General features: G+C 60.5%; 51 protein-coding genes, 1 pseudogene and 1 riboswitch (1 of these 53 cut by a window edge). Of the genes and pseudogenes, 19 read left to right on the forward strand and 33 right to left on the reverse strand.

Features of this window, described 5'->3' with window-relative positions; all coding sequences use genetic code 11:
* Positions 1-771: 771 nt before the first annotated feature.
* The 5 genes and pseudogenes from rho to rpoE form a co-directional block, all read right to left on the reverse strand.
* Positions 772-2,097 (reverse strand): annotated as a pseudogene (gene rho, locus ACLBWT_RS20705) (transcription termination factor Rho); the annotation flags it as partial.
* Positions 2,098-2,415: 318 nt separating this feature from the next.
* The gene (locus tag ACLBWT_RS20710) at positions 2,416-3,669 is read right to left on the reverse strand and encodes a UDP-N-acetylglucosamine 1-carboxyvinyltransferase (RefSeq protein ID WP_447665023.1); all 1,254 of its coding nucleotides are present in this window, start codon (positions 3,667-3,669) and stop codon (positions 2,416-2,418) included.
* 533 nt (positions 3,670-4,202) lie between these two features.
* Positions 4,203-4,601: a response regulator gene (locus ACLBWT_RS20715; RefSeq protein WP_021881673.1), complete on the reverse strand. Its 399-nt coding sequence runs from the start codon at positions 4,599-4,601 to the stop codon at positions 4,203-4,205.
* Between the two features lie 196 nt (positions 4,602-4,797).
* Positions 4,798-6,399: a CTP synthase gene (locus ACLBWT_RS20720; RefSeq protein WP_447665024.1), complete on the reverse strand. Its 1,602-nt coding sequence runs from the start codon at positions 6,397-6,399 to the stop codon at positions 4,798-4,800.
* Between the two features lie 320 nt (positions 6,400-6,719).
* Entirely contained in the window at positions 6,720-7,274 is a 555-nt protein-coding gene (gene rpoE, locus ACLBWT_RS20725) for a DNA-directed RNA polymerase subunit delta (protein ID WP_447665025.1), read from the reverse strand.
* Positions 7,275-7,826: 552 nt separating this feature from the next.
* Here rpoE and ACLBWT_RS20730 point away from each other — a divergent pair.
* Positions 7,827-8,954: a S8 family peptidase gene (locus ACLBWT_RS20730; RefSeq protein WP_447665083.1), complete on the forward strand. Its 1,128-nt coding sequence runs from the start codon at positions 7,827-7,829 to the stop codon at positions 8,952-8,954.
* 42 nt (positions 8,955-8,996) lie between these two features.
* Here the strand turns inward: ACLBWT_RS20730 and argS are convergent, their stop codons facing one another.
* The 6 genes from argS to speE form a co-directional block, all read right to left on the reverse strand.
* Positions 8,997-10,673, reverse strand: a complete 1,677-nt coding sequence (gene argS, locus ACLBWT_RS20735; RefSeq protein ID WP_447665026.1) for an arginine--tRNA ligase — start codon at positions 10,671-10,673, stop codon at positions 8,997-8,999.
* The gene (locus ACLBWT_RS20740) at positions 10,670-11,203 is read right to left on the reverse strand and encodes a DUF1934 domain-containing protein (RefSeq protein WP_447665027.1); all 534 of its coding nucleotides are present in this window, start codon (positions 11,201-11,203) and stop codon (positions 10,670-10,672) included. Before ACLBWT_RS20740 ends, argS begins: the two co-directional genes overlap by 4 nt.
* 252 nt (positions 11,204-11,455) lie before the next feature.
* Positions 11,456-11,983 (reverse strand): DNA-deoxyinosine glycosylase, encoded by a 528-nt coding sequence (locus ACLBWT_RS20745; protein ID WP_447665028.1) that lies wholly within the window; start codon positions 11,981-11,983, stop codon positions 11,456-11,458.
* Between the two features lie 117 nt (positions 11,984-12,100).
* A complete protein-coding gene (locus tag ACLBWT_RS20750) occupies positions 12,101-12,355 on the reverse strand; it encodes a DUF7667 family protein (RefSeq protein WP_447665029.1) in 255 nt (84 codons plus the stop codon).
* A gap of 196 nt (positions 12,356-12,551) precedes the next feature.
* On the reverse strand, positions 12,552-13,421 hold the full coding sequence (speB, locus tag ACLBWT_RS20755; RefSeq protein ID WP_447665030.1) for an agmatinase: 870 nt from the start codon (positions 13,419-13,421) through the stop codon (positions 12,552-12,554).
* Entirely contained in the window at positions 13,421-14,248 is an 828-nt protein-coding gene (gene speE, locus ACLBWT_RS20760; RefSeq protein ID WP_048745303.1) for a polyamine aminopropyltransferase, read from the reverse strand. The genes speB and speE overlap by 1 nt, the downstream gene beginning before the upstream one ends.
* A gap of 429 nt (positions 14,249-14,677) precedes the next feature.
* Here speE and ACLBWT_RS20765 point away from each other — a divergent pair, with 429 nt between their 5' ends.
* From ACLBWT_RS20765 to ACLBWT_RS20780, 4 genes are all read left to right on the forward strand, one after another.
* Positions 14,678-16,780, forward strand: coding sequence for a transglycosylase domain-containing protein (locus ACLBWT_RS20765; RefSeq protein WP_447665031.1), 2,103 nt, complete (start codon positions 14,678-14,680; stop codon positions 16,778-16,780).
* A gap of 111 nt (positions 16,781-16,891) precedes the next feature.
* Positions 16,892-17,446 carry a phasin-related domain-containing protein gene (locus ACLBWT_RS20770; protein WP_447665032.1) on the forward strand — a complete coding sequence of 185 codons (555 nt, stop codon included), beginning with the start codon at positions 16,892-16,894 and terminating at the stop codon, positions 17,444-17,446.
* Positions 17,446-19,167: an ABC1 kinase family protein gene (locus ACLBWT_RS20775; protein WP_447665084.1), complete on the forward strand. Its 1,722-nt coding sequence runs from the start codon at positions 17,446-17,448 to the stop codon at positions 19,165-19,167. The genes ACLBWT_RS20770 and ACLBWT_RS20775 overlap by 1 nt, the downstream gene beginning before the upstream one ends.
* 120 nt (positions 19,168-19,287) lie before the next feature.
* Positions 19,288-20,292 (forward strand): LacI family DNA-binding transcriptional regulator, encoded by a 1,005-nt coding sequence (locus tag ACLBWT_RS20780; RefSeq protein ID WP_447665033.1) that lies wholly within the window; start codon positions 19,288-19,290, stop codon positions 20,290-20,292.
* A gap of 323 nt (positions 20,293-20,615) precedes the next feature.
* Here the strand turns inward: ACLBWT_RS20780 and ACLBWT_RS20785 are convergent, their stop codons facing one another.
* Positions 20,616-22,400: a family 10 glycosylhydrolase gene (locus ACLBWT_RS20785; RefSeq protein WP_447665034.1), complete on the reverse strand. Its 1,785-nt coding sequence runs from the start codon at positions 22,398-22,400 to the stop codon at positions 20,616-20,618.
* Positions 22,401-23,042: 642 nt separating this feature from the next.
* Between ACLBWT_RS20785 and ACLBWT_RS20790 the strand changes: the two genes are divergently transcribed.
* Positions 23,043-23,645 carry a GNAT family N-acetyltransferase gene (locus ACLBWT_RS20790; RefSeq protein WP_447665035.1) on the forward strand — a complete coding sequence of 201 codons (603 nt, stop codon included), beginning with the start codon at positions 23,043-23,045 and terminating at the stop codon, positions 23,643-23,645.
* Between the two features lie 155 nt (positions 23,646-23,800).
* On the opposite strand, the gene ACLBWT_RS20795 is transcribed toward ACLBWT_RS20790, so the two are convergent.
* The 3 genes from ACLBWT_RS20795 to ACLBWT_RS20805 form a co-directional block, all read right to left on the reverse strand.
* On the reverse strand, positions 23,801-23,947 hold the full coding sequence (locus tag ACLBWT_RS20795) for a hypothetical protein (RefSeq protein WP_447665036.1): 147 nt from the start codon (positions 23,945-23,947) through the stop codon (positions 23,801-23,803).
* Positions 23,948-24,024: 77 nt separating this feature from the next.
* Positions 24,025-24,216 (reverse strand): hypothetical protein, encoded by a 192-nt coding sequence (locus ACLBWT_RS20800; RefSeq protein ID WP_447665085.1) that lies wholly within the window; start codon positions 24,214-24,216, stop codon positions 24,025-24,027.
* 430 nt (positions 24,217-24,646) lie between these two features.
* Positions 24,647-25,198: a YwhD family protein gene (locus ACLBWT_RS20805; protein WP_447665037.1), complete on the reverse strand. Its 552-nt coding sequence runs from the start codon at positions 25,196-25,198 to the stop codon at positions 24,647-24,649.
* Between the two features lie 177 nt (positions 25,199-25,375).
* Between ACLBWT_RS20805 and ACLBWT_RS20810 the strand changes: the two genes are divergently transcribed.
* From ACLBWT_RS20810 to ACLBWT_RS20855, 10 genes are all read left to right on the forward strand, one after another.
* The gene (locus ACLBWT_RS20810) at positions 25,376-27,349 is read left to right on the forward strand and encodes a M1 family metallopeptidase (protein WP_447665038.1); all 1,974 of its coding nucleotides are present in this window, start codon (positions 25,376-25,378) and stop codon (positions 27,347-27,349) included.
* Between the two features lie 27 nt (positions 27,350-27,376).
* Positions 27,377-28,207, forward strand: a complete 831-nt coding sequence (locus tag ACLBWT_RS20815) for a hypothetical protein (protein WP_447665039.1) — start codon at positions 27,377-27,379, stop codon at positions 28,205-28,207.
* A 343-nt stretch (positions 28,208-28,550) separates the two neighbouring features.
* Positions 28,551-28,790, forward strand: a complete 240-nt coding sequence (locus ACLBWT_RS20820; RefSeq protein WP_447665040.1) for a hypothetical protein — start codon at positions 28,551-28,553, stop codon at positions 28,788-28,790.
* A 338-nt stretch (positions 28,791-29,128) separates the two neighbouring features.
* Positions 29,129-29,292, forward strand: a riboswitch (cyclic di-AMP (ydaO/yuaA leader).
* A 5-nt stretch (positions 29,293-29,297) separates the two neighbouring features.
* A complete protein-coding gene (locus ACLBWT_RS20825; RefSeq protein ID WP_447665041.1) occupies positions 29,298-29,801 on the forward strand; it encodes a C40 family peptidase in 504 nt (167 codons plus the stop codon).
* Between the two features lie 399 nt (positions 29,802-30,200).
* Positions 30,201-30,713, forward strand: a complete 513-nt coding sequence (locus ACLBWT_RS20830) for a M15 family metallopeptidase (protein WP_447665086.1) — start codon at positions 30,201-30,203, stop codon at positions 30,711-30,713.
* Positions 30,714-30,866: 153 nt separating this feature from the next.
* Positions 30,867-32,927 carry an alkaline phosphatase gene (locus ACLBWT_RS20835; RefSeq protein WP_447665042.1) on the forward strand — a complete coding sequence of 687 codons (2,061 nt, stop codon included), beginning with the start codon at positions 30,867-30,869 and terminating at the stop codon, positions 32,925-32,927.
* On the forward strand, positions 32,924-34,054 hold the full coding sequence (locus ACLBWT_RS20840; protein ID WP_447665043.1) for a hypothetical protein: 1,131 nt from the start codon (positions 32,924-32,926) through the stop codon (positions 34,052-34,054). Before ACLBWT_RS20835 ends, ACLBWT_RS20840 begins: the two co-directional genes overlap by 4 nt.
* Complete coding sequence (locus tag ACLBWT_RS20845; RefSeq protein WP_447665044.1) at positions 34,051-34,749, forward strand: ABC transporter ATP-binding protein; 699 nt, start codon at positions 34,051-34,053, stop codon at positions 34,747-34,749. Before ACLBWT_RS20840 ends, ACLBWT_RS20845 begins: the two co-directional genes overlap by 4 nt.
* A gap of 2 nt (positions 34,750-34,751) precedes the next feature.
* The gene (locus ACLBWT_RS20850) at positions 34,752-36,053 is read left to right on the forward strand and encodes an ABC transporter permease (protein WP_447665045.1); all 1,302 of its coding nucleotides are present in this window, start codon (positions 34,752-34,754) and stop codon (positions 36,051-36,053) included.
* A gap of 126 nt (positions 36,054-36,179) precedes the next feature.
* Positions 36,180-36,962, forward strand: a complete 783-nt coding sequence (locus ACLBWT_RS20855) for an exodeoxyribonuclease III (RefSeq protein ID WP_447665046.1) — start codon at positions 36,180-36,182, stop codon at positions 36,960-36,962.
* 124 nt (positions 36,963-37,086) lie between these two features.
* Here ACLBWT_RS20855 and ACLBWT_RS20860 read toward each other — a convergent pair whose 3' ends face one another.
* The 4 genes from ACLBWT_RS20860 to ACLBWT_RS20875 all read right to left on the reverse strand — a co-directional run bounded on the left by ACLBWT_RS20860 (position 37,087) and on the right by ACLBWT_RS20875 (position 40,798).
* Positions 37,087-37,320: a DUF2339 domain-containing protein gene (locus ACLBWT_RS20860; RefSeq protein ID WP_447665047.1), complete on the reverse strand. Its 234-nt coding sequence runs from the start codon at positions 37,318-37,320 to the stop codon at positions 37,087-37,089.
* 2 nt (positions 37,321-37,322) lie between these two features.
* Positions 37,323-38,918 carry a DUF2339 domain-containing protein gene (locus tag ACLBWT_RS20865; protein ID WP_447665048.1) on the reverse strand — a complete coding sequence of 532 codons (1,596 nt, stop codon included), beginning with the start codon at positions 38,916-38,918 and terminating at the stop codon, positions 37,323-37,325.
* Between the two features lie 283 nt (positions 38,919-39,201).
* Complete coding sequence (locus ACLBWT_RS20870; protein WP_447665049.1) at positions 39,202-40,140, reverse strand: exonuclease domain-containing protein; 939 nt, start codon at positions 40,138-40,140, stop codon at positions 39,202-39,204.
* Between the two features lie 184 nt (positions 40,141-40,324).
* On the reverse strand, positions 40,325-40,798 hold the full coding sequence (locus ACLBWT_RS20875; RefSeq protein ID WP_447665050.1) for a DUF2231 domain-containing protein: 474 nt from the start codon (positions 40,796-40,798) through the stop codon (positions 40,325-40,327).
* A gap of 394 nt (positions 40,799-41,192) precedes the next feature.
* On the opposite strand from ACLBWT_RS20875, the gene ACLBWT_RS20880 reads away from it, so the two are divergent.
* Entirely contained in the window at positions 41,193-41,411 is a 219-nt protein-coding gene (locus ACLBWT_RS20880; RefSeq protein ID WP_447665051.1) for a hypothetical protein, read from the forward strand.
* Positions 41,412-41,522: 111 nt separating this feature from the next.
* Here ACLBWT_RS20880 and ACLBWT_RS20885 read toward each other — a convergent pair whose 3' ends face one another.
* Both ACLBWT_RS20885 and ACLBWT_RS20890 read right to left on the reverse strand, forming a co-directional pair.
* Entirely contained in the window at positions 41,523-42,065 is a 543-nt protein-coding gene (locus tag ACLBWT_RS20885) for a VOC family protein (RefSeq protein WP_447665052.1), read from the reverse strand.
* A 208-nt stretch (positions 42,066-42,273) separates the two neighbouring features.
* Positions 42,274-42,426 (reverse strand): DUF1540 domain-containing protein, encoded by a 153-nt coding sequence (locus ACLBWT_RS20890; RefSeq protein ID WP_076359549.1) that lies wholly within the window; start codon positions 42,424-42,426, stop codon positions 42,274-42,276.
* Positions 42,427-42,666: 240 nt separating this feature from the next.
* On the opposite strand from ACLBWT_RS20890, the gene ACLBWT_RS20895 reads away from it, so the two are divergent.
* Complete coding sequence (locus ACLBWT_RS20895; protein WP_447665053.1) at positions 42,667-44,250, forward strand: ATP-binding protein; 1,584 nt, start codon at positions 42,667-42,669, stop codon at positions 44,248-44,250.
* Between the two features lie 69 nt (positions 44,251-44,319).
* On the opposite strand, the gene ACLBWT_RS20900 is transcribed toward ACLBWT_RS20895, so the two are convergent.
* From ACLBWT_RS20900 to ACLBWT_RS20955, 12 genes are all read right to left on the reverse strand, one after another.
* On the reverse strand, positions 44,320-44,541 hold the full coding sequence (locus ACLBWT_RS20900) for a TM2 domain-containing protein (RefSeq protein ID WP_447665087.1): 222 nt from the start codon (positions 44,539-44,541) through the stop codon (positions 44,320-44,322).
* 460 nt (positions 44,542-45,001) lie between these two features.
* A complete protein-coding gene (locus ACLBWT_RS20905; RefSeq protein WP_447665054.1) occupies positions 45,002-46,189 on the reverse strand; it encodes an anhydro-N-acetylmuramic acid kinase in 1,188 nt (395 codons plus the stop codon).
* Entirely contained in the window at positions 46,186-47,133 is a 948-nt protein-coding gene (locus tag ACLBWT_RS20910; protein WP_447665055.1) for an N-acetylglucosamine kinase, read from the reverse strand. The genes ACLBWT_RS20905 and ACLBWT_RS20910 overlap by 4 nt, the downstream gene beginning before the upstream one ends.
* Before the next feature lie 55 nt (positions 47,134-47,188).
* Positions 47,189-48,331, reverse strand: a complete 1,143-nt coding sequence (locus tag ACLBWT_RS20915) for an exo-beta-N-acetylmuramidase NamZ family protein (RefSeq protein WP_447665056.1) — start codon at positions 48,329-48,331, stop codon at positions 47,189-47,191.
* Between the two features lie 86 nt (positions 48,332-48,417).
* A complete protein-coding gene (locus tag ACLBWT_RS20920; protein WP_447665057.1) occupies positions 48,418-49,125 on the reverse strand; it encodes a PIG-L deacetylase family protein in 708 nt (235 codons plus the stop codon).
* A 2-nt stretch (positions 49,126-49,127) separates the two neighbouring features.
* Positions 49,128-49,415, reverse strand: a complete 288-nt coding sequence (locus ACLBWT_RS20925) for a GNAT family N-acetyltransferase (RefSeq protein ID WP_447665058.1) — start codon at positions 49,413-49,415, stop codon at positions 49,128-49,130.
* Positions 49,416-49,448: 33 nt separating this feature from the next.
* Positions 49,449-50,093 carry a hypothetical protein gene (locus ACLBWT_RS20930; RefSeq protein WP_447665059.1) on the reverse strand — a complete coding sequence of 215 codons (645 nt, stop codon included), beginning with the start codon at positions 50,091-50,093 and terminating at the stop codon, positions 49,449-49,451.
* 77 nt (positions 50,094-50,170) lie between these two features.
* Positions 50,171-51,031, reverse strand: coding sequence for a carbohydrate ABC transporter permease (locus ACLBWT_RS20935; RefSeq protein WP_447665060.1), 861 nt, complete (start codon positions 51,029-51,031; stop codon positions 50,171-50,173).
* 18 nt (positions 51,032-51,049) lie between these two features.
* A complete protein-coding gene (locus tag ACLBWT_RS20940) occupies positions 51,050-51,958 on the reverse strand; it encodes a carbohydrate ABC transporter permease (RefSeq protein WP_447665061.1) in 909 nt (302 codons plus the stop codon).
* Positions 51,959-52,149: 191 nt separating this feature from the next.
* Positions 52,150-53,589, reverse strand: a complete 1,440-nt coding sequence (locus ACLBWT_RS20945; protein ID WP_447665062.1) for an ABC transporter substrate-binding protein — start codon at positions 53,587-53,589, stop codon at positions 52,150-52,152.
* A gap of 62 nt (positions 53,590-53,651) precedes the next feature.
* Positions 53,652-54,566, reverse strand: a complete 915-nt coding sequence (gene murQ, locus ACLBWT_RS20950) for an N-acetylmuramic acid 6-phosphate etherase (RefSeq protein ID WP_447665063.1) — start codon at positions 54,564-54,566, stop codon at positions 53,652-53,654.
* Positions 54,567-54,866: 300 nt separating this feature from the next.
* Positions 54,867-55,730, reverse strand: a complete 864-nt coding sequence (locus tag ACLBWT_RS20955) for a MurR/RpiR family transcriptional regulator (RefSeq protein WP_447665064.1) — start codon at positions 55,728-55,730, stop codon at positions 54,867-54,869.
* Positions 55,731-56,268: 538 nt separating this feature from the next.
* On the opposite strand from ACLBWT_RS20955, the gene ACLBWT_RS20960 reads away from it, so the two are divergent.
* Positions 56,269-57,385: the 5' portion of a 6-phospho-beta-glucosidase gene (locus ACLBWT_RS20960; RefSeq protein WP_447665065.1), read on the forward strand. It continues 155 nt past the right edge of the window; the window shows 1,117 of its 1,272 coding nt (coding positions 1-1,117); the start codon lies at positions 56,269-56,271; its stop codon lies off the right edge, out of view.

Genomic DNA, 57,385 nt, shown 5'->3' on the forward strand with positions numbered 1-57,385 from the left:
AGGCGCGGCGTCCTGCCCCGGCTGCTGCGCCTTGGCAGCGCGCGGAGCCGCTGCCCGCGGCGAAGCGGCGCGAGTGCGCGCCGGGGCCGCCGCAGGCGCTTCGGCGGCGGCCGATGCCGCAGGCGTCTCGCTGCGCGGAGGAGCTTGCGGCTCAGGCGCAGGCGCGCTCGCTGCTGCGCTGACCGCCGCATCCGGGCGCATGGACTCGCCCTGCGGCTCAGGCTGCGGTGATGCCGGCCTTGCCGCCGCATCCGGGCGCATGGACTCGCCCTGCGGCTCAGGCTGCGGTGATGCCGGCCTTGCCGCTGCGGCCGGGCGCACGGCATCCGGCCGCGCTTCAAGCTGCGGCGCGGAAGCCGGCTTCGCCGCTCCGGCTTCGCCGGATGCTGCAGGCCGGCTTGCCGGACGCTCGGCGGCGCCGGTCAAGCCCTGCTCCGGAGCGGAGCCGCCGAAGCGCTGCTCCGTGACTGCCGGTCGAGTCGGAGCGGAATATCCGCCCGGGCGCTGTCCACTGCTTACCGGACGAGAGCCGACCGGACGTGTCCCCGGACGGGATACCCCGCTGCCTGCAGGACGATTGCTTCCGTAGGACGAGCTGCCGCTCGCGCCTCCAGGACGAGAACTGTAGCCTTCCGTCCGCCCCGGCGGCGCAGAGGTCGGCGAAGAGCTGCCGCCGATGCCCGCGACCTGAGCCGTCTGGCCGGAAGATCCTTGCCGGTAAGCGCCGGTTCCGTTGCCGCCCCTATAGCTGGACGTGTTGGACACGATCGGGCTGCCGCCCGCCGGCCCGCTGGCAGGGCTCCCGCTGGCCGTCGCGGAAGGGGCGCTGCCTGTGCTTCCCCGCGCGCCGCTCTTCGACTCCAGCGTGGTCAGGAATTCGGCGTTCGTCTTCGTCTCGCCCAGCCTCTTCAGGAAATTGTCCACGAATTCCATGGAATCGTTCATATTCTTGCGGATGACCCAGATTTTATCCAGCTCTTCCTTCGTCAGCAAGAGGTCCTCGCGGCGCGTACCCGAACGGCGGATATCCAGCGCAGGGAAGATGCGGCGCTCAGCCAGCTTGCGGTCGAGATGAAGCTCCATGTTGCCCGTTCCTTTGAACTCTTCATAAATGATGTCGTCCATCCGGGAACCCGTGTCGATCAGCGCCGTGGCCAGGATGGTCAGGCTGCCGCCTTCCTCGATGTTCCGCGCCGAGCCGAAGAAGCGCTTCGGGCGATGGAAGGCAGCCGGATCGATGCCGCCGCTCAGCGTGCGTCCGGACGGCGGGATGACCAGGTTATAGGCCCGTGCGAGGCGGGTAATGCTGTCGAGAAGGATCACGACATCCTTCTTGTGCTCGACCATGCGCAGAGCGCGTTCCAGCACAAGCTCCGCAACCTTGATATGGTTCTCCGGCAGCTCATCGAATGTCGAGGCGACAACTTCGCCCCGCACGGAGCGCTGCATGTCCGTCACTTCCTCCGGCCTTTCGTCGATCAGCAGCACGAACAGTTCGATCTCCGGGTTGTTTTCCGAAATGCTGTTCGCAATTTCCTTCAGCAGAAGCGTTTTGCCGGCTTTGGGAGGAGCAACGATCAGGCCGCGCTGGCCAAGTCCGACCGGGGCGAGCAAATCCATGATTCGGGTGGACAAACGATGCGGAGTCGTTTCAAGGACGAGTTTCTTTTGCGGGAACAATGGGGTCAAGGCAGGGAAATGCAAGCGGTCGGCAGCCGTTTCGGGGCTCATGCCGTTGACGGCGTTGACTTGGAGAAGTCCGAAGTAGCGCTCGCTTTCTTTTGGCGGACGACATTTGCCCGATACGAGGTCGCCGCTGCGCAGGTCGAACCTCCGAATCTGGGAAGCCGAAATGTAGATATCCTCATTGCTCGGAAGATAGTTGATCGGACGTAAAAATCCAAAGCCCTCCGGCAGGATGTCCAGCACGCCCTGCATGAACAGAAGCCCGCCTCGTTCCGCCTGAGCGCGAAGAATGGCAAACACAAGCTCTTTCTTTCTCATCTGGTTGAAGCTCGGCACCTCATACTGCTTGGCGAGCTTATACAGATCGTTCAATGTCATTACTTCCAGATCGGCGATCTGAAAATCACTCATTTTCTCACCACTTTATTCAGTTTTCACACCTTACCTCTTACCTCAAGAAGGGACGGTTCTAATCCTATCTGAATCTATAAGATCTATTCTTTCATTCTATCCGGCTGCACCGCGGTCTATTCCGCATCCGCGCCGGCCTTGCATCAGGTCGGAAAGTCGGGACGGGATTCTCAGGAGGCCGGGACTGTCCCCCGCGCCGGTCGAGCTCAGCCTCATGCTCGTTCAGCTCAGGGAGTCCTGGCAAAAAAACGGAGCAGGCCGGCATCGGCCTGCATCGCTCAGAGGAAAAAAACCGGAGTCGATCGGTCGGAAAGGGAACTAGTGGTTCTCGCGCCACACTTCGGCGCCGAGACGGCGGAGATTGTCGACGAGATTGTCGTAACCCCGGTCGATATATTCAACGCCAGATATCTCGGTAATCCCGTCAGCGACGGTCAGACCGGCAACGACGAGCGCGGCTCCGGCACGCAGATCGGATGCTTTGACCTTGGCCGCGTTGAGCCGGCTGCCTTCGATGATGGCCGAACGCCCTTCCACGCGGATATTGGCTCCCATCCGCGCCAGCTCGGGGATATGCTTGAACCGGTTGCTGTACACGTAGTCCGTGAGGATGCTCACGCCCGAAGCCTGGGTCAGCAGGCTCGTCATCGGAGATTGGAGATCCGTGGCGAAGCCCGGATAGACGAGCGCGCGGACATCGATCGCCTCATAGTCCGGCCTGCCGATGATGCGGATCGATTCGTCCATTTCCACCACGCCGACGCCCATCTCCAGAAGCTTGGCGCTCATGGCCTCCATGTGCTTCGGAATGACGCCGTCGATCGTAACGTCGCCTCTCGTCGCGGCTGCCGCGATCATGTACGTGCCGGCCTGGATACGGTCCGGGATGATGGAATGACGGCAGCCGTGCATGCTGTCTACGCCTTCGATCCGGATCGTCTCCGTGCCCGCCCCTTTGATCCTGGCCCCCATCGCGTTGAGCAGCGTGGCCACATCGATGATCTCAGGCTCTTTTGCGGCATTTTCAATCGTCGTAAGGCCTTTGGCGCGCGATGCCGCGAGCATGATGTTGATCGTCGCCCCGACGCTGACGACATCGAGATATATTTTCGCTCCGCGAAGCTCCTTGGCGGAGATCCGGATCGAGCCGTGATCGTTCGACACTTCGGCTCCAAGCGCTTCGAAGCCTTTGATATGCTGATCGATCGGACGAGGCTCGAAATTGCATCCGCCCGGAAGGCCGATGACGGCCTCTCCGAACCGGCCGAGCAGCGCTCCCATCAAGTAGTAGGAAGCCCGCAGCAGCTTCACCTTGCCGTTGGGCATGGCGGCCGACTGCAGGTTCGATGCGTCGATCCGCATCGTGTCCCCGCTCCAGGATACGCCGGCCCCGAGCTGTTCCAGAATTTCGGCGTAGACCGCCACATCGCTTAGATGCGGAAGATTGTCCAGGACGACTTCGGATTCCGCTAAAATAGCAGCGGGCAGCAGCGCAACCGCGCTGTTCTTGGCCCCGCTGATCTGTACCGTGCCCCGCAGCGGGAGTCCGCCGCGAACCATTAATTTCTCCATCGCTGATAAATCCTCCCCGGGAAGAACAAACATCCTCCGGCCGCATCGCGGCCGGCCGCGCCTGGCGGTGCTTGAGCTGTAGATAAAGGATAAACGCCTCGCTGCACGAGTGGCTCGAGTTCGCCAAATGGACAGCGCTGCTATATAAGACGTTGAACTATGGGACTAGGTTGCCGCGGCATCTGCCGGGTTCTGAAGGATAGGGAAAAGCGGCGAAAGGCGGGCGCAGCCAGCGCGCCGAAATCCGCCTCGCCGTGGAAATGCCGCTATCGCGCTTGCGTGGTCTTGAGGAATGGGGCCGATCCGAACCGGCAGCCGTCGCTTGCTTGAGCGCCGGATTCGCTTCATCCGCTGCATTCGGCATCTATGGGTACAGCTTGGCATTCACGCATGAGAAGCAAGCCCAGTGCCCAGGCTCGTCATTCTGGGCCATTATAACATACTTGAAGTTGAGATGTGTACAGACGCGGCCTCTCCCCGGCCCCTCCATCATCTCCCAATCGAGGAGAGCGGGCAAAAAAAAAGGTCCTTGCTCAGGACCCGATGGCGTACTTGTTGTTCTCCCCGTCGCGGCGGAGCTGCATATTGACGGCCAGCCTCATCTCGTCGATATCGAACGGCTTCGTAAAGTGCATGACTGCTCCCAAATCCGTCGCTTCCTTGATCATATCGAGTTCTCCGTAAGCTGTCATCATGATGACCTTGATGCTCCGGTTGATTGTTTTCACGTGCTTCAGGATTTCCAGTCCATCCATGCCGGGAATTTTCATGTCCAGCAGGACCAGATCCGGATTCTCATTGCGGACGATGTCCAGAGCCAGCTTGCCGTTGGAAGCCTGGAAGGTCGTATACCCTTCGCTTGTGAATACCTCCATGAGCAAGACCCGGATTCCATTCTGATCGTCGACAATCAGTACCTTTTTCTTGTCCATTTCTCTACCTCCCGAGTAGTGGTCGTTTTATCTGCAGGACAAAAGCGGCCCGTAGCATCTCATGCATCGGCGCGGCATTAAAATAGGTCTGTTCCCTGTCTATTCGACCCCTTGTTTCCGTTTTCCTTCTTCGTTATTCAAAAAACCGCCTCCATCTCCCAAAGGAGATGAAAGCGGAATCTCCCTTGGCCGGCTCCTATTCGGAGAGCTGCAGAGAGGCGTTCACAAAGCCGCGGAACAGAGCCTGCGGACGGTTCGGACGGGAGGTGAATTCGGGATGGAACTGGACGGCCAGGAACCACGGATGCTCCGGCAGCTCGACCATTTCCACAAGCCGTCCGTCCGGGGAAGTTCCGGAAATGCGCAACCCGGCCTTTTCAATCGCCTCGCGGTACTGGTTGTTGAACTCGTACCGGTGGCGGTGGCGCTCGTAGACGAGCTCGTCATCGTACGTGCGCGCGGCCAGCGAGCCTTCCGCCAGCTTGCATGGATAGAGGCCAAGCCGCATCGTGCCGCCCATGTCCTCGATGTCCTTTTGTTCCGGGAGCAGGTCGATGACAGGATAAGGCGTCGTCGGGTTGATCTCGGAGCTGTTGGCGCCCTGCATGCCGACGACGTTCCGGGCATATTCAATGACGGCAACCTGCATGCCGAGGCAGATGCCGAAGAACGGAATACGCTGCTCTCGGGCATAACGGATCGCCGCGACCTTGCCTTCGATTCCCCGGTCCCCGAAACCGCCAGGCACCAGAATGCCGTTCACGCCTTGCAGCGCTTCAGCTGCATTGCCGTCCGTCAGCTCTTCGGCGTCCACCCAGCGGATGCTCACTTCGGAATCGGCCTCGATGCCGGCATGGGCGAGGGACTCCACGATGCTGAGGTAGGCGTCGTGCAGAGCGACGTATTTGCCGACAATGGCGACTTCCGTCTTGCGCTTGAGGTTTTTCACGCGGTTGACGAGCGCTTTCCACTCGGTCATCTCCGGCTGCGGGACATCAAGCTTCAGATGGTTGACGACGTACTCGTCCAGACCTTGCTCCTGAAGCATCAGAGGAACCTCGTACAGCGTCGAGGCATCGCGGCATTCAACGACGGCGTTCGGATCGATGTCGCAGAACAGAGCGATTTTGCGCTTCATTTCCTCGGAGATGGCTTTCTCCGTACGGCAGACGATGACGTTCGGCTGAATGCCGATGCTGCGCAGCTCCTTGACGCTATGCTGCGTCGGCTTTGTCTTCACTTCGCCGGCAGCCTTGATATAAGGAATGAGCGTGACATGCACATACATGACGTTGTCGCGGCCGATATCGCTCTTGATCTGGCGGATGGCCTCCAGGAACGGAAGGCTCTCGATATCCCCGACCGTGCCGCCGATTTCCGTGATGACGACATCGGAGCCGGCTTCACGTCCCGCGCGGAACACGCGCTCCTTGATTTCGTTGGTAATATGGGGGATGACCTGGACCGTGCCTCCCAGGTATTCGCCGCGGCGTTCCTTCGTAATGACGGAGGAGTAGATCTTGCCGGTCGTGACGTTGCTATTCTTGGACAGATTGATATCGATGAAACGCTCGTAATGGCCCAGATCCAGATCCGTTTCCGCGCCGTCGTCCGTCACGAATACTTCTCCGTGCTGATAGGGGCTCATCGTTCCCGGGTCCACGTTGATGTAGGGGTCGAATTTTTGAATCGTTACCTTAAGGCCCCGGTTCTTGAGCAATCTTCCAAGCGATGCCGCGGTAATCCCTTTGCCCAGGGATGAAACCACGCCGCCTGTCACAAAAATATATTTCGTCACTGTGTGTACCCTCCATGCTCCATTGGTCTGATTAGATTGCCCAGGCACGCCTTGCTTCATGGCATTCCTGCCTTATAAAAACAAAAAAAGTGACACCCGTATTAAGGGGGCGCACTCCTGAATAACGACATTCGATATGGAGGCAATGCCGCCGTCCACCCCCGCGGGATGGCGTGCGCTCACTGCCTTTGAGCCGATAAAATACCACTAACCGCTCCAAAAGCCCATGCAATAGTTTACTTCACCGCTTGGCCTCTGTCAAGAACGGCAAAAGCCGGAACGATGTGGGATTCCCCCCATCCTTCCGGCCCGTCGCTGTCTTATTTCTCTTCTTCGTCCGCGTCGGCGTCGTCGTCGAAGTCGTCATCGTCTTCCTCGGACTCTTCGCCTTCCACCTCGCCGCCGCCTTCCTCATCGATCTCTTCGTCAACGGCGCTCTCTTCTTCTTCGGTCTCTTCGAACTCGCGGTCTTCGTCGAATACGTCGAAGTCCTCTTCGGTCTCCGTATAGGTGTCGTCCTCTTCTCCGTCGAATACTTCCTCGTCGTCGAGGTCGTCGTCGTCGTTGATGATCCGCGGACGCTTGGCGTTGGTGATCGGATCCTCGTTCTTCTCGACCGGATACCAGCGCTTGAGGCCCCAAGTATTGCTGCCTACGCAGGCAAACCGTCCGTCAATATTGATCTCCGTATAGACTTGGGCGATGACGTCGTTGACTTCGGCGTCCGTCAGCCCGCGGTACTTGGCGATTTCTTTCATCAGATCGCGGTAGTAAAAAGGCGTGTTCGCCGATTTCAGCACCTCGAAGGCCAGGTCGACCATCGGCATTTCGCGCAGACGCTCCGCATCGAATTTTTGAGATAGGTTCGTGCTCATGTAATCCAGACACATCCTCTCGGATAATCAAAATGGCCAGCCGATACAAGCTCGCCCTGCGTGCATAAGGTCATGGTACAGTCTTGTCCACAGTCAACCTATAGTAAAACCTATTTCAATTAAAAAATCAAGACGGCCAGGCGAGGAACGAGAACTGCCGCTGCAGCCATCCATCTCCCGGCAGGAAAACAGAAAAGCCGGCCAAGCCGGTCTAACAGCGACTATCCATTGAGCTTGAAGCCGATATAGGAGTGCCCGCAATTACATCCTCGGGTCCGATCGGGAAGGGAGCTTGTCTGCTGCACCGGAAAAAGCGCTTGAAACGGAAAGAACGAAGGGCTGCCCCTCCGCTCCCGACTGTATCCTCCCGGACTAGGCCAGAAGCTTCTGTCCGGTTTTTAAGAGCCCTGCGACTCTTGATGGTATAGTATGAGCGCCGGCGGGCGATTGACACGGATACGGAGCCTAAATATTGGCTGAAACGGGCAGGTGGCTCATGCGGGTCGCGTCACGGGATCATACACTATCCAAGCATTGTCCGTCAGGAGGGACATCGTCTTGGATAATTTGCTCCATTGGCTTCGCGACACCCTTTCCTCCACCGGCACCAAATGTCTGAATTACCTGATCGGCTTCCGGCATGAACGGGACTATAGAGCCTTCCTGGACGAGTGGAAGGCCTCTGCTCCCGCAACCAGCCTCCGCCTGCATCCCATTCCGCTGATCCGGGCCGTCACGTTCACGGCGCCGGCAGCTGCGGGCAAACCCCGTCTCCCCCCCGGGGTATGGATGGAGGAAGACCGCCTCGTGCGGGTAGAGGCCGCTCCCGCCGCGCGGGTTCCAGCCGAGAAGGGACTTCCCTGGGGCGTACAGCAGATCAGAGCCCCGCTGGCTTGGAACCGCACGACTGGACACCGGATCAAGATCGGCGTCATTGATACCGGCATCGACCACAACCATCCCGACCTCAAGTCGTCCATAGGCAAAGGCATCAACCTGATCGACCGCACCCATCTGCCCCATGACGACAACGGCCATGGGACCCATATCGCCGGCACGATCGCAGCGGCCAACCAGCCGAGCGGCATGATCGGAGTCGCGCCCCGATCGATGGTGTACCCGGTCAAGGCTTTCGACCACAACGGAAGCGCCTTTGTCTCCGACATCATCCTCGGCATAGAATGGTGCGTGCGCAGCGGCATGCACATCATCAATATGAGCTTCGGGATGAGATCGCGCAGCAAGTCGCTGATGGCGGCCTGCGCCAACGCGATGAATGCCGGCGTCGTCATCGTCGCTTCATCCGGCAACGACGGCAAGCGCCGCTCGGTGGATTATCCGGCCCGTTATCCGCAGACGATCTCCGTCGGCGCCACCAATCGGCTCAGGCGCATCGCCGCATTCAGCAACCGGGGGCCGTACATTGATATCTATGCGCCCGGAGACCGGATTCATTCGGCCTGGATCAAAGGCAAGTACAACGAAATGAGCGGCACCTCCATGGCTACCTCCCATGTGAGCGGAGCGGTTGCGCTGCTGCTCGCCCGCTATCCCGAATTGACCCCTGCGGATATCAAGGCCATCCTCCGGAAATCCACGATACCGCTGCGGGGAGCCAAAAATGCCAGAACCCCCGGCGAGCTCGATGTGCCCAAAATGTTGAAAGCCGCAGAATCGTAATCGATTCTACGGCTTTTTCGAGCGGCTCGGGATGATGCCGGCCTACATGCGCTCCGGAGCGGAGACGCCGATCAGGCGCAGGACATTCGCGATGACGGTCCGGACGGCGCCAAGCAGAGCCAGGCGGGCATGCGCCTGGGCCAGGTCTTCCGTGATGACGCGCTCGGCGCGGTAATAGCTGTGGAGCTGGGAAGCCAGCTCGTAGACATAGCGGACGAGCCGGTGCGGAGCATGCTGGTCAGCGGCCAGCTTGATTTCCTGCGGAAATTCCGCCATTTTGAGGAGCAGGTCGTATTCATGCTCGGTCGCCAGCTTGGACAGGTCCACTTCCGCCAGCGGCAGCGGGCTGATTCCCTGCTCCGCGGCTTGGCGAAGGATGCTGCAGATCCTTGCATGGGCGTACTGCACATAATAGACCGGATTCTCGTTGGAGGTCGATACGGCCAGGTCCATGTCGAAGTCCAGATGCGAGTCCATGCTGCGCATCGTGAAGAAGTAGCGGATGGCATCCACGCCGACCTCGTCCATCAGGTCCTCCATCGTGACGGCTTTGCCGGTACGCTTGGACATCTTGACCTTCTCGCCGTTTTGGAAGAGACTGACCATCTGGGCGATCAGGACGACAAGCTTGTCCGGATCGTTGCCGAGAGCTTCCATGGCCGCCTTCATGCGCGGTATGTAGCCGTGGTGGTCGGCGCCCCAGATATTGATCATCGTGTCGTAGCCGCGGCCGTATTTGTCGCGATGGTACGCGATATCCGGCGTCAGGTAGGTGTACGACCCGTCGTTCTTGATGAGGACGCGGTTCTTGTCGTCTCCGTATGCCGTCGTATTCAGCCAGGTGGCGCCTTCTTCCTCGTAGACCTGACCCTTGTCCCGAAGAGCGTCCAGGGCGTCGGTTACGAGCCCGGTCTCATACAGAGAAGTCTCGCTGTACCAGAGATCGAAGCGGACGCGGAAGCGTTCGAGATCGCGCTTGATCTTGCCCAGCTCGCGCTCCAGTCCGTAGGCCTTGAGGAAGGCGAAGCGTTCCGTATCGGACAGCGAGAGCAGGGAATCGCCTTTTTCTTCGACGAGCTGCTTGGCGAAGCCGACGATGTCCTCTCCGTGATAGCCGTCCTCCGGCAGCTCGGCTTCCTGTCCGAGCTGCTGGCGGTAGCGGGCTTCGATCGACTTGGCCAGGTTGTTCACCTGGGCGCCGGCGTCATTGATGTAGTATTCACGGGTCACATCATTGCCCGCGAAATCAAGCACGTTGCACAGGGCGTCGCCGACGGCCGCGCCGCGGGCATGGCCCAGATGCAGGCTGCCGGTCGGATTGGCGCTGACGAACTCCATTTCCACGCGCTTGCCCGTGCTCTCGCCGCGGCCGTACGCATCGCCGGCTTCATGCACCTGGCCGATGACCGGATACAGGTACGAGCGGTCCAGGCGGAAGTTGATGAAGCCCGGGCCCGCGATATCCGCCGACAGGATGGACGCTTTCTCCTTGTCGAGATGGGCCAGGATCGCCTCGGCGATCTGACGCGGGTTTTTGCGTGCGATCTTGGTCAGCTGCATGGCGGCGTTGGTCGCCAGATCGCCGTGGGCTTTGTCGCGCGGCACCTCCAGCACGAATACAGGCAGCTCTTCGCGGGCGGCAAGCCCGGCGGCTACGGCTGCATCGGCAATCGCTCCGCTGATGGCGGCATAAACTTGTTCAAGCACGTTCTTACTCATGAATGGGTATCCTCCTGTATATGAAGCCGCAATTGAAAGCGGCCGCTTAACTGATCCTCGATCCGCAGCCGGTAGGTCCAAGCCAGCGTCAGCGGCAGCAAGCCGCCTGCAGCGCCCTCGGCGGACAGCGCCTCCGTCTCGACCGTCATCCGAAAAGCCAGATGGCCGGATGCATAGCTGCCCTCGCGGTTCGAGCCGGCTGCGAAAGTCTGCTCCGATTCTACTCCGCCGCGGCGCGTGAGACGAATCTCGTCCCCGCTCCACCGGATCAGCGTCCTCACGGCGCCATGCAGTTCGTCCCTCTCCTCGTAGCGGATGTATCGGCTCTTTCCTTTAGCGAAAAATTCGCCCTTGTGCGTGACGGGCGGAGCCGTTTCCCCGTCCTGGCTGCTGCGGATGGCAATGAGGACGGCGACGCGGCCTTCGTCCACGCCGGCTGCGCGGGCAGCTGCCCCGCCGTCGGCCGCGCTTTCCGCGATGGGCAAGCCGGCGGCTTCCGACGCCGACCGGCTTGTTTCGTGTTCGTTCATGCCGCAGGCTCACCCTCCGAATACTCGTCTGCACCGGGAAGATTCCTGGCAGAGAATCGCCCGGCGCGGCTCTCCGATGTTATCTTCCCTACTATAAACAGTTCATCCCTTGATTTCAACGGCTGGGGGGGCTGCAGCGGCGCGATAAACAGGAAATCCCATGCCCCCGGACAGCTGGCATGGGATGATTCTCCGCTTGAAGCGGCGGATGGAAGCCGGCCCTCCCGCCAGCCGAGAGCTGACCGGCAGCGGTCATTCCTTCAAATAGGGCAGCAGCATGCGCCACTTTTCAAGCCGATCCTCCAGCGTGCGCATGGCCGGGGTCGGAATCGGGCTGCTCGAAGGCAGACGCAGCAAATCCAGATGCGCAAGGCCGGGATGATCGGCAAAATGCTTGCGGTATATCTCATAGGACTTGCTCCCGTTGAAGGCGAGCGCCTCTAGAGATGGATAACGGGCAGCGAGGCCGGGCAGATCGTTCGGAACCGCATTCCTGATGTTCATGTCCAGGCTGCCTTCCCTATGGCAATGGTCGATCATATCCCATAGGCCTATCCCTCGGCCGGCCGCGTAAGCAAGCCGGTCCCCGTACGCCTCATCCGGTTCCAGCCCGCGCAGCCCGTACAGCAGTCTCCATAAATAATTGCGCTCGTTCGCATAATAACGCTGCTCCTGAAGCGACTTCGCCCCCGGCATGCTGCCAAGGATCAGCACTCTCGCCCCGTCGCCTATCATCGGAGGAAACGAGCGGACCTTGACCTTGTCCTTATCCTCGTCCACGTCCGTCTCACCTCAACGAAGAAATCCGGCGGGCGGCCCGCGGCCCGAAGCCGCAGTCCGTCACCTGCCGGATTTCAAAAGATAAAGCCCCGACGCGAGCCGCCGAGCACGCCCTGGTCAGGAATTGCCCCGGAAGGCAGGCGGCGTCCCGTGAAGCTTTTCGATCTTGCTGCAAATCTCGTGATGCCACTCTGTGTCGCCCGTCATCGATGCGATCAGGGACATATTGTACAAATTCGCCAGCCGCCTGCAGTGGGAAGCGTTGACCGCCAGGCAGTGCTCGAAGTCCGCCTGTTCTTCGTCCGTCAAGGCACGGCGTTCGCGAATGGTCCACAGCTCGGCCAGATGTTCATGTATCGGCAGCAATCCCACCTGAGTTGCACCTCCTTGTATTCTATCAGCCAGTATCGCCAAAGAACTAGAGGTCCAAGCACGCTGGACGAAAAAATTCGGCTCCCCGATGACAAGCCGCCTATCCCGGAAAAGGACTTCCGGCTTCTAAAGGGAGGGCTGCCGTTCCCGGAATGGAAAACGGCCGGCCCTGGCGGGCCGACCGGCTTGAATCCCTTTACTTGATGAAGCCGAGCAGCATCTCGCGGATGACCTTGGAGGCGACGATCTGCGTCTGCTCCGTCGGATCATAAGCCGGGGCTACCTCGACCAGGTCGCAGCCGACGACGTTGACGCCGGACTTCGCGATAGCATGGACCGCCTCAAGCAGCTCCTTGCTCGTGATGCCGCCTGCTTCCGCAGTGCCGGTGCCCGGCGCGGCGGAAGGATCCAGCACGTCGATGTCGATCGTCAGGTAGACCGGACGGCCCGCCAGCTCAGGCAGCACCTTCTTCAGCGGCTCGAGCACCTCGAACGGATGGAAGTTGATATTCTCGCGTGCATACTGCCACTCCTCGCGGGAGCCGGAGCGGATGCCGAACTGATAGATGTTCTTGCCGCCCATCAGGCCGGCTGCCTTGCGCAGCGGCGTGGAGTGAGACAGCGGCTCGCCTTCGTACGACTCGCGCAGATCGGCGTGAGCGTCGAAATGGATGATCGCGAGGTCCGGATATTTCTTGTAGACCTCCTGGAAGATCGGCCAGCTGACGAGATGTTCGCCGCCGAGGCCGACCGGCATCTTGCCGTCAGCCAGAATGCCGGCCACGAACTCGCCGATGATGTCTAGCGAGCGGGCAGCGTTGCCGAACGGAAGCAGCAGGTCGCCGGCGTCGAAGTATTCGATCTCTTCGAGGCTGCGATCCAGGTACGGGCTGTATTCCTCCAGGCCGATCGACACCTCGCGGATGCGGGCGGGGCCGAAGCGGGAGCCTGGGCGGAAGCTCACGGTGAAGTCCATCGGCATGCCGTAGATGACAGCGCGGGAGGCTTCATAGTTCTCGGAGCTGAGGATGAAGACGTTGCCGGAGTATTTCTGGTCGATTTTCATTATTTCACCAGATCCTCGACGAACTTCGGCAGCACGAACGCAGCCTTGTGCAGGCGCGGCGTGTAGTACTTCGTCTCGCGCTCCGGAATGGCGGTCTCGTCCACTGCGAGCGGATCATGCTTCTTGGAGCCCATCGTGAAGGTCCACAGGCCGCTCGGATAGGTCGGAACGTTGGCCCAGAACACGCGCACGACCGGGAACACTTCCTTGACGTCGCGGTTGACGCTCTGGATGAGATCGGCCTTGAACCACGGGTTGTCCGTCTGGGCGACGAACAGGCCGTCGTCCTTCAGCGCCTCGTAGATGCCTTGGTAGAAGCCGCGCGTGAACAGGTTGGCCGCAGGGCCGACCGGCTCGGTGGAGTCGACCATGATGACGTCGTACTCGTTCTTGTGGTCGTGGATATGCATGAAGCCGTCGTTCACGTGGACCTCGACGCGAGCGTCGTCCAGTCCGGATGCGATGTTCGGCAGATATTTCTTGGAGTATTCAATGACCTTGCCGTCGATGTCGACGAGCACGACGCGCTTGACCTTCTCATGCTTGAGGATCTCGCGCACGACACCCCCGTCGCCGCCGCCGACTACGAGCACCTGCTCCGGATTCGGATGCGTGTTGAGGGCCGGATGAGCGACCATCTCATGATAGACGAACTCGTCCTTGTCCGTCGTCATGACCATGCCGTCGAGGACAAGCATCGTGCCGAACTCATCGGTCTCGATCATGGCGAGCTGCTGGAAGTCCGTCTGCTCGTTGACGTAGGTTTCTTTGATTTTGGCCGTAATGCCGTAGGTTTCGGTTTGTTTCTCGGTATACCACAATTCCATGGTAAGAGTCCCTTCTTTCTTCTTCAGGTTGGGGACGGAAGGACCGTCCATCGGATGCTGACCGCCCCGGCAAGCCGGCCCAAGCAATACGGCCTCGCCAGCGATGGGATGGCGCACGTATGCGATGGAGCAACGAGATTATATGTGCTGAAGGCAATATCATCTAGGGCGTGAACTCGAAGCGCAGGGATGCCTGACAAGGCTCTTGCGCATCCATTTCTCCCGTTCAAAGGCGATACGGCAAAAGAAGCTTTTGTCGGATCTGCCTCCTTAAGGTCGACGGTTCAACCTGTATTATAGTCAAATCCCCCCTCCAATACAAACGTTTCCCCGTGATTTCTCGCGCTTTTCCGCCCTTTGAATAGAGGCCCTCCGAATTATCCATACTATGGAAAAAGATGTCGAATCCGGGAAAGGAACACATCCTCCATGAGCAATCCCCTCCGTCCCAGACGAAGGCTCTCCCGCGGCCGCGGCAAATCCGTCCTCCTCGGCCTCTCCGCCCTGCTTGCCGGGCGGCCGCTCCGGCTGCTCGGGCTGCTGGCCGGCACTGCGATATCCCTCGGACTGCTTGCGCTCAGCATCCTGCTGCTGTCGCTGCGCCTTCAATCGCTGCCCGCCTCCTCGGCTGTCCAGCTGACCGAGATCTACGACGCCTCCGGCCAGCTGATGGAATCGTTCCGCGCCGGCCAAAGCCGCGAATCCGTACCGCTGCAGCGGATATCCCCCTATCTCGTCCAGGCGACGCTCGCGATCGAAGACCACCGCTTCTACAAGCATGGCGGCTTCGACATGAAGGGCATGGCGCGGGCGGCGGTCGTGAACCTGGAGAGCGGCCGGGCGCGCCAAGGCGCCAGCACCATCACGCAGCAGCTGGCCCGCAACCTCTATCTGACGCATGAGCGGACCTGGAAGCGCAAGCTCAAGGAAGCGATGTACACCGCCCAGCTGGAGATGAACTATTCCAAGGATGAGATTCTCGGCATGTACTTGAACCAGATCTATTACGGGCACGGCGCCTACGGAATCGGCAAGGCGGCGAGGATGTACTTCGGCAAGAGCGCCGCCGAGCTGACGCTCGCGGAAAGCGCGATGCTCGCCGGCGTCCCCAAGGGCCCGAAATATTACTCGCCCTATATGGACATGGACAACGCGGTCCGCAGGCAGCGCCTGATTCTGAAAGCGATGCAGGACGCCGGCGACATCACGGCGGGGCAAGCGGACGAAGCCCGCGCGCAGAAGCTCGCGCTTCGTCCGCTGGAGCCGGGCGGCGCGGGCGGCGCGGCGCCCTACTTCCGCGATTACGTCCGCCAGACGGCCGTCGACCAGCTCGGACTGGACGAGCATCTCATCAGCGAAGGCGGCGTCCGCATCTACACGACGCTGGACCCCGCGGCGCAGAAGGCGGCGGAGCAGGCGATCCGCGCCTCCATTCCGGGCAGCTCGCAGCAGCAGGCCGCTCTCGTCGCCATCGATCCCCGAACCGGCTATATCAAAGCGATGGTCGGCGGGCTCGATTACCGGAGCGGCCCGTTCAACCGGGCGCTTGCCAGACGGCAGCCCGGCTCGTCGTTCAAGCCGGTGCTCTATCTGGCCGCGCTGCAGAACGGGCTGACCGCCGTGACGCCGTTCACCAGCGCCCCGACCGTCTTCGCTTACGACGAGGGACGCAAAAGCTATGCTCCCCGCAACTACAACGACCATTACGCGGGCGGGCCGATCTCGATGCGCGACGCCATCGCCAGCTCCGACAACACCTACGCGGTCAACACGATCATGCAGGTAGGCGCTGACAAGGTCATCGCCACCGCCAGAGCTCTCGGCCTCAGCTCCCCGATGCAGCCGCTCCCCTCGCTCGCGCTCGGCACCTATCCCGTCAGTCCGCTGGAGATGGCATCCGCCTTCGGCACGCTGGCAGCGGGAGGCCTCCGCGCCGCGCCGGTGTCGATCCTGCGCATCGAGGACAGCAAAGGAGAAACTCTCTATGAGGCGCAGCCTCGCCTCTCGAGAGCGGCAGCCGCTCCTTACGCCTACGTGCTGACCAGCCTCATGGAAAGCGTGTTCGAAACCGGAGGCACCGGCAGCCGCGTCTCGGGCATGATCCGCCGGCCGGTCGCCGGCAAGACCGGCACGACCGCAAGCGATGCCTGGCTCGTCGGCTATACGCCGGAGCTGGCTACCGCCGTATGGACCGGCTATGACAAAAACCGCCGCCTGACCTATTCGGAAGCCCATCGCGCCGCGCCGATCTTCGCCTCCTTCACGGAAAAGGCGCTGCAGGGAGTGACGCCGAAGCCGTTCATCGTTCCCGATGGGGTCGTCAGCGTCGCCGTCGATCCCGCGACCGGCCTGAAGGCCGCTGCCGGCTGCTCCGGATGGAGGATGGAGCTGTTCGTCTCGGGCACGGAGCCTCAGAGCTTCTGCCGGGAAGAAGCTCCGTCCGGCAGCGGAGCCCTGCCGAAGTCGGAGCCCCAGGGGCAGCCCGCTGCCAAAGGGTGGCTGGAAGGCATCCGCCACTGGTGGCGCAGGTGAAGCGGCAGCTGGGGACGGCAATTGGATGATTAAGGGAGAAGGCTGGGGTATAATGAAAGGGAATAACCGGATGATCAGGCACGCGACTATGAAAAAGGCAGGTGTCGACTGATGAAAGATCTCATGAACAAAGCTTTTTCCCTGGGGCTGGGGCTTGCCGCCTCGACCCGGGAGCAGGCCGAGAAGCTGGCGCAGGAGCTGAGCGCCAAAGGCGACATGAGCAAGGCCGATTCCCAGCAGTTCGTCAGCAGCATGATCCAGCGCGGGCAGGAAGCGAAGGGCAGCCTGGAAACGTTCGTCCGCGAGCGCGTCAAGGCGGTCACCGACGAGCTCAATCTCGTCCACCGGGAGGAATTGCAGCGGCTGGAGAAGCGGATCGCCGACCTGGAGTCCCGCCTCGGCATTCCTTCGGAGCATGCCGCCGCGACGGCCCCGGGCAGCACGCAGCTGGAGCAAGGCGCCTATGAAGGGACCGGCAAGGCCGGACCCGGAGTTCCGCCCGTCGTCGATCCCGGACCCGGAGTTCCGCCCGTCGTCGATCCCGGACCCGGACATCCGGACGCACCCGGACACAGCTCCGTCTCCGCCGTAACGGACGAGGCAGCGGAAGAGTCCGCCCGTCTGCGGGAGGAAAGAGATTCGCTTCAGGACGGCAAAGGAGAATGATGCTCGGCCGCCGAATCCGCCATCTGCAGCGCTACAGGGAAATCCTGCTCGCCTTCGCGCGCAACGGGTTCGGCTACTTCGTGCGGGAGCTCGGCCTCCTGAAGCTCATTCCCCACTGGAGAACGGTGGAGGAGCCCTCCCATACCGCGGCAAGAACGACCGGAGAACGTATCCGGTCTTTTTTGCAGGAGCTCGGTCCCGCCTTCGTCAAGCTCGGACAGATCGCCAGCACCCGGCATGATCTGCTCCCGGCCGACATCGTCGAGGAGCTGCGGCAGCTGCAGGACAAAGTGCCCCCCTTTTCATTCGAAGAAGCCCGGCGGGTGCTTGAGGAGGAGCTCGGCGCTCCTCTGGAATCCGTCTTCCTGGAATTCGGCCGCGAGCCCGTCGCCGCCGCCTCGATCGGACAAGTCCATTATGCAAGGCTGCTGTCCGGGGAGGAGGTCGCCGTCAAGATCCAGCGTCCCGGCATCCGCAAGATCGTGGATACCGACCTTGAGATCCTGCTCGATCTGGCCCGGATCGCGGAGAACCGGCTGCAGTGGGCAGCCCAGTACCAGGCAGCGGAGCTGGTGGAGGAGCTCGCCGCGTCGCTGGCTGCGGAGCTGGACTACACGCTTGAAGGGCGCAGCGCGGAGCGGATCGCCGCCCAGTTCAAGGACAACCCGAGAGTTCGGGTGCCGGCCATTTATTGGGATCTTTCCTCCAAGCGGGTCCTCACCATGGAATTCATGCGCGGCATCCAGCTGCATGACCGGGAGAGGCTGCGCCGGGAAGGCTATGAGCTGAAGGCGATCGCCGAGAGCGTCGCCGGCGTCATTCTGGAGCAGATTTTCGTCTCCGGCCTTTTTCACGCCGATCCCCATCCGGGAAACATCCTCGTCATGGAATGCCCGGAGGCCCTCCCCGGCAAGCCCGCTCCGGAGGCGGACAAGAAGCACCCGGTCATCGGGCTGCTCGACTTCGGCATGACGGGCCGCCTGACGCCGGGAATGAAGGGCCACTTCGCCTCGCTCGTCATCGCCCTGCGGCGCCAGAGCACCGACGGCGTCATCAAGGCGATCGACGAGATGGGGCTCATTCCGGAGGACGCGGACTGGCGGGAGCTTCGGCGGGACGTGGACAAGCTCAGGGAAAAATACTATCAGGTGCCCTTCAGCGAGATCAGCCTGGGCGAATCCGTCACGGATTTATTCCATGTTTCCTACAAGCACCGCATCCGGATGCCGTCCGATTTCATGCTGCTCGGAAAAGTCCTGCTTACGCTCGAAGGCGTCATCACCGCTCTCGATCCCGAATTCAGCGTCGTCAGCGTGGCGGAGCCGTTTGGCCGCAGGCTGCTGCTGGAAAGGCTGCATCCCGGGCGTCTGGCGGAGTCCGCAGCCGGCTATGCGATCGAATACGCCTCGCTGCTGAGCGAGATTCCCTCCCGGCTGCGCAGCCTCGGCCGCATCCTCATGCGCGGCAAGCTGCCGCTGGAGCTGGCGGTACCCGACGTCGACCGGGTCATGCAGCGGCTCGACCGGATCAGCGGCAGGCTCAGCTTCAGCATCGTGCTGCTGAGCTTCAGCATCATCATGGCCGGCCTCATCGTCGGCTCCTCGCTGGGCCGCCAGCCCGGCCTGCTGTCCCGGATACCGGCCCTCGAGATCGGCTTCGGGATCGCTGCGGCCATGTTCTTGTACATGCTGGTGTCCATCTTCCGCTCCGGCAAGAAATAACTGCGCACGAAGCCCCTCGCGGCCGGCCGCGAGGGGCTGTTTTGTGCCTCTCCGAGAGCAGAGGAAATGAGCCCGCCGAGGAGCTACAATAGAAGAAAACAGGAACGGGAGGGCGCCTGGATGAGGGTGACGATTCAAGATATCGCCAATGCCGCCAACGTGGCGAAATCCACGGTCTCCAAGGTGATGAGCGACTCGCCGCGCATCTCCGAGGCGACCAAGCAGCGGATCCGCGCCATCATGCGCGAAATGAACTATACGCCAAGCAGCCTCGCGACCCAGCTGGCCCGCCAGAGCAGCTTCAACATCGGCATGCTCGTCGACATGGCCCAGCGCGAGGATTTCCTCAACGCCTTCTTCTACAATATCATCGGAGGCGTGGAGAGCGTCATCGGCCCGCTCAGCTATGAGCTGACGATCTCGAACGTGCAGTACCACCAAAACGGGCCGAGCTATATGGAGAGGCTGGTGCGCAGCCGGCGCGTGGACGGGCTGATCGCCAGCAGCGAGCTGCTCACCGCCGACAACACGGCCGAGATGATGGATCTCGAATTCCCGCTCGTCTCGATCGGCGAGAACGGAAGCACTGTACACTGGGTCGATTACGACAACCGGCGCGGCGGCTACATGCTGACGGAGCATCTGCTGCAGCGGGGATGCTCCTCCGTAGCGTTCATCGGCGGCCACGTAGGGGGCAGCTTGTACGACAAGCGCTTCAGGGGCTATCGAGATGCGCTCTCCGCGGCCGGAATCGGATTCAGCCCCGATTGGGTGCTGGAAGGAACGGCCGACGAGCATGGCGGGTATGACATGGCGATTCGGCTGCTGTCGGAAGGCAGCCGTACGGACGGCGTCGTCTGCATGAGCAACTATGCGGCAGCCGGCCTGCTGCGCGCGGCGGACAAGCTCGGCGTCCGGGTGCCGCATGACCTTCTCGTCACCGCTTTCGACGATTATCCCCTGTCGGCATTCACCTCGCCTCCCCTTACCTGCCTTCACATCGACACGTTCGAGCTGGGCATCGAGGCGGGCAAGCTGCTCATGCAGCGGCTCTCCGATCCTTCCCTGCCGCGCCAATCGCGGCTGATCGAGCCTAGGCTCATCGTGCGCGAATCGACGGGCTGACCCCCTATCCTTTGGGGGTCACCCCCATCATCCCGTGCAGCATGATCTGGAAGTTGGACACGTAGACCGTCCGGGAGAAGTATCCGCCGGCGTCGTCGGCTGCTGGAAGGTAGCATTCCTCTCACCCTATGCCGCTAGATTCTGATGTGACCGAGGCATCCGCCGCCAGCACCTGCCCATGCAGGCTCACGGAGCCGGCCGGATGCCCTCGCGCCTCCCGCGAGAAGCGCGGGCATGCCGGCGCGCGGCGTCGATAGCCCGGGACATGGAAAAGCCCGCATCCGGAATTCCGGATGCAGGCGAAAGATGAAATAAGGGCAGAATCACTTCTTGGCCGAGGAATAATAGGAGCTCAGGGCATCGCCCACACCAAGCGGATTGCGCCGAAGATCCTTGGCGCTGAAGAACAGCTCTCCCGTCACGCTCCCGGTCAACTGATCGTAATCCAGCTGACGGATGATTTCCGAGGCGCTTTGCCATCCTGCTTCGGTCGTTCCCAGCTTGTAAGGAGAGTGGCCGATATAGAGATCGACTCCGGTGCCCTTCACCGTTGTTGTCCACCACTCCGCAACCTTCTCGTACGGAGCGGTCGGATGGGCGAAGCTCCAATAGATCTGAGGCGCCACATAATCGAGCCAGCCCTGCCGCACCCAGAGGCGCACATCCGCGTACATGCCGTCATATGTGCTCGTGCCTGCCTTCGTATCCGAGCCCTCCGGATCGGCGGATTTGTTGCGCCAGACGCCGAACGGGCTGATGCCGAAGCGTACGGCAGGCTTCTGCGCATGGATGCTCTCGCTGAGCTGGCGGACAAAGGCGTTGATATTGTCCCGCCGCCAGTCGGCCTTGCCCTTCAAGCTCCCGGCGCTGTACAGCCTATAGACGGCTTCGTCGTCGAACGAGCTGCCGGATGGATAGAAGTAATCGTCGAGATGCACGCCATCGATGTCGTAACGGGCTACGACCTCCATGATGGCATCGATGATGGACTGGCGGGCAGCCGGTATGCCGGGATTGATATAAGGCTTGCCCCCCGAGTTGACGATCCATTCCGGATGCTGGAGCATGATGCTGCCGGAATCGAGCTTCGTCGTGTCGGATGTGGTCGACGCCCGGAACGGATTGAACCAGGCATGGAATTCCATGCCCCTCCGATGCGTCTCTTCAATCATGAAGGCCAGCGGATCGTAGTCTGGAGCCAGACCCTGCTTGCCGGTCAAATAAGAGGACCATGGGACGAGAAGGCTCGGGTACAAGGCATCTCCCGATGGCCGTACCTGGACGAAGGCCGCATTCATCCCAAGCCGCTGCAGGTCGTCCAGCAGCTGGACGTATTCCCGGCGCTGCCTGGCTCCATCCTTGTACGAAGCCGTTGACGGCCAGTCCAGATTGTAGACGGTCGACACCCAAGCCCCGCGCAAAGGCGCCTGCAAGCCCGGGCCCGGGACGACCGTGCCGCCCCCGGGTTGCGAACCCGAGCCGGTGCCCGGTTGGCTCCCCGTTCCTGTACCTGGCTGAGTGCCTGTACCCGTGCCGGGCTCGCTGCCCGTTCCTGTACCTGGCTGAGTGCCTGTTCCCGCATCGGGCTGATTTCCCGCGCCTGTCCCCGGCTCGCCTCCAGCTCCCGGGCCGGCCGGGGAAGACAGCGAGATTTTCCTGCTGGCAGCGTTCCAGTCGACGCTCAATCCGAGCTGTTCCCCGACAAATCTCAACGGAACCATCGTCCGGCTCTGCTTCGTCTCCACCGATGCGTCCAGCGATATGTTCGCGCCGTTCACGACGGCGAAGTTCTGACCCATCTTCAGGGTGATGACGCTGCCCGACATGGAGATCCGGGCCGTCTTCTCTTTCGCGGACCAGTCGACGGTAGCGCCGAGCCCCTCGCTTACAATCCGCAGTGGCACCATCGTCACGTTGACCTTGGGCAGGATATACGGCGGGGCTTCGCTAGACAGCTTCTGTCCGTCCAGATAAATGCCGATGGCGGACGCCGCCGACGCATCGTCATGCCATGCGCCTGGAACGAATGACGCTGCCGTTGCCGCGATCAAGGAGAGCGCCAGCTTCCTGCGGATGCTCCCTGCCGCTTCTGCTCGGTTGAACCTCATGTGAACGTCTTCATTCCTTCCTCTTTGCTTACTTTGCGCTGGTTCTTTCGAACTTGCATCAGACAGTTAGACGCCGGCTTGACCGCAATAGTTGCTTTAATCTTCCTCTTCATCCGAAGGAGGAAAACGGTCATATCCCGTAAAACAATGTAGAAACAGGCGATTTCTCTGGGCAGAAGCCTGATTTCAGAGGAATTCGGCCTGTAATTGAATATTCAGATTATTTAAATAATTGTAAAGATGAGGTATAATGAAATCACTCCACAGGGGAAGGGGATAGTCCAATGGAGACGGTTAGCGAAGCGTGTCCCGAAGCCGACGGCAACGCCGCCAGGCTGGCAAGAAGAGAGCAGCTGATGCTGCTGAGCGGGCATGCGGGTCCTGAAGTCTGTTGTGTACATGAACCGGTCATCCAATCTGTATGGAGAAAGCGAAATCTAAGAAGGAAGCAAGCGTCAGGTTACGCAAGCTGCTGGGAATGGAGTGTAAGCGTCTAATTGAATAGGAACTGGATAAGCAGGAAATAGGGCTTTCGGTTGTCAGCGGACAAGCGAAAGCCCTATTTGTGCTTGAATGGACCCAAGCGGTTATACTAAGCAGGCAACAGCCTGCCCATATCTGCTCAGGAGGCCGCACATGCTCATGCTTACGTTGAATAATCTGGAGCACCCTCTCTGGCCGGCAGCCCGCCGGATCTACGAGGAAGCCTTCGCTCCGCACAGCCGCAAGCCGGAAGCGCTGATCCGCGCCATGCTGGAGCGAGGCCTTGCTCTCGTGCATATTCTCGCCGAGAGAGACGGCGGCGCCGGCCTGCGTCCCGTCGCCATCGCTCTCGCCGGCCCAAGCGGCGGCGGACGCGTGCTTGTCGTCGACTATCTCGCCGTCGATTCCAGGCGGAGAGGCCATGGATACGGAACCCTCCTGCTCGCCAAGCTCGACGAATGGGGCGGACGGCATGCCGCCGGCGCGCTCGCGCTGCTTGTGGAGGCCGAGGCAGACGCCACGGCAGACAACCGCCGCCGGATCCGGTTCTGGGAACAAGCCGGCTTCCATGCAACGGGGTATGTCCACCATTATATCTGGGTGCCGGAGCCGTACCGCGCCCTCTACCGTCCGTTCTCCTCCGGCAGCGGCCTGAGTCCGGAACAAGAAGCGCTGTTTCGGGAAGGCGACGGCCAACAGCTGTTCCGCTGGATTTCCGACTTCCACCGGCGCTCGTACAAGGGATTCAAGGAGGAAGGCTAGCGGACGGATGCATACCGGTCAGGTTGACGCAGGTCAAATACCTTCATGGGCCTCATTCGTGAGCATTGCCCCCAGCTCGCTGCCTTGACGTCAGGCAAACGCCGGAAGAAGATCGGCATGCGCCTCCAGCATCCGGTCCAGCGCTGCATGCGCCGCTAATGCAGACCGGCACCTCCACGATTCGCTCCGGCGGCAGCTCCTGCATCGCATGGCCTCTGGAACGATCCCAGCATGCCGCCGAGCCCGCCGCATTCCCGCGCTTGATCGCCCATGCCGAATTCCTGCAGGATATCAAAGTCCATCTTATCTTCCAGCGAAGCGCTCCTTGCGGGGCAGCGGAGAGAATGACGAAGTCCGCGCGTGGGAACGCCTCTTCCCTCTAATCCGTCTCCGAAATGACGATATTCACCCCGTGCTGCCGGGCAAGGGCTCGTCCCGCTCCCGCCATGGCGGCGGCCGCCTCCAGGTTCAAGTCCACCAGCATGAGCTCTCCCTCCATGCGATGCTTGATGATCCAGTCTTCAAGGACGGTCGGGGCAAACACGAAGCCGCCTCCTCCGATAAGAACGATTTTCGATTTTCATCCGCTTTGTGCTCCTTTGGACGGTCTCGATACTTGCGGCGCGGGAGATATTCCCGTGCTTGCCGCAGAAGTCCGTTCTTCTTTATTGCCGCAGGAGAGAGTGCCGCCCATTATTTGACGCCGCTGAGCAGCCGCGGCATGGATGGTTAGGCATCCTGGGCGCGCGCAGGCTAGAGGGAAGCAGTTATTTATGGATCCGTTTCCTTATGAGCCTTATGAGGAGGACAATGAACACAATGAGCCCGATCAATCCGCTGAAGTTAAATCCGCTAAAGATACGAATCCCCTCTCTCTTGTAGGATTCATCCCTCTCCCCCCTATAGCCCATTTTCCATATGAAAGGAAAGGAAAGCGGAATAAAAAAAACCTCCGCAGCCGCTCGCAGCGGCAAAACGGAGGTCATGCAGAGGCTGGATGCTCAGCCTTCCAGCTGTTCCTTGAGCGCCGCAGGGGAATTCTCCCACCACTCGGCGTTGTTCTCGATCAGCAGCTTCTTCAGCGCCTGCTTGTCTGAAGCCGGCAGCTCCTCCAGCATGAACCGGCGCTTGATCGCGTAGTCCAGGTTGTTGACATGCTGGGCGAGAATCTTCCAGCCGCGGCGGATTTCCGGGTCTACCGTCATCGGGCAGGCTGTCGCTCCCGCGTAGTAGGAGCCCTCGTCGTCGCGGTCGACGGCTACCCACACGATCCAGCACGGACGGCCGTTCGGGACGGCTTCCTTGTCCGTCAGGAATTTGATGCCCTTCTCCACCTTGCTCTTCGCATGAATCGCGCCGTTATCGATATAAGCCTCGCCGCCGTCGATGATGACCGAGGAAACCCGGCTGAGATCGATCGTTCCCGCTCCGAAGCCGCGATGCTCCTTGCTGCTCACGACGTTGAGCGACAGCGAGCGCTTGCCCTTGGCCGGCTGTGCCGCCGCTTCGCCCTCCGGGCTGCCCGGGGATGGCGTTCCTTGATTTTCTTCCATTCTGATCCCTGCTTCCGTGTGAATAATAAGGTTTCATTTGCCTATGAAAGCCCGTCAAACCGCTTGCTGGCGGGACGGGCCGGGAGTTCGTCCGGATAAATTCCATTTTAGCTAATAATCAGGCAAAAGCAAACATATACATGCCTTAGAAGCTTGTCAACGGGAGGGAACCGGTCCATGGCCTCAAGCCAAACTTGCAAAACACTGCTGCTCGCCCTGCTCTTCACCACATCTCTCCTCGCTCCGTTCCAAGGCAGCGGACATCACGGACTTACTTCTTATACATATGCCGCTGCTGGAAATGAACCCGGCGTGGAGCCGGCGGCCGAGAGCTCTCCCGCCCCGGAGCCGGAAGCGGAGCCGCTGTCCCGAAGAGTGACCAACTACCAGATTCAGGTCAAGCTCAGCGGACGCACGCTGACCGGGACGGAGACGGTCACCTGGAAGAACCCCGGACGGAAAACCGTCTCGGACATGTATGTCCACCTGTATCCGAATGCCTTCTTGTCGGATAAAACCACGTTCATGAAGGAATCCGGCGGAAAGCTCCGGAACGACAAGGCTACTGCAGGCAGCATCGGCTACATGCGCCTCGACTCCTTCAAGACGGAGAACGGGGAGAGCCTGCTGCCTCGAGTCCACTACGTGCAGCCCGACGACGGCAACAAGGACGACTACACGCTGGCCAAGCTCAAGCTGCCGCAGCCGGTCGCTCCGGGCGAGGAGGTCACGCTCCAGATCGGCTTCACCGTCGGGCTTCCCGAGGTGTTCGCCCGCATGGGCTATTCGGGAGATTTCACGATGGCGGGACAGTGGTTCCCCAAGATCGCGGCCTACAACACGACCAGCACCGGCACGCGCAGCGCGGAAGGCTGGAACGTCCACCAATATCACGGCAACTCGGAATTCTACAGCGACTTCGGCGTGTATTCCGTCAAGATCGAAGTTCCCGCCGGCTACAAAGTCGCTGCCACAGGCGTCCAGACGAAGCTGGAAGCGGCCAAAGGCGGGCAGCAATATACGTTCTATGCCGAGGACGTACATGACTTCGGCTGGTCCGCCTCGCCCGATTTCCTTTACAGCGAGGAGCCTTTCTCCGCTCCCGGCGTTCCCGGAGTCCGCATCAAGCTCTATCTCGATCCGCTGCACAAGGAGCAGAAAGAGCGCTACATGCACGCAGCCAAGTCGGCCCTGGCCAAATACGCCCAGTGGTACGGCAGCTACCCGTACAGCACTCTCTCCATCGTCGTCCCTCCCAAAGGGGCCAATGGCGCCGGCGGCATGGAATATCCGACGCTCGTGACCGCATTCGCCGCCGAGACGGACAATCCCGGCTACAGTCTGGAGCGGACGGTCGTGCATGAGATCGGCCATCAGTACTGGTACGGAATGGTCGCCTCCAACGAGTTCGAGGAAGCCTGGCTGGACGAAGGCTTCACCTCCTACTCCGAGGACAAGGTCATGGAGAGCGAATACGGAGTGGAGCCCCGCACGGCGCTGGAGGCGAGCTACGTTACCGATCCCGCCCCGCTCAAGCTGCTTTCCTGGTCGTTCGGCTCGCACAGCCGGTATGCGGACAATGTCTACAGCCGCGCCAAGCTGGTGCTGACCGGCATCGAGAACCGGGTCGGCATGAACATCATGAACAAGATCATGCGGACCTATTTCAACCAATATAAATTCAAGCATCCGACCACGGCGGACTTCAAGAAAGTCGTCGAGCAGGTCAGCAAGCAGAATTGGGACGACTACTTCAGCCAGTTCGTGTACGGAGGCGAGATGGCCGACTATTCGGTCGCCTCCATCCGGGTCTCGAAGGCGGCGGACTCCGGCGCCTCCAAAATGTACGAGTCCGACGTGCTCGTCAAGCGCGGCGGCGGCGTCTACGGCCCGGTCCCGGTCACCTTCAAGTTCGCCGACGGCTCTACGGCCTCACGCACCTGGGACGGGGTTGAATCGGATATGCTCTACAAGCTGACCGCCCCCTCCCCGCTGCTCTGGGCCGCGGTCGATCCGGACCGCACCAACGTGCTGGACAACCGGCAGATGAACAACTTCCTGAAAGCCGAGGCTCCCCGCAAGCAGGAGGTCCGGATCAGCCTCGGCATCGTGAAGGCGCTGGAATGGATTGCGGGAGCGTTCGCCTGGTAGCGGCCCGAAGAGAGGAGAGTCTCAAACGTGTCTACTTATCTCAAGCAAGGGTGGCGCCTGACCATCAAGCATCTGCCGGTGGCCGTCGCCCTGTTCCTGTACCGGTTGTTGTGGGGATTTTTCCTCTACCGCTATGTCGACTCCATTATCGGACCGCTGCTTCGGCGGTATCCCGGAGCGAACGAGCCTTCGCAAGGGGCGGATGCCCTGTTCTGGGCGGAAGCCCAGTTCCGGCTGATGAAGACCGATCTCGCCCAGCCGGTCCTGTGGACGCTGGCCGCCCTGCTGCTCTCCCGCATGATCGTCACGCCGCTCATCAATGCCGGCCTGTTCTATTCCATCCACCATACCGCGGCGGGACATGAAGGCGGCACGCTATTCCTGCAGGGCATGCGCAAGGCATGGAAGCCGGTCCTGCTTCTCTACTGGGCGGAGACGCTTCTTGCCGTCGCTCCTCTCTGGTGGCTCGGCTCCCGGGCATGGGATGTGGTCAAGAACGGATCCTCCCTGCAGGAAATCGCCGTCAGCATTTTGCCTTGGGCGGCAGCGTGGCTGCTGTGGATCGGGGTTCTGCATCTGCTCAGCCTCTCTCTCCAGCTCGGAGCGGTATCCAGGCTCAAAGTCTCGGCGTCCCTATCGGCCGCCTGCAGACGGCTGCTCCCGATGGCCGGCCTCAGCCTGACCCTGCTCCTCTTCTCCGGCGTCATCGGTGCCGGCTTCAGCGCCGCAGCGATGGCATGGGCCGGATTGGCCGCCCTCGTCATCCAGCAAGCCTATCATCTCGTCCGCACGCTGCTTGACTTGTGGCTGCTGACATCACAGTACGCTTGCTGGGAGGATTCGCGTCACATTAGTTGACAAAGCAATAATTCCATCGTACAATTGTGAAAATTCTCTGACAATTACGACTTGTTTTCAAAGAGCGTCTGCCGGTTTAATACCTTCTCAGGCAATCGGGCACCCTATGCTTCCGCTCGACTCACGCATATCGGTTCCTATCCCAGAGCCGGCAGATGGGTTCCCGCTCCCCATCCGCTGCCCGCTATCGGATCGGAAGAACAGATGCAAGCAAGCAATGAAAACAACGATGGGCATGCTGTAAGCGAAGTTTCCGCACACAATCGCCGGCTCTCTCGGGGCCGCCCCATACATCGAACAGCAGAATAGAGAAAATAACCAAACCAGAGAGGAAAATCGAACGATGACCGAACAAATTCAAGCTTATTATGAAGAGCTCCACCAATCCACCGCCGAGCTGCTTTTCCGTTTTGAGCATTACGACCTGAATCCCAACACAGGCAAGGCCCTTGAGGCGATCAGCAGCGAGCACGCCCTGCTCAGCCCGGATACCGGCAGCCTGCAGGAGGAAGCCCTGATGAAGCTGGTCGGAATGAGATCCCGGCTGCTTACCCTGATGGAAGACGTCCTTTATACGGTTTGATCCGGTTGCGGAATCATTCAAGCCCCGCCTTCTCCTGGAGAAGACGGGGCTTTTTGTAGTCGCATCCCCTTCTAAGAAAAGACAAAGAAGACTGGCGGCAGCGCCAGTCTTCTCAGTCTTCTGCGTCCGATCGGCGGCCGTCAGGAAAGGCAATATGGAGCGATTGCCATACCGGTTGCATAAATAGGGAAGAGTCGCCATTTTGTCTGTTCAAGGGAGGTCAGCTCCCATATAATCCGGATGTAAACGCCGTCTTCTTCTCGTTGAAACATGAGAATTATTAGAAAATGTCGTTTTGGGAAGGAGAAGGGGCGAAAAGCAAGAATATGTTTTCCAGTATCATCAAAATGCCGAATTCCGTTGAACATGGAAACGGGGGAACCACTTTCAGGGTGAATTGATTTTGGGCGTCCGTCAGCTATTGTCACGCATGCCGCAGGAATCATAGGGAACCTTCAACCGAACCCCACAGCTAACCTCGTAGGCTCTGGAAGGAGCTACTCAAGCTTGAAGAAGAAAGCAGCAAGCCTCATCCTCGGAATCTCTCTGTTGTTCACTGCAGGCGCAGGCAGCGCAGCGGCTGATTCCAAAATGGACGGTGTCATCAGCGATCTCGTCGGAACGCCGTACAAAACGGCCGGAACGACGACGAACGGGTTCGATTGCTCCGGATTCACGTCCTATGTATTCAAGCAATTCAAGATCTCCCTGCCGCATTCCTCCTCTTCCCAAGCAGGCTTGGGCAAGAAAGTCGCGAAGGCTGATCTCAAGGCGGGCGACCTCGTGTTCTTCAATACGAGCGGCCGCGGCGTCTCGCATGTCGGAATCTATGTCGGGGACGGCAAGTTCGCCCATTCCTCGTCGAGCAAAGGCGTCATGATCAGCAGCCTGAGCGATTCCTACTACACGAAGCGTTACGTGTCCGCACGCCGGATCATGGACGACACCAAGTACGAGAAATACGCCGACGATCCAGCCGATACGGTTGACGGCAGTCCCGATGTGGACTAGCCTGTCCTGAATCCGGATCCCCTTGCGCAAACCGCAGCAGCCAGCCCTTCGGGGCGGCGGCCAGCGGTTTGTTTGCTTTTGCGCATGCTCGGCGCCCGGCTGCCGGCGTCAGCATTTTCCAGCTCGTTTTCTATCCTTACCCCATCCGCTCCAACTGGAAACAGATCCCAAGCCGATCAGCCGTTTCCTGAAGCTTTTTGCCCTTCCCGCTCGTATAAGCTTGAACAAAGCGAACGTGCAAAGGAGACCTTCATGCAGCAAAGCCCCATGACGGGCGGACAAAAGGGCCGCAGCCCCAAGTCCGCAGGCCGGACTCAGACCCGGCGCAGAAGCGGCCTCGGCTGCCTGCTGCTTGCGGCGGGACTCGTACTTGCGGCGGCTGCCCTCTTCAAGCTGGAGATGCCGCGCCTGTTCGACCGGTTCGTCCCTCCGGGACTATACCGGGAGGTGCCTCCCGTTACGCAGCTGCATCCGGTGCTGGACGGGAAAAAGGACGAGCTTATCTCGCGGGCCGCCGCAAAAGGCATCAAAGTCGTCATCACGGACGGCTTCCGCAGCTCGGCGGAGCAGGATGTCCTCTACAGCAAAGGCCGGGATGGCGGCGGCTCCATCGTGACCCATGCCCGCGGCGGAGAATCCTACCACAACTACGGTCTGGCGATCGACTTCGCTCTCAAGGACCGGACAGGCGACATCATCTGGGATATGGAATACGACGGGAACAAGAACGGCAAGGCCGACTGGCTGGAGGTCGTCGCGATCGCCAAGAGTCTCGGCTTCACATGGGGCGGCGACTGGCCCAAGTTCCCGGACAATCCCCATCTGCAAATGGACTTCGGCTATTCGATCTGGGAGCTGAAAAACGGCAATCGCCCTCCGGAGGACGGAACAGCTGCCGAGGAGAAGAAATAGCCGTCGAATGCATGCATGAATGAAAACGCCTTGCGGCTTCGCAGGCGTTTTCTTGATTTACCAACTATTCACAAATCGTTAGCACCTGCTTAATCATTCTCTCTTACGCTGTGAAAGTGCATTCATTTCTAGTAGCGGAGGGGTTTTGGGGAGATGAAGAAAGCAAAAGCAGGTAAAATGCTTCTCGGGGCGGCGCTTGCGAGCGCCATGGCAGCAGGAGGAATCGGAATGGCCGAGCTGACTTCGGCTCCTGCGGCGGCAGCCGAAGCGGCCGCGACGGCCAAAGCGGCGCCGTCCATTTATGTAGCTCCAATCCATAATGCCAAGTTTCTGGCGGGCGGCAAATTCGATTTCCGCGTGGAATTGAACGACTGGACAGGCGATGCCTCGGCCGTCAGCATCCAGATCAACGGCAAAAGCGCGGAAGCATTTTTCGGCAAAAGCTTCGAAAAAACCAGCACCGCCTCAAGCTCCTCCTTCATGATCCGCGGCGTATCGCTGGACAAGCCGGGCTCCTACACCGTGAAGGTGACGGCCGGCTCCTTGTCCCGCACGGTCTCCTATCAAGCGGTGACCACCTCCGCAGCCGGCAAGAAGGCGAAGAACATCATCCTCTTCGTCGGGGACGGCATGTCGCAGCCTAGCATCACGATCGCCCGCGCGATGTCCAAGGGCTTGACCGAGGGCAAGTACAACGGCCTCATGGAAATGGACAAGCTGGAACAGCGCGCCGTCGTCACCACCTCCGGCATGGATTCCATCGTCACCGACTCGGCCAACAGCGCCAGCGCCTACAATACCGGCCACAAATCCGCCGTGAACGCCCTCGGCGTCTATCCGGACAATACGGAAAGCTCGCTGGACGATCCGCAGGTCGAGACGCTCGCCGAGATGCTGAAGCGCACGCGCGGCATGTCGGTCGGCATCGTCACGACCTCGGAGATCGAGGACGCGACGCCGGCCGCGGTCGTCTCCCATACCCGCCGCCGCGCGGACAAGCCGGAGATCGCCGACATGCTGCTGAAGCTTCAGCCTGAAGTCGTCATGGGCGGCGGATCGGCCTACTTCCTCCCCAAATCGGTTGCCGGCTCAAAGCGCAAGGACGAGAACGATCTCATCAGCGGCTTCGAGAAAGCCGGCTACAAATTCGTGGAGAGCGCCTCGGGACTGAAAAGCTCCGGAACGCCTTCCAAGCTGCTCGGCCTGTTCCATACCGGCGACATGAACGTCTACTACGACCGCTCGACCAAAAACACGGCGGCGCTCAAGTCGTTCACCGACCAGCCGAATCTGTGGGACATGACCAAGAAAGCGATCGAGGTGCTCAGCAAGAACGAGAACGGCTTCTTCCTGATGGTCGAAGGCGCCAGCATCGACAAGCAGCTGCATACGATGGACTGGGAGCGCTCCGCCTACGATACGATCGAGATGGACAAAGCAATCGGCGAGGCTCGCCGTTACGCGGACGCATCGGGCGACACCCTCGTCCTGGCGACGGCCGACCATGCCCACTCCGCCAGCATCGCCGGCACGTACTGGGAAGGCGACGGCAAGACGGGACGCGAAGCGGTGCGCACCTATGAGCAGTCCAAGTTCCCGACCTACACCGATTCCGACAAGGACGGCTTCCCGGATACGCCGGATGTCGACCGCAAGCTGGCCGTCGTCTTCGGCGCCACGCCGGACTATTACGAGGATTACAAGTTCAGCTCCGTTCCCCAGGCTCCGGCCGTCCTTTCCGGAGATGCCTATATCGCGAATCCGGGAACGCTGGCCAATCCGGACGCGCCTGACAAGGACAAGTACCTCCATACGGGCACGCTGCCGAAGTCCGAAAGCGTCGAGGTCCATTCCGCCGACGACGTAACTCTGATGGCTCACGGCCCTGGCTCCGATTATTTCAAAGGCACGCTGGACAATACCGAAGTGTTCTTCGGCATGGCTCAGGCGCTCGGCCTGAAATTGGACGGCAGCAAGCCGGACAAGCAGACCTGGATCGAGCTGGACGGCTTCCTGAAGTCCGTCGGAGGCAGCACTTCCTATGATGCCGCCAAACACGTTACCTTCGTGAACGCCGGAGCGAGCAAGCTCGTGCTGTACATGGACAAGGGCATTGCGAAGAAAAACAACAAGCCGGTGCCGCTGAAGTTCAAAAGCGAGAACGGCAAGCTGATCGTCACCAGCGATTCGCTGCTGGCTTCCCTCGGCCAATGAGGAGCCGTCCGGCGACACTCTTCCGTCCGGTCCCGCTGCTTGCGGGGCTGACGGCGGCCGGGCTGCTGCTGGCCGGCTGCGGAACCAAGGCTCTCCCTTCAGGGGGAGAGCCTTCTTCCGTTTCGGCCTCCCTCGGCGAGGCGGCTGCGGCCCCCGCGGAGGCCGGTACGGGCGCGGCAAGCGGACGAGCCGGAACGTCGCCTTCCGCGGAGCAGGGCGAGCGTTCCGGGGATGGCGGAACGGCGGCGGCAAGCCAGGCGCCCCCGGCTCCTGACGCTGCGGCCGGAACGGCGGGCCGCGACGAGGCAGGAAATGCTGCCGGAGACTCCGCCGATGCAGCAGCAGGACTCGATGCTGCCGGCGCGTCTTCCGGCAAGGCGAATCCGGTGCCGGCTGATCGCGGAGCAGAGGCGCCGGCAGCGCAAGATGGCGCCGGACTATCATCCGGCAAGCAGTCCGACGGCGGCAAGCCTGCTGGCGGAGCAAGCCCCGCTGCGGTCAAAACGCCGGGGACGGCATATGCAGCCGCAAGCCCGGATGCGGAGCATCAGCAGCAGGCTCCCTCGCAGGGCAGGCTGCCCGCCGGACCCGCATCCGGCTCCAAGCCTGCCGCGAGCGCATCCCCGGCCCCGGCTGCATCCGATGGCCCGCCGGCATCCTCCGGCCCTAGGGCAAGCTCGCCCGGCAGCTCGGCTTCGCCTTTGCCGAGTCCGGCAGGCTCCTCTCCGCCGACCGTCCGCTCCAGTCTGGACGGACCCGAGACGATCCGTTTCTCCGAGCTGTACGGCAAGGAAACGGTGCGGGGACTGACCTTCTCCGACAAGCTCAAGGAGCTCGACAGGCAAAAGGTGGAAATGATCGGCTACATGGCTCCGCCGCTGACGGCGACCGTCCGCTTCTTCGTCCTTACCCGCATCCCGCTGGCGATCTGCCCCTTCTGCTCCTCCGACGCGGACTGGCCGACCGATATCGTCGTCATCAATCTGCCGAAAGGCTCGGAGATGACGCCGACCGAGCATCAGGTCAAGATTACCGGGACGCTGAGCGTCGGCTCCATGACCGACGAGGAGACAGGCTTCGTCAGCCTGATCCGCATCAATGCCGACAAGACGGAGGTGTTGAAATGACATTGGTTTCTATGGAGAAAGTGGTCAAGCGGTTCCGCATCCAAGGCGGCATCATGATGCCGGTGCTGGATATCCCCTTCTTCGAGCTGCGCCAAGGCGAGCGCAAGGCGCTGGTCGGACCGAGCGGCTCCGGCAAAAGCACGCTGCTCCATCTGATCGCAGGCATCTCGCGCCCGACGGAAGGCTCCATCACCTTCATGGGCAAGCGGACAGACCAGCTTCGAGAGGCGGAGCTCGACCGCTTGCGAGCCGCTCATATCGGCTATGTGCATCAGAGCTTCCAGTTGGTGCCCGGCTTCACGGCGCTGGAGAACGTGCTCGCCGCCGCCAGCTTCGGCCGGGTGCTCGACAAGCGCGCCCGGCGCGGCAGAGCCGCCGAGCTGCTGGAGCAGGCCGGTCTCGGACACCGCCTCCACCACCGGCCCGCCCAGCTGAGCCAGGGCGAGCAGCAGCGCGTCGCCATCGCGCGGGCGCTCGTGAACGGCCCGGAGCTGCTGCTGGCCGACGAGCCGACAGCCAGTCTGGACGCCGCGACGGCGGCGCAGATCATGGAGCTGCTCCTTGCCGCCGCTTCCGATACGGGCGCCGCGCTCCTTCTCTGCACCCATGACCTCGAGCAGGCGGCACGCATGGACGGCTCCGTATCCATGCGGGAGCTGTCGCTCAGGCCGCTCTCGCCGGCGAAAGGAGCCTAGCCATGTCCTTGCTGAGCATGGCCATCCGCAATCTGATGGCCCGCAAAGTCCAAACCGCCCTGACAGCCGCCGTCGTTCTTGTCGGAATCGCCGTCACGCTGGCGGTTCTGGTCCTCTCCGGGGGCGTGCGCGGAGGCATCGAGCGGGCAAGCGAGCCGTTCGGGCTCCTGATCGGCTCCAAGGGGAGCGCCAACCAGCTCGTGTTCAACACCATATTTCTGATGGACCGCCCGCTGGACAACCTCAGCCATGCCTACTATGAGAAGCTGGCCGCGAATGACGAGGTGCAGACAGCCGTTCCGTTCGCTCTCGGAGACCAGTACCGGGGATTCCGGATCGTCGGGACAAGCGCCGATTTCTTCGACCTCAAGGGCCGCCCTGCCGATCCGCCCTACTTCAACCTTCGTGAAGGACGGTTGTTCAGCGGCCCCTTCCAGGCGGTAATCGGAGCGGAGGTCGCCTCGCGCGAGGGGCTCAAGGTCGGGGACCGCTTCGTCTCCGAGCATGGAGTCGTCGTCTCCGCCGAGCCGGATGAGCATGCAGATCATCCCTATGAGGTGGTCGGCATCCTGAAGCCGGTAGCTGCTCCTTCCGACCAGGGCATCTACGTCAGCATGGACAGCTATTGGATCAGCCATGAGCATGGGCATGAAGAGGAGGAAGGCGGAGCGGCCGCAGGCGGACAGGAACTGTCTTCTTCTGCCGAGGCTTCATCCGCGCCTGGTCCGGCCGTGTCTGACGTTTTCGATGAGGACGAAGCTGCCCGCGGAGTGACGGCCGTCCTCGTCAAGCCCAAGAGCTACATCGGGCTGATGAAGCTGTACCAGCAGACGAATGCCGGAAAAGAAGCGCAGGCCGTGCTGCCGGGGCAGACGCTGGCCAAGCTGTTCGACATGCTGGGCAGCGGCGAGCAGGCTCTGCGCAGCATCGGATACGTCATCCTCGGCATGGCAGGCCTCACGGTCTGCCTCTCCCTGTACGGATCGGCGATGGAGCGCCGCCGCAGCGTCGCCATCCTGCGCGCGATCGGCGCCGGCCGCCGCCATGTGATGGCCATCGTGCTGCTGGAATCCTCCATCGTCATGCTGTTCGGCTGCGCCCTCGGCATCGCCGGAGCCTATGGCTTGTCCGCCGTCCTGTCCGGCTATATCAGCTCCCGCGTCTCCATCGCCGTGACGGTCGGATTCCAGTGGTCCCATCTTGGCATCGCCGGCATCGTGCTAACGGCCGGCATCGCAGCCGGACTCATTCCTGCGCTGGCCGCCTACCGGGCCGAGACTGCCCGCTACCTCGCGATCCAATAGCTTCCTCCCTCCAATGGCTTCCTTCCTCCCCGCCCGGAGCCCGGCCATGGTACACTGGACAGATAAAGCCATGCACAAATAAGCCATGCACAGATAAGCCATGCCGCAAGCGGGGAGAGAATGCAAGTGAAACTGGTGTCGTGGAACGTCAACGGGCTGAGAGCCTGCGTCAAGAAAGGCTTTGCCGATTATTTCAATCATATGGATGCCGACATCTTCTGCGTGCAGGAGACGAAGCTGCAGGAAGGCCAGATCGAGCTGGACCATGCCGAAGGCTATCATCTGTTCTGGAATTACGCGGTTCGCAAGGGTTATTCCGGAACGGCCGTCTGGACCCGGATCAAGCCGCTGTCCGTCCGGTACGGACTCGAGGACGACTTCGAGGAAGAAGGCCGCATCCTCACCCTCGAATTCGAAGGGTGGTATCTGGTCAACGTCTATACGCCCAACTCCCGGCGCGACCTGTCCCGCCTTCCGTTCCGGCTGGAATGGGAGGAGCGCATCCTCCGCTATCTTCAAGGTCTGGATGCCGTGAAGCCCGTCATCCTGTGCGGTGACCTCAACGTTGCGCATCACGACATCGACCTCAAGAATGCGCGCGCCAACCGCGGCAACTCGGGCTTCACCGAGGAAGAGCGGGGCCGGATGACGACGCTGCTGGAAGCCGGATTCGTCGATACGTTCCGCCACTTCCATCCCGAAGCCGAGGGCGCCTATACCTGGTGGTCCTTCATGCCGAAGGTGCGGGAGAAGAACATCGGCTGGCGCATCGACTATTTCCTGGCTTCGGAGCGGCTGCGTCCGCTGCTGAAGGACGCCTCCATCGACAGCGCCGTGCTGGGCAGCGACCATTGTCCGGTCGTGCTGGAGCTGGCGGAAGAGCCGGGCCGCGCCTCTGCGGGAGCTTAGGACGCCGCGATAGCAAGCAAGGCGGCCGATGCCTCTGCAGCGGAAGCCGCACGCATCGGCATGCCCAAGGGCGGATACGCTCTGGAGGCACGGCAAAGAGGGTCCCTCGCGGGACCCTCTTTTTCTACTCGCTTTTCTGCTTGCTGTACATGACCCGCGATACAGCGATGCCCACCACCCCGAGACCGATGAACAGAATCGCGCGGACGGCGATCGTCACGCCTGGAACGTCGATGAAGATGACCTTCAGCAAGGTGAGCAGCACGAGCAGCATGCCGGCAAGCCGGGCCTTCGGCCGCCGCAGCATGATTCCGCCCGTGATCAGCGCAATCGCATAGACGATCCATACCGCGGACAAGATCAGCCTTTGGCTGTCCGTCTCCAGTAGCCTCGACGCTGCCAGCGTGAGTTGGTCAAGAACACCAGGCCAAGAATTCCGGTCAGCCATAACAGCGCTCCGGCGCCCCGCTTCGCTTGCGGGCTCTGTTTATTCGCAAGGACCATTCTGTACAGGACCAGCAAGCCCGCCAGCAGGACGATCCAGCTCAAGGTTTCCGGCGATGCGACGGCATCGATGGGCATCCCGATAATCCGCATCGCGCCGATGAAGAATATGACCGCCCCCGCTCCCTGCTGGTAGGGAGCGCGGATGCGCAGGCCGATCGCCAGAGCCAGCGTCCCTTCGACCGCGAGTGCCGCTCCCGCATAAGTGCCCGGCAGCGACTCGAGAAGCAGCAGCATCCATCCGAGCGTCGCCGTGACGGCGAGCAGTTCGGCCGCTTCCTTTTTCTTGGACAGCTGCCAGTAAGCCAGAAGGCTGTAGACAGCCGCGCCGATCCCGACCAGGATCAAATACTGGCTTTCATGCTTCGGCATCAGCAGCAGGTATGCCCACCCTGCCGTAACCGCAAAGGAAGTGAACACAAGCCCTCTCCGCTCGGAGTAGACCGGAGCCTCCCGCTTCTCCAGCAGGTACGCTGCCAGGAGAATAGCCTGCTGCAAGAGCTGGGCGCAGAGGAACCACCATTCCGCTCCATCGCCGGCTCCAAGAAGGGCGGCGACGAGGAGCGAAGGCTGCAGAAGCACGTAGGAAGCGGCGTACACCCAGCGGAACTGAAGCCTCCAGCCGATAAGCAGCGCGGAAGCCGCGAACAGCCCTTCATAAGCGACAAGAATGGAGACATGGGAAGCATCGGAATCAAGGAGAAACGGAATCAAGCATCCGGCAGCCATGGCGAGCAGCATGAGAGACTGCGAGCGGTAGGCGAGCGCTGTCGCGCCAAACAGCAGGATGGCGATACCGTAAAGGACACAGGCCAGCGGAACGGACAAGAATCCGTACAGCATATGCGCCGCGAACAACGTCACCACGAGCAGCGAATGCGCTCCGCCAAGCAGCGCCTGGCCGAGCGCTTCCCGCTTGTGCCGCATCTGCCGGATGCCGGCTGCGAACATGCATGCCGCCGCCGCTGCGCCGAGCCAGCAGCGGACCGGGCGCGTGATCATGCCCGCATTGACGGCTGCGGCGAAGCCCCACAGCACGCCGAGCAGCAGCACGACGATGAAGATCCGCGGCAGCCACACCCTGCCGAGCAGATGCTCCCAATCGACTGGAGGGGCGGGCGGGCGAGGAGCAGCCTGCAAAGGCGCGGTCCCTCCCGCTGCCGCATGTCCGGAAGGACCGGCAGGCCTCGGAGCAGATCCCGGCATGGACGGATGCCCGCCCCCTGCATGAGATCGGGCCGGCGCCGTCTGCAGCGGATGCTCGGAGGATTGCCCCCCGCTTGCCTGCTCGGCGGCCTCGGTCTTTCCGTATGCCGGCGCCGCAGCGCCTTCCCGCCGCTCTCCGCCGGACAACGGCAGGTCAGCAGCCTGCTGCTGCCTCAGCTCCGCCAGTTCGAGCGCCAAGCCCTGAATAAGCCGTTCCAATCGTTCGACTCTCTCTTCGAGCTTCATTTGCTATCCCCTTTTGAACGCTAAAATATGCCGGCTTGCTGCGAAGCCGCTCCAACTTAAGTTACACGCATCCAGTCCCTTCCAAATCCCATTTCAGGATTATATCGGTTCACAGCCCTTGATTATCCATTGAGCTTCCATAAAAAAACGCCGACGATGAATCGCCGGCATTCTGCAGCACAGATCGTATGCACATGCCAATCCTGCTCCGACCCCAAACGGACATGTCCAAAACGGAAAGGCCATTCTATGGTTTCACTGCCTTAATCCAAGGAGGGATGACTTAAGCGTCCGCGCCTCTCCCGCTATGGGATTGCCCGGATGAATCTGCAGACGCCTCGCTATCAACCGCCGGTTCTTCCGAAACGATTACAGCTTCCTGATCTGCTTGTCTTTCCGAGACGTCTGCCGCTTCGGCGGACGATTCACCAGCCGGACGCATGCCTGGACGCGGAGTCTGCGGCCGCTTCGGCGCCTTCACGATCTCTGCCTCGTAGTAGTCCCGAAGCTCCGCCGCCTTTTTGGCGTTGTCCATGTCTACCTTCGCCTGGGCCAGCTTATCGGCCACCAGCTCCCAAGTCGGCTGCACCTTCTGCACGGCGAGGCCGCGGATCGCATTTTTCACCATTCTCCGTTCCTTGGCGTTGGAGTAGGTGTCCTTGTACTGCCGCGCGTCAGTCTCATGCTGAATGTCAGGGAAGATGCGGCGGAAAATCTCCGCCGTCATGCGGGCGTCGTCAAGAGCCCGGTGGGCGCTGCCTTCAGCCGGAATGGCAAGCTCCGCCAAAGCCGCTTCGACGCTGACATCATTGGTCAGGCTGCGCGCGCGCAAATAGATTTTGAGCAGATCATAATAGGAAGCCGCGAGCCAGTAGGCATCGTCAAGCTTGTGCATGCGGGTATCCAGCACGATCCGCTTCATGTCCTCGCCGCCCCATGTCACGAACGTGCAGACCTCGCTCTTCCCCAGCCAAGCCAGGAAATGACGGATGACCGGAACAAACCCGCTCGCCGCATCGATGTCCTCCTGCGGTATGCCCGTCTTCTCCCGAATGAAGCTGTTCAGCTTGGCAAAATAAACCGGCTTGATCAGCGCCGTGAACTCGTCGATCTTCTCCAAGGCTTCGTTCAGCCGGACCGCGCCGATCTCGATTACCTCCATCGGCTTGTCGCTGGCGAACTTCCGCCCGTTGAACTCAATATCCAACACGATATAATCCATGCTCAACCTCCGCTGCAATATCCATTGTTCCCATCATACACGATATTGGACGATCAAGCACAGCGGAGCATTCGGCCTTTATATCAAGCGTCGACAGCGGAGGGGATGCCCGTCAAGCCTTCAGCTTCAGAGGAAACTCCGAGATAGCTCCTCGCTATTGGATTTCGCCCTTCTTCTTTATTCATTAATGATTGTCTGCTCGCGGAGGATTGACGGCCGTTCCGTTGACTTTGACGCCTACTCCGTTCGAATAAACCATCTTGCCCCCATAATAGCCGGTACCGAGCACAAGTCCGAACGAAGCGATAGACAGAACCAGATATACCGCCAAAGTCATTTTGACAAGAGACCGGTTGCCTCTGAATGCCATAATAATTCTGCCCAATACGAGCAGAGTGACGACCCAGGCCGTGATGTCGGCCAACATGGAGTGAATTTCGAGAAATGATGTATTGCCACGGGCATCTTCCTCCGGACCGGTCGCTACGGACAGCCATGCTCCGAATGCCGCCGCCAACCACAACCAGAGTCCTTTCCTTGGCGGCAGGGAACGATGAACAACCGAAGTTACAAGATCGTATACGAGGCCGATGGAGATAAGGGCAATTGGAAAATGGACGATAATGGGGTGCAGATGGTTCATGATTTCAGTCAGCATAAGTTGCTTTTCCTCCTTTAATTGTTTCTTTTATGCCACCGTACAATTGTTGGCAACCATGAGCTGCGTTCATTTTATGTTCCTATAGGACAATCCACTCCTTGTTCATTCTCGCCATTTCGATTCCTCCGATCCAAGGATGGCTTCATGCGTTCTTGTGGTTTCAATATAAACGAGCAAAATTAAATTCTCTTAAGAAGACGCGCATGATCCGAAAAATTATATCTACAAGGCTGCAGAGCAGAACAGCACATCCCACCTTTCCCCTACCTTCCTCGTCAACCATCATAAGCCCTAAAAAATGCATAAGATTAACCATTCACTTTACCTAATCAAGGGTTAAAGATGGTGAGCTATACCGTTCCGGGGGGGCAACCGCAAGGAAAACCGAGCTTTGTCACCAGCAAAACAAGGGAAGCGAGCTGAGTTGACTGCAATCAATGATTATACAAACCATATTGCAAACTCAACCATGGAAGAGATCAACAAAGTCTGGAGAATGATCCTGCTGGATGAAAAAAGACACTACGGAATGTTTCTAACTATGCTGCGGAAATACGATTCCGTTCAATCCTTCGAAGGAGTCCTGATGGCGGGTACCCCCGATCGATAGGTTCTGTATCCCCCGGACCGGCGGTTGCTTGCCGGCACCAGCAGCCCAGACTCCGGAAGCGGCAAGAAGCCCCGTCCTCTGCCTGATTGCGGCAGCGACGGGGCTTCTTGCTTATTCCCTGCATATCATCAGCTTATTGCCGTCCGGGTCGAGAACGACAAACCACTGGTCATGCTCGATTTCCGTCACGAGCCTGACGCCAAGCGCCTTCATATAAGCGAGAGATTCCTCCAGCTTATCGGTCAGAAGCATGAACGCCGGCGTCTGGATCGACGGAGCTCCGTCCGGATCGCTGCCTCCCCATTTGGGCATCGTGTCGAGGATCATTCCCGTTCCCTGCATCGGCAGCGGGCATAGATGCCCGAAATGGATCGGGCAATCGGCTTCCATCAGCCCCAGCACCTTGCAGTACCAGCTGCGGGAAGCCTCGATATTCCTTACCGGAACGAAATAGCTGCCGACCTTGTTTTTGACCGGACTTGCAGCAACTGCCGATCCGAACGTCTCCTCGTTGTCGCTCATCGTTTTCCCTCCATGGATCATTTTAAAAGCCTTCGGCGCCACGCCAGGCCTGTACCCCTCCGTTCCTTCCTTGCGGACCGGCGGCCGTTCGGCCTGTCGACGTCCATATCCTTCCATTTTTGTTTCCATCATATCAAATATCCGGATGCCGGAAGAGCCATTTTTTATCAATCGGCCTCTATGGATCTGGAGAGAGCTGCCAACATGAAAAGCTGATGAGGGTTAAAAACTTTTTCTCTCAACCACTTGATAACAATTATCATTATTGGTTATTATAGTAGAAGAGCATAATGAAAAGACAGCCGCTGCAACGGCTGCCCCAAGAGAAATCATATGTGAATTACAGTTTCGGTTCGAACGTTTTGCAATCCGTCTCTTCGGATTGGCTGGCTTGTCCACGGTGACTGACCACGTAGATCGACGAAGCGCTGCATTTGTTGCCGTCGGCCCAGTTCTTGCAGGAGTTCACTTCGCACAGAACGTCTTTTGCCATGATGATTCACCTCCATGGTTGAATTGTCAGGGTGTACAATTCCTTTACCTCAAATAGCCTGATATGAATCGATTCCAGCGATTCATCGGGCTTATTTGCGTTCTCATACACGTACACCTACTGCCATGATACCCTGTTTTACATAGAGTCTGCAATGCAAGACTTCAAATTTCCCCGAGAGTTGACCGGCCCGTTTATGGTATTCTCAAAGTAACGAGTGTTCAGACAGGAGAACAGAGAATGGAGTTGCTTGATTTCGAGGAATTGAAACGATATTACCATGCCATGGGGCTGGATTCCTCCATTATACCCGATTTCAAGGACCGGCTTGCCGCCGACGCCCTTCGTCAAAGGAAGTCCGATTACGCCGATGTGCTCGAGGTGTCGCTTGATCTGGCCGAACGATTCCTCGGCTTGCTGCCGCAGGACCCGATGCTGGTTGCCGTCTCCGACGGGGAGGGCCATGTGCTCGGCTTCGGAGGCAATCCGGCCATGATCTGCTCGCTTCACGAGTTCAATATAGTCGAAGGCGTCCGTTACGGGGAGGAGACCGCCATCAGCTCCATCACGCTGTGCCTGGAGCGCAACGAACCCGTGCAGGTGATCGGAGCCGAACACTATCATCTTCCGCTTCAGCAGATGGCCTGCTACACGGCGCCTCTGCCGGATCCGGGAGGCTCGGGCAGGATATACGCCACTATCTCGATCATGACCGTAGCCGACAACGCCCATCCCCAGCTGCTCGCCTTGCTCGGCACGATGGCCGATTCCATCGAGAGGGAGCTGCTGCTGCGCAAGCAGAACACCCAGCAGCAGATTCTGACGCAAGCGCTGCTGGAAACAACCCACTTCGGCGTGGTCCTGACGGATGAGCACGGAACGATTCTGACCTTGAACGACTCCGTGTCCCGCATGCTCAGCCTCGCAGATAAGTACGAAGGCCTCGATGCGCGCAGCCTGCCTGTCATCGGATCTTGCTTCCGTCGGCTTCTGGACGAAGGCGGAGATCACATCGTAGGACTCGAGCTCTCGGACAAGCGCTTCAGCGTCCAGAAGCATTTCATCCTCGACATCGTTCCCATCGTAGGCGGCGACGGGCGGCTGATCCGTACTGCGGGCACGCTGCGGGAGACGACGGAAATGAAGCGGGCCGAGGAGCAGCTCCGCCATAATGAGAAGCTCGTGTTTGCCGGCCAGCTGGCCGTCGGCATCGCGCATGAAATCCGCAATCCGCTCACCGCGATCAAGGGCATGCTGCAGTTCACCTCGAGCCAGCTTGATCCTGCCCATTACTCCCTGCTCATGAGCGAGATCGAGCGGATCAACCTCATCACAGACGACTTTCTCGTCCTCGGCAGGCCGAAGACGCGCCAGCTCGCTATCCGGGAATGCTCCGGCCTATTGGAAGAGACGCTTCAAATGTTCGAATTCCAATGCCGCCTGGAGAACATCTCGATAAGACGCGAATACAAGAGCTCCGGGCTGCTGCTCTGCGAGTGCGACCAGATGAAGCAGGTGTTCCTCAACGTGCTGCGCAACGCCTCCGAAGCCATGCCGCGCGGCGGGGAAATCTCGATTACGCTGGAGGCGGCTGACGGCCGTCAATCCATCTCGATCTCGGATACGGGAGCAGGCATCGACGCGGAAGGGCTCAAGCGGGCGGGAGAGCCGTTCCATACGACCAAGCCGGGCGGCAACGGCCTTGGGCTCATGATCGTCAAGCGCATCATGGCCGCGCATGAAGGCAGCTTTGCCATCGACAGCATCGCGGGAGAAGGCACGGTCGTCACGCTGGAGCTTCCGCTTGCCGGCAGCGGCCGGTAGCCGATACTCCGAATGCCGCCATAACGAAAAAGGGTCGCGGAATGATTCCGCGACCCTTATTTTCGTGCTTCACATTCTCGCGAACGTGCTGTATTTGGAGTCGAAGGCCCCATCGCTGCTCAGCAAATACACGATGCCTTCGATGAGGCCGATGAAGCCGGGAATTCCAGTCCAGCAGAACAACAGATACAGAATTCCGGTACCAGGTCTGTTCAGATAGAATTTGTGGATGCCGAAATTCCCCAGCAAGATGGCGAGCACAGCCGCTGCGATCTTGCTTTTGCGGACCATCGGGATGCCGGCGCCGTAACCGGAGCTTGCAGCCGAACTGGAGGAGCTCGAAGCGCCGCCCGCGTTCATGAATACCATCGGAGCTTGCTGCTGGCTGCGATTTTCCAGGCTTGCGATTCTCCTTTGGTTGTCTTCCATAAGCGCGTTGATGCAGTTTTTGCAGTAGTTCTTGTTCTGTACCTCCGTATTGCATTCCCTGCAGATGAATTTGCCGCAGCCGACGCAAGTTCCGATGGAGACTGCCCCGTCATGAACGTAACAACTGATGCTCATCGTACTACCCCCATAATGGCCTAAATAGCGAAAGCTAAGATCAGGCGACAACTAGTCTATTTCGTCTAGAAAAATAAGAATTAAGACCTAGTATTCTTTTCGGCTTATATCTTCCAGAAATGAATATTTCTCCTGGTAAAGGAAATGCAAAAAAAACGGCCGTCCGAAAGGACAGCCGTTGTCTCCATCAAGGAAGCGCGAGCTTCCCCATGACGGTCGGGCGCGATGCCCCCGTCGCGCTCGGCAGGTTGTTGGCCTGGCCGAGCAGGAAATCATGCCCGAGCAGGGCGAAAATGACGGCTTCCTTGGCGTCGTCCGGAATGCCCAGAGCGCTCGAGGTCGTAACGGCCAGCTCCGGGAGCAGCCCTGCCAGCATATCCAGCAGCGTCGCGTTGTGAGCCCCGCCGCCGCTGACGACCAGCTCATGAACCGGGCAGCGCGGCAGCACGAGCTGCCGGCAGGCGTCCGCGATGGATCGGGCGGTCAGAGCTGTAGCTGTCGCGACGATATCCTCGGGGCCAAGGCCGCGGGCAGCGGCCCGCTCCAGGAAGCCGTCGGCGTAAGCGGCGCCGAACAGCTCCCTGCCGGTCGACTTCGGCGGCGGCATGCGGAAGTACGGATGCTCCAGCAGCTCGGCCAGCAGCCCGGCGTCCGGCGTGCCGCGCGCCGCCATGGCCCCTCCCGCGTCGTAGCTGGCCGCGCCGCCGGTGAGGCGATGCACCGCCGCATCGATGACCATATTGCCCGGCCCGGTATCGAATGCGAACACATCCTGCGGCCCGGCTCCGGCAGGAAGCGCCGTGCAGTTGCCGATGCCGCCGATGTTCTGCAGCAGCCGGCCCCGGTCGGGATGGCGAAGCAGCACGAGATCGCCGTAAGGAGCAAGCGGCGCGCCCTGGCCGCCGACTGCAAGGTCGGCTGGACGGAAATCGCCGACCGCGAGCACACCCGTGAGCTTCGCAAGCACCGACAGATCGCCGATCTGCAACGTCGACCTCGACAGATGGGGCTTGCCGGCGGGAGGCTCCGGCATATGCCACACCGTCTGTCCATGCGAGCTGACGAAGTCCACCTCCGACATGGAGAGCCCGGCATCCCGCACCGCCTCCAGAACGGCGGCCGCGAACAGCTCCGCCATATAGACGTTCATGCCGCACAAGCTCTCCACATCGGAAGCCTCGGGATCGCACAGCTTGCGGAGGCTTTCCCGAAGAGGCTCCCCGTACGCGCGGGTATGGAAATGAAGCAGCTCGGCGCGGGTGTCCAAGCCGCTGCCTTCAAGCCGTACGACGGCCGCATCCACGCCGTCGAGCGAAGTGCCCGACATCAGTCCGACGCCGATCGCGTACGGACGGGGAGGCGTCCAGGTCATCATCGGCCTTCCCCTCCCTTGCCGGACTCCAGCCTGCCCCGTCTGGCCTCAAGCGCCAGCAGCACCGCTCCGTAGGCGGCGTCCCGCTCGGGCTCGACGCATCTGAGCCGCGGCAGCCGCGCGGACAGCTCCGACCGGAAGGCCTCCCTCACGTAGGAGCTGCGCTCCAGCACGCTTCCGAGCAGTGCGATCTCGCCGTCCTCCATATCGAGCGCGGATGCGACCGCCGGCACAAGCTCTGCCAGCGCAGCTCCGCTATCCGCGGCGAGCCGCAGGGCGGCCGCATCGCCGGCATCGCATGCCTCGCCGAGAAGCGGCGCGAGCGCGGCGATATCCGCCTTGCTGCGGCCCGGCGCATAGACATAGCCGACCAGCTCCGGCACCGAGCCGATTCCGAGCGCGCCGTAGACGAGCTCCGTCAGCGCGGTCGGCCCGATTCGGCCGTCGGCTGCGCGCACGACAGACGTCAGCAGCCCGCGGCCGATGCTGTAACCGCTGCCCTCGTCGTCGATCAGATGGCCGAAGCCGCCGGCGCGATGGGCCGCCCCGCCAAGGCTGCGGCCGTAGCAGATCGAGCCGGTGCCGGCGATCAGCACGATGCCGTGCAGCCGGCCGTGCGCGCCGGCCAGCGCCGTTTCATGATCGCCGGCGAGCGTCAGAGCGCCGCTGTAGCCGCCAGCGCGGAGTGCGGCCTGCAGACGGCCTCCGACCGAAGGATTGCTCACCCCGGCCGCGCCGATGCACAGGTCGGTGACGGCGGCCAGCGAGCCGCAAGCCGTCTCCAGCCCGAGGCAGATTTCCCGGATCGAGGCTTCGACCCGCTGCTCGTCATGGCCATTGTAATTGAGCGGGCCTGCAGGGAAGGAATGAATGACCTTGCCCGTCTCGTCCGCCACCGCCACGGCCGTCTTGGTGCCGCCTCCGTCCATTCCCGCCACATAGCTCATGCTGATTCCCCCAAGCTTCAAGTCTGTGCTATCGCCGCGAATGCGGACCAGCTGCCTATTCGTACAAATGATAAGCCTTCTTGCGCTCCACGAACAGACGGCTCTCGTCTGCAAACCTTTCCAGCAAGGCGTCCGGACTCTCCGTCCGGTACCCCTCGTCCCCGCCGAGCAGGTCGATGAACGGCCTCCCGCCCTTGCGGTAAGGAGCGAGGTATTCGAAGGCCGGGAACATCTCCCTGACCTTGAACAGCAGCCGTACGCCTGTCTCCACCGGACGGAGCGCCCTCTCGTCCAACACATGCACATATACGCCGCCGCATAGGGAGCCCTGGTGCTTGGACATATGCGGATTGAAATGAACCGGACGGAAATGCACACCGGGCAGCTTCAAGCCGTTCATTTCCTTGGCAAGGATTTCGCCGTCCACGAAGGGAGCCCCGATCGTTTCGAATGGCGCCGTCGTGCCCCTGCCTTCCGATAGATTCGTCCCCTCGAACAGGCATGTTCCGGGATAGAGCAGCGCCGGATGGAACCTCGGAATGCCCATGGAAGGAGGAATCCACGGACGTCCCGTCTCCGGGAACAGCATGCCGCGCTTCCAGCCCCGGCATTCCGCCACATGCAGCTCGGCGTTCCAGCCGCGCTCCGCATTGGCCATCAAGGCGACCTCCCCGGCCGTCAAGCCGTAGCGGACGGCCAAAGGATACCCGCCGACGAAGGAGCTGAACTCCTCCCTCAGCACATTGCCCTCGACCGTAACGCCGTCCAGCGGATTGATCCGGTCCAGCACGACGAAGGGAATGCCCGCGGCGGCGCAATCCTCCAGCGCGTACAGCATCGTATAGATGAACGTATAGTAGCGCGTGCCCACGTCCTGTATATCGTACACAACGATATCGACCTCGCGCAGCATCTCCCCGGTCAGCCTCTTGGAATCCTTGCGATAGAGGCTGTAGACCGGAACCCCGGTCTGAGGGTCGACATAAGCATCAACCAGATCGCCGGCGCCGAGATTCCCGCGTACCCCATGCTCCGGGGAAAAGAGGGCGGCAAGGCCGTACCGCCCATGCAGCAGATCGATCGTGGAGCGGAATTCCGCATCAAGTCCGGTCGGAGCCGTGATCAGGCCGATGCGCTTGCCGCGCAGCAGGCCGTCATAATCCGAGATCCGGTCGATGCCGTTCTGAATGGAAGTCATCCCTGCCTCCTTCTGCGGAAGACGCCGCGGATCCGCCGCCTCCCGCTATCCGGCCGAAGCCGTTCGGTATTCATCCCGGCCGCCGCTTACAGCTCGGATTGGCGCAGACGCATCGTCTCCGGCGGGATCATGAACGTCTCCGCGTACTCCTTGCGGGCTTCGAGACCGCGCACGCGCGCCAGGCTCTTGTAATAGTCCATGTAATTGAATGACTTGCTGCCGGTGACGAACCAATGGGTGGACAGAGCCTCGATCCAGAGATCGAACGCTGCCTGGTCGAAGTCGACGTAGACGTAAGGGACGTAGCCGACCGCGTCCTCCCAGTTCTCCCCGTAATACAGCTTGCCGGCAAAATGGGCCGGATGCTTCCGCTCCATCGCCTTCAGCCCGGCGAAAAACCGCGCGTCATTGACGATCCGGTGCGTCGTGGCATGGTCCTTGTGCATGCTGTTGCAGTGATGGGTGATGATGATGTTCGGCTTCACCTCGCGTATGACATCGCAGACGCGCAGGCGGATCGCCTCGTCGTCGGGAATCTCTCCGTCGGGAATCTCGAACACTCTCGCTTCGCCGCCGAGCATGCCGGCGAACGTATGGGCTTCGCGGATTTTCTGGTCGCGGTATTCGTTCACGTCCCGGCCCTCGGGCACGCCTCGCTCGCCTGCGGTCAGCGCCAGTGTCGCGATGCGGTCGCCCTTCAGATAGTGGCTGGCGAGCACGCCGCCAGCCACCAGCTCGACGTCGCCTACATGCGCGCCGATTCCAAGAATCGTCAAAGGCTTTCTCTCGCTCATGTTCAGAGCTCCTTTCTCATGACGGCGAATTCCTTCACCGTCCTGAAACCGGCTTTTTCGTAGATGCGCAAAGCGGGATTGCCGCTTCCGGTGTACAAGGACATGTAGTCCGCGCCGGCGGAGCGGAACGCTTCGCAGAGGCGGAAGAACAGGATCGTGCCGAGTCCATGTCCTTCATGGCCGGGCTCGACCCCGATGCCGGCGAAGTAGCCGCGCCCGGTGTCTTCGCGGATGACCGGCCCGGCAAAGCCTGCCGCCCGCCCTTCATGGGCGGCGAGCAGCACCGGCACGCCTGAAGCGGCCGCAGAAGCGATCTCTTGCTTCTAAAGCGGGTTGCCGAGCGCCTCCAGCATCTCTGCCAGTCCGGAATGCCGCGCAGCATCGAGCCGCTCCACCCGGTAGCCGGCATATGCGGCCCGCTCTTCCTTGGCTCGGATTTCATCCGGCACAGAGAAATCCGCCAAAGGCAAATACATGGCCTTCTGAATGGCCCGTTCGGCATAACCGCGCTCCAGGAGCAGGCGGTGAAGGGAGCTTCCCGCCGGAACGCCGGGAGCGTTGTTGTGCTCATGTCCCGGCGTATCCGGGATGTACCAGGCCAGCCTCATCGGATTGAAAAAGAGGATCTCCGCCTGTTGCTTGCCTAGCTCGCGGAACCGGCGCTCCAGCTGATCCAGCAGCCGGCCCCTGGCTGCATCCGCCTCCGGGCCGCTGCGGACGACGACGCAGGTGATATAACCGGCGACGTCGCCGAGCGGCAGCCCGTCGCCTGCGCAGCCGACGGCAAACCCATCGACCCGGCCTTCCTTCAGCAAGACGAAGGCCGTCCCCGCATCAAAGCTCGGATGCCCGGTCATGGAGGACCGGAGCCGCTCAGCGCTCAATTCCTTATAGCCGTCGGGCACGGCTTCCTCGTTCCAGAGCGCGACCGCTTCCTCTTCATAGCGGTTGTCCCATGCGGCAATCACGATGCTGTCGCCTCCTTTGCCGGCCGCCCGGCCGGCATCGCTTCAGCCCGGAGGGATTCTTCCCGCAGGCCGGCTCGTCAACCTTTGACGGCTCCGACAGTGACGCCTTCCAGGAAGTAGCGCTGCAGGCTGAAGAACAGGATGAACATCGGCAGCGCCGAGACGGTCGCGCCCGCCATCATCGGAGCGAAGTACGTCGTGTTGGCGAAGCGGAAGTTCTTGAGTCCGACCTGGATCGTCTGCATGTCCATCGTGTTGGTCACGAGGAACGGCCAGAAGAACGTATTCCACGATTCCATGAACGTAAGGATGGCCATGACGGCCATGACGGTTTTGGACAGCGGCATGACGATGCGGGTGAGGATCTGCCACTGGCTGCAGCCCTCCACCTTGGCGCTCTCCAGAATTTCCTTCGGTATGGAGCCCATGAACTGCTTGGCCAGGAAGATGTTGTAGACGGTGACCAGGCTCGGCGCGATCAGCGCCGTATACGAGTTGGAGATGTTGAAGACGTTGACGATGAGGATGTACAGCGGAACCTGCGTCACCTGGTACGGAATCATCATGGCGACGAGCAGGACGCCGAACAGTGCCTTGCTGCCCCGGAACCGGATCTTGGCGAAGGCGTAGCCCGCCATCGTGGCGAACACGACGTTGGACGCCATCGTCACGGTCGCGACCAGCAGGGAGTTGCCCAGCCACCGGTACGAGTATTCGCTGTAATCGAAGAAGAACTTGTAGGAATCGAGCGTGATCTTCTCCGGCCACAAGGAGTAGCTGACCGCCCCCGCCTCCACCGGATCTCCGAAGGAGGAGATGAACATGAAGTAGATCGGGAACAGCGTCGCCAGCGCGAACAGCAGAAGGAGGAAGATGATGACGGCATTGCGGAGGCTGCGCAGCATCGTGTTGCCTAAGTGAGTGTTGTATAAGCCCATATTCCGGCCTCCTTCCGCTTAATATTCAACGTCTTTGCCCAGGAACTTGAACTGGACAAAAGCCATGACGGCGATGACCAGCGCGAGCACGAGCGACTGCGCCGCGGCATTGCCGAATTCGAAGTATTTGAATGCCGTGTCGAAGATCAGCAGGCCGACCATCGTCGTGGAATGGTCCGGTCCGCCGCCGGTCATCAGGTAGGCGTTCTGGAACACCTGGAACGAGCCGATGACTCCGGTCACGAGCAGGAACAGCGTGGTTGGCTTGAGGCAAGGCAGGACGATATGCCACATCTTCTGCAGGAACGAGGCTCCGTCGATATCGGCCGCTTCATAATAGCTGCTGTCGATGCCGAGCAGGGCGGCGACGTAGATGATGATGCTCGTTCCGTGGCTGGACAGCCAGGACATGAGCACGAGGGAGAACATGGAGGTCGCGCTTGCGCCGAGCCAGTTCTGGTTGCTGATGCCGAAGAAGCCGATCAGCTGGTTCAGGATGCCCGACTGCAGCGGATCGAAGATCCACAGCCATACGACGGACAGGGCGACGCCGGAGGCGACCGCCGGAAGATAGTAGATGGCTTTGAAGCTGGTCTGCATCCATTTCTTGAGCGGCATGATGAGAATCGCCACGCCGAAGCTGAGCATCAGCGCGACCGGGACGGTCAGCACCGTATAGAGCACGGTATTGCCCATCGACTTCCAGAACAGGTCGCTCTTGAAGACGGAGACATAATTGTCGAGGCCGACATACGACGAGCCGAGCGGCTTGTAGTCCTGGAAGCTGATGATGAAGGCACTGATGACAGGGTAGGCCGTGAACATGGCGTAGACGACCAGAGCGACGGCGATGAAGGCGTAGGCCCAGGCTCCGTCCCCTTTGTTCAAGCGGTATTTGGTCTTGATGGTTGAAGCTTCTCGTGCCATGATGCAGGACTCCTTTCCGCTTCCGCTGGTAGGCTTCCAAGCAGATCGACTTGGCCGCCTTGACCGGCGGGCGTTCGCTTGCCTGGAGTAGAGAAAGAAAGCATGCGCTTGTCATTCTTTCCGATCCGATAAAAGAGATCGGATAGCCGCTTGTGGCGGCTATCCGAGGTGGCGGCTATCCGAGCAAGGGGCTAATCCTGTACGACTCCGTCCGCGCCGAACGTGTCGATGGCGGCCTTTTTCACGTCTTCGTACATTTTTTCCGGCGTCGTTTCGCCCGCGAGCAGCGCCTGCAGCTTCGGCACGATGACTTCCGTCTCCAGCTTGATCGCCTTGGCGCCCAGCTCGGCCGGGATGTCCGGACGGGCCGGAGCGGCCGTCGACAGCAGATGCTCTACCGCCGCCTTGTTTTCCGGGCTCTGCTTGCTTTCCATGCCTTCGGCAGCCTTGCGCGAGCTCTTCGTGATCGGAGCGGAGAACAGCTCGCCATTGGTCGTTGCGGCAACCTGGCCGCTGGCGAGGAAGTAAGCCGCTTTGGCGACGTTCGCCTTATGCTCGGCCGTCGGCTCTTTCTTGCCGCGGAACGTGACATAACCGTCGACGATGGAGTTCGCTACGGCCGGCTGGCCTGCGAAGGAAGGAACCGGAAGCACGACGTAGTCGGTCTTGATGCTGTCCTTGACGGCGCTGCCGTCGTTCTTGTCGATCTTCTCGTTGTTCAGGCGCGACGAGTTCTCGAAGACGGCCATGCCTTTGCCCGTAATCATCGTCTGGCCGGTCAGGAACATGTTCCAGCGCTTGCCCGCGTCGATGGAGCTGAGCTCCTTGGGCATCGAGCCGTCGTCGATCATCTGGCGGATGTTCGTCAGCAGCGTCAGGTAGTTCTTGCTGGTGTAGGCATATTTGAGATCCTTGTCGAAGGCGGCAGGCATGCCGGCATTCTTGACGAGAATGCCGAGGTAGTCCTTGGAAGTAACGCCCGCGGTGGCGAATACGAAGCCGTAGCGCTTCGTCGTATTGCCTTCCTTCACGACGCCTTTCTTGATCGCCTCGCGGAACTCGTCGAACGTCCAGCCGTTCTGCTGCACCTTCTTCCAATCAATGCCGGCTTCCTCGAGGAACGGCTTGTTGCCGCCGATCGCGTGGACTTCCATGTAGGCCGGGAAGCCGTACAGGCCGTCGCCGTTGTACATATATTTCAAGGGACCTTCGTCGAAGTCGGCGATCATCTCCGGCGTCGCGGCGTCCTTGATGTCCATCACCATGCCCATCGGAACGTATTTGGAAATGCCTTCCGAGCCCATGAAGGCGATGTCCGGAGGGCTGCCGGCGTTCACCTGCGTATCCAGCTTCTGGGTCATGTCTTCCCAGCTGGCCGGCTCGATTTTCAGGGTCAGGTTCGGATATTGCTTGGTGAATTCGGCTTCCATCTGGTTGAAGTTGGCCTGGAAGTTGGCGGATACCGGAGGCAGAAGGGCTGTAATCGTGTCTTTCTTGGCGCTGGCGCCTTCCGAGCCGGTATTGCCGGCTGCGGCATTGCCGCCGTCATTGTTGCTTCCGCAGGCGGATACGACGCCGGCAGAGACGACGAGCGCAAGTGCGGTTGCGGCAAATCTTGATCTTTTTTTCATTTCAAGATCCTCCCTTTTTTTGGTGAGCCAATTCTATAGGTTCGCATCCGGCCCTGAGCGGTTTAGTTGGCCTGTGCGCAGATACGTATCGCTGCCTTGAGGTTGCCGGAGCTGGCATCCAGCGCCGCCCTCGCCTCATCCGGCTCCAGGCCGGTCTGGATCATCATGATCGCAAGCTTGCTGTCCTTGGAAGCCCTTTCAAGAGCGCTTGCCGCAGTCGGCTCATCGGCTCCTGTAGCGTTCCGGATGATGCGCAGGGACCGGTCGTACAGCTTCTTGTTGCTCGCCTTCAGGTCGACCATCAGGTTGTTGTACGTCTTGCCCAGCTTCACCATCGTGCAGGTGCTGAGCATGTTGAGGACCAGCTTCTGCGCCGTTCCCGCCTTGAGCCTCGTGGAACCGGAGATGACTTCGGAACCGACGACCGGAGCGATGCAGATGTCGCACACTTCGCTGAGCCGCGTCCGCTTGTTGTTGACGACTCCAATGGCTGCCGCTCCGATTTCGCTGGCCCGACGCAGCGCTTCAATGACATAGGCGGCGCTGCCGCTGGCGGAAATGCCCACGACGACATCCTTGTCGGTGACGCCGATCCGGTCGATCGCCGCGCGGCCTTCATCCCCGTCGTCCTCGCAGCCTTCCACCGCCGTCCGCAGCGCCTGGTCCCCTCCGGCAATATACCCTTGGATAAGCAGCGGATCAACGCCGAAGGTCGGCGGACATTCAGAGGCGTCAAGCACTCCAAGCCTTCCCGAGGTTCCGGCTCCGATGTAGAACATGCGGCCCCCGTTCGACAACGATTCGTAAATGACGTCCACGGCCTCGGATATAAGCGGAATCTCGGCCGCTACGGCCGCCGGCACTTTGGCATCCTCCCGGTTCATCAGCTGCAGCATCTGCTCGGTCGAGCATTCGTCGATGGACAGCGTATCGGGATTGATTCCCTCCGTCGTCAAGCTGGCAAGGTATTCATTCATCTTGATTCCCCTAACGTGATCTGGATCGCGGCGCCAAGGCGCCTGCGGATCGATTCGTTGATTGCGTCTTGCATCTCTAATATTAAGCATTCGCAAACGGGATGGTCAATACATTTTGAAATAAATTTTTAAGATAAAACATTATGTTGATATTTTATATCAGATCTTGTCCAAAAAGAGCTTTTTCATGGGAGTTAAGTTAACATAAGTCTCGGTTTCCCGCATCCTACAAAAACAGGGCATCCGGGGCTTCACGCTCCGAACACCCTGTTTATGGAAGGTTTGAATAAATCATCCTTGCTATCTCCTGCGTTTGCTGGCGATGATGTTATGGCTGCGGGAGAGATAATGCTTCACCTGCTGGTAGTCCGCGCTCGCCACTCCGGCGAACAGCATATCGATGACGGTCAGCATGGCGATCCGGGAGCCCATCGCTCCGCTGCGGATGGTGATCTCCGGCGTGGAGATGCTGAGCAGCAGGTCGGCTTTCTCGGACAGCTCGCTTTTGCCGTACTTGGTAATGGCGATCGTCAGCGCGCCGCTCTTGCAGGCGATGTCGAGGGAATCCAGAATCTCCTCGGTATTGCCCGAGTTCGAGACGAAGATCGCCACGTCGCCCTCGCGAAGCAGCGTCGCTGCCGTCAGCTGGCTGTGGCCGTCAAGATAGGCGTGGCAGTTCTTGTTGATGCGCGTGAACTTCTGCTCCGCATCCTCGCACACGAGTCCCGATGCGCCGATGCCGAACAGGAAGATGCGGCTGCAGGTGCGCAGCTCCTGGACCGCGCGCGCCACGGCATCCCGGTCGAGCAGGCTGAGCGTGTCCTCGATGGACATCATGTTGTTGCGGCCGATATTGGAGATGATCGTCTGCAGGTCGTCTCCCGGCTGGATGTCGGTATATTGCTCCTCGCCGGTCTCTTCCTTGTAGCCGAGCGCGGCCGATATGCTCACGATGAAGCTGCGGTAGCCGCTGAACCCCATTGTCTTGCAGAAGCGCAGGACGGACGCGTCGCTGGTCCGGCTTCCCTGCGCAAGGTTCTTGATGGACAGATGCGGAATCTCGTCCTTGTTCTCCAAGATATACTCTGCTACCAAGCGTTCGACAGGAGTCAAGCTGTCTTTCCGCTCACGGATTTTGATGAGAACGCTGTCGTTGATTGCCATAGGCCGCCTCCTGCCGTTTCCGGGTGAAAAAAGGATGTATGAAATTCGCAGCATTCTATTATTCTCTACTGAAGCGGCCATCTGCCTTCGCCGCTCGAGAGGACGATGCGTTTTGCTCGGCTGCCGCTTGGCTGGCGATGTAATCTGCTTGTTCAGCGCCATTATCGTATACGCTCCCGGTGCGAAAAACAAGGGTTGTCCGAGCAAAACGGCTTGAGCCTCTCTTCGGGCCGCTGAAGGCTCGCGCGGAATAGAGAAGTCTAGATCCAGGATGGCGATAAAGGGGAATCCAGCTGTCGCCATTCAGATGCTAAAATTTTATTTTAATTATTTATATACCATTCGAATAAAAATTTCAATTTTTCATTCCCGTACCGGACAACCTGTGCTAGAATAGCCCACATAACGGAATGACCCCTGCAAAACGGCTTCGCCAGCTTGGCGGCGGAGCTCGACAGCCGCTCGCGCGGACAAACGGCAAGCCGCATTTCTCAACATCCGGTTGGACCAGCAAAGGCTAGAGGAGATGGAATACGAGATGAAAATCGCCATTATCGGAGCCGGCAGCACGTACACGCCCGAACTGATCGAAGGCATCATCAAGCGCAAGGACGGGCTGCCGCTCAGCGAGCTCGCGCTGATGGACATCGACGAGCGGAAGCTCGGCATCGTCGGGGGACTCAGCGGCCGCATGATCGAAGCGGCCGGCATGGATTGCCGCGTCGCGCTCACTCAGGATCTGGACGAAGCGCTGCGCGGAGCGGACTTCGTGCTCGGTCAGATCCGCGTCGGCAAGCTGCCGGCCCGCGTGCTGGATGAGCGCATACCGCTGAAGCACGGCATGATTGGCCAGGAAACCTGCGGCATCGGCGGCTTCTTCAAGGCGATGCGCACGATTCCGGTCATGCTCGACATCGCCAGACGCATGGAGCAGCTGTGCCCGGATGCCTGGCTGATCAACTTCTCCAACCCGGCCGGCATCCTGACCGAAGCCATCCTTACCCATACGAAGGTGAAGATGCTCGGCCTCTGCAACGTACCCTACAATATGTTCAAGAGCATCCGCGCTTCGATGGAGCTGCCCGATGCAAGCCTCACTTATGTCGGCCTGAACCATCTGAGCTGGATCACGGCCATCGAGCACGGCGGCAAGGACTACCTGCAGGAAGCGCTGGACATGGGCCTCAACAGCGAGACGATGAAGAATATCCCTTCCAGCGGCTTCAGCAAGGAGCTCGTGCAGCTCGTCGGCGCCATCCCTTCTTCTTACCTGGAATACTACTATTTCAAGAACAAGAAGCTGAAGATTCTCATGGAAAGCCAGCAATCGCGCGGGGAGCGCTGCATGGAGATCGAGGAGGACCTGCTCGGCATGTATGCCGACGCCAAGCTGCACGCGAAGCCGGAGCTGCTGGCTTCCCGCGGCGGGGCGAACTACTCCGAGGTGGCGATCAGCCTCGTCGATGCGATCTGGAACGACAAGCAGGAGATCCATGTCGTCAATCTGCTGAACAACGGCGCTCTAGGCTTCATGGAAGACGGCGACGCGGTGGAAATATCGGCTGTCATCGGCAAGGACGGAGCGAAGCCGATTCCCCAGCCGGAGCTGGACAACGCCCATATCCGCGATTACATGCGGATGATCAAGGCCTACG

Source organism: Paenibacillus sp. D51F, assembly GCF_053345695.1.

What these genes read in the sequence shown, in the direction of transcription:
- ACLBWT_RS20710 (WP_447665023.1), bottom strand. Translation starts at nt 3,669, where the DNA reads ATGGAGAAATTAATGGTTCGCGGCGGACTCCCGCTGCGGGGCACGGTA.
- ACLBWT_RS20715 (WP_021881673.1), bottom strand. Translation starts at nt 4,601, where the DNA reads ATGGACAAGAAAAAGGTACTGATTGTCGACGATCAGAATGGAATCCGG.
- rpoE (WP_447665025.1), bottom strand. Translation starts at nt 7,274, where the DNA reads ATGAGCACGAACCTATCTCAAAAATTCGATGCGGAGCGTCTGCGCGAA.
- argS (WP_447665026.1), bottom strand. Translation starts at nt 10,673, where the DNA reads ATGAGTAAGAACGTGCTTGAACAAGTTTATGCCGCCATCAGCGGAGCG.
- ACLBWT_RS20740 (WP_447665027.1), bottom strand. Translation starts at nt 11,203, where the DNA reads ATGAACGAACACGAAACAAGCCGGTCGGCGTCGGAAGCCGCCGGCTTG.
- speB (WP_447665030.1), bottom strand. Translation starts at nt 13,421, where the DNA reads ATGAAAATCGACCAGAAATACTCCGGCAACGTCTTCATCCTCAGCTCC.
- speE (WP_048745303.1), bottom strand. Translation starts at nt 14,248, where the DNA reads ATGGAATTGTGGTATACCGAGAAACAAACCGAAACCTACGGCATTACG.
- ACLBWT_RS20765 (WP_447665031.1), top strand. Translation starts at nt 14,678, where the DNA reads ATGAGCAATCCCCTCCGTCCCAGACGAAGGCTCTCCCGCGGCCGCGGC.
- ACLBWT_RS20770 (WP_447665032.1), top strand. Translation starts at nt 16,892, where the DNA reads ATGAAAGATCTCATGAACAAAGCTTTTTCCCTGGGGCTGGGGCTTGCC.
- ACLBWT_RS20775 (WP_447665084.1), top strand. Translation starts at nt 17,446, where the DNA reads ATGCTCGGCCGCCGAATCCGCCATCTGCAGCGCTACAGGGAAATCCTG.
- ACLBWT_RS20780 (WP_447665033.1), top strand. Translation starts at nt 19,288, where the DNA reads ATGAGGGTGACGATTCAAGATATCGCCAATGCCGCCAACGTGGCGAAA.
- ACLBWT_RS20785 (WP_447665034.1), bottom strand. Translation starts at nt 22,400, where the DNA reads ATGAGGTTCAACCGAGCAGAAGCGGCAGGGAGCATCCGCAGGAAGCTG.
- ACLBWT_RS20790 (WP_447665035.1), top strand. Translation starts at nt 23,043, where the DNA reads ATGCTTACGTTGAATAATCTGGAGCACCCTCTCTGGCCGGCAGCCCGC.
- ACLBWT_RS20795 (WP_447665036.1), bottom strand. Translation starts at nt 23,947, where the DNA reads ATGGACTTTGATATCCTGCAGGAATTCGGCATGGGCGATCAAGCGCGG.
- ACLBWT_RS20805 (WP_447665037.1), bottom strand. Translation starts at nt 25,198, where the DNA reads ATGGAAGAAAATCAAGGAACGCCATCCCCGGGCAGCCCGGAGGGCGAA.
- ACLBWT_RS20810 (WP_447665038.1), top strand. Translation starts at nt 25,376, where the DNA reads ATGGCCTCAAGCCAAACTTGCAAAACACTGCTGCTCGCCCTGCTCTTC.
- ACLBWT_RS20820 (WP_447665040.1), top strand. Translation starts at nt 28,551, where the DNA reads ATGACCGAACAAATTCAAGCTTATTATGAAGAGCTCCACCAATCCACC.
- ACLBWT_RS20830 (WP_447665086.1), top strand. Translation starts at nt 30,201, where the DNA reads ATGCCGCGCCTGTTCGACCGGTTCGTCCCTCCGGGACTATACCGGGAG.
- ACLBWT_RS20835 (WP_447665042.1), top strand. Translation starts at nt 30,867, where the DNA reads ATGAAGAAAGCAAAAGCAGGTAAAATGCTTCTCGGGGCGGCGCTTGCG.
- ACLBWT_RS20840 (WP_447665043.1), top strand. Translation starts at nt 32,924, where the DNA reads ATGAGGAGCCGTCCGGCGACACTCTTCCGTCCGGTCCCGCTGCTTGCG.
- ACLBWT_RS20845 (WP_447665044.1), top strand. Translation starts at nt 34,051, where the DNA reads ATGACATTGGTTTCTATGGAGAAAGTGGTCAAGCGGTTCCGCATCCAA.
- ACLBWT_RS20850 (WP_447665045.1), top strand. Translation starts at nt 34,752, where the DNA reads ATGTCCTTGCTGAGCATGGCCATCCGCAATCTGATGGCCCGCAAAGTC.
- ACLBWT_RS20865 (WP_447665048.1), bottom strand. Translation starts at nt 38,918, where the DNA reads ATGAAGCTCGAAGAGAGAGTCGAACGATTGGAACGGCTTATTCAGGGC.
- ACLBWT_RS20870 (WP_447665049.1), bottom strand. Translation starts at nt 40,140, where the DNA reads ATGGATTATATCGTGTTGGATATTGAGTTCAACGGGCGGAAGTTCGCC.
- ACLBWT_RS20875 (WP_447665050.1), bottom strand. Translation starts at nt 40,798, where the DNA reads ATGCTGACTGAAATCATGAACCATCTGCACCCCATTATCGTCCATTTT.
- ACLBWT_RS20885 (WP_447665052.1), bottom strand. Translation starts at nt 42,065, where the DNA reads ATGATGGAAACAAAAATGGAAGGATATGGACGTCGACAGGCCGAACGG.
- ACLBWT_RS20890 (WP_076359549.1), bottom strand. Translation starts at nt 42,426, where the DNA reads ATGGCAAAAGACGTTCTGTGCGAAGTGAACTCCTGCAAGAACTGGGCC.
- ACLBWT_RS20895 (WP_447665053.1), top strand. Translation starts at nt 42,667, where the DNA reads ATGGAGTTGCTTGATTTCGAGGAATTGAAACGATATTACCATGCCATG.
- ACLBWT_RS20900 (WP_447665087.1), bottom strand. Translation starts at nt 44,541, where the DNA reads ATGGTCCGCAAAAGCAAGATCGCAGCGGCTGTGCTCGCCATCTTGCTG.
- ACLBWT_RS20905 (WP_447665054.1), bottom strand. Translation starts at nt 46,189, where the DNA reads ATGATGACCTGGACGCCTCCCCGTCCGTACGCGATCGGCGTCGGACTG.
- ACLBWT_RS20910 (WP_447665055.1), bottom strand. Translation starts at nt 47,133, where the DNA reads ATGAGCTATGTGGCGGGAATGGACGGAGGCGGCACCAAGACGGCCGTG.
- ACLBWT_RS20915 (WP_447665056.1), bottom strand. Translation starts at nt 48,331, where the DNA reads ATGACTTCCATTCAGAACGGCATCGACCGGATCTCGGATTATGACGGC.
- ACLBWT_RS20920 (WP_447665057.1), bottom strand. Translation starts at nt 49,125, where the DNA reads ATGAGCGAGAGAAAGCCTTTGACGATTCTTGGAATCGGCGCGCATGTA.
- ACLBWT_RS20935 (WP_447665060.1), bottom strand. Translation starts at nt 51,031, where the DNA reads ATGGGCTTATACAACACTCACTTAGGCAACACGATGCTGCGCAGCCTC.
- ACLBWT_RS20940 (WP_447665061.1), bottom strand. Translation starts at nt 51,958, where the DNA reads ATGGCACGAGAAGCTTCAACCATCAAGACCAAATACCGCTTGAACAAA.
- ACLBWT_RS20945 (WP_447665062.1), bottom strand. Translation starts at nt 53,589, where the DNA reads ATGAAAAAAAGATCAAGATTTGCCGCAACCGCACTTGCGCTCGTCGTC.
- murQ (WP_447665063.1), bottom strand. Translation starts at nt 54,566, where the DNA reads ATGAATGAATACCTTGCCAGCTTGACGACGGAGGGAATCAATCCCGAT.
- ACLBWT_RS20955 (WP_447665064.1), bottom strand. Translation starts at nt 55,730, where the DNA reads ATGGCAATCAACGACAGCGTTCTCATCAAAATCCGTGAGCGGAAAGAC.